This is a genomic window from Ruminiclostridium cellobioparum DSM 1351 = ATCC 15832 (genome assembly GCF_000621505.1).
In the GTDB taxonomy this organism is placed as follows: domain Bacteria; phylum Bacillota; class Clostridia; order Acetivibrionales; family DSM-1351; genus Ruminiclostridium; species Ruminiclostridium cellobioparum.
In genome coordinates this window covers 57,672-115,342 of sequence record NZ_JHYD01000002.1, presented here as the reverse complement: position 1 = coordinate 115,342, position 57,671 = coordinate 57,672, and the positions used below count along the sequence as shown (strand labels likewise).

General features: G+C 41.7%; 55 protein-coding genes, 1 other RNA gene and 3 pseudogenes (2 of these 59 cut by a window edge). 14 read left to right on the top strand and 45 right to left on the bottom strand.

What is annotated here, in order from left to right; genetic code table 11:
- Together T344_RS0102650 and T344_RS0102645 are read right to left on the bottom strand one after the other, a co-directional pair.
- Positions 1–631: the 5' portion of a hypothetical protein gene (locus T344_RS0102650; RefSeq protein WP_027627421.1), read on the bottom strand. It extends 440 nt beyond the left edge of the window; 631 of the gene's 1,071 nt are visible here — the first part of the coding sequence; its start codon is at positions 629–631; the stop codon falls past the left edge of the window.
- A complete protein-coding gene (locus tag T344_RS0102645; RefSeq protein ID WP_027627420.1) occupies positions 576–890 on the bottom strand; it encodes a hypothetical protein in 315 nt (104 codons plus the stop codon). The genes T344_RS0102650 and T344_RS0102645 overlap by 56 nt, the downstream gene beginning before the upstream one ends.
- Before the next feature lie 648 nt (positions 891–1,538).
- Between T344_RS0102645 and T344_RS0102635 the strand changes: the two genes are divergently transcribed.
- From T344_RS0102635 to T344_RS0102620, 4 genes are all read left to right on the top strand, one after another.
- Positions 1,539–2,108 (top strand): TetR/AcrR family transcriptional regulator, encoded by a 570-nt coding sequence (locus T344_RS0102635; RefSeq protein ID WP_027627419.1) that lies wholly within the window; start codon positions 1,539–1,541, stop codon positions 2,106–2,108.
- Positions 2,109–2,184: 76 nt separating this feature from the next.
- Positions 2,185–2,865, top strand: coding sequence for a CPBP family intramembrane glutamic endopeptidase (locus T344_RS29565; RefSeq protein WP_027627418.1), 681 nt, complete (start codon positions 2,185–2,187; stop codon positions 2,863–2,865).
- Positions 2,858–3,367 (top strand): flavodoxin family protein, encoded by a 510-nt coding sequence (locus T344_RS0102625; RefSeq protein WP_027627417.1) that lies wholly within the window; start codon positions 2,858–2,860, stop codon positions 3,365–3,367. Before T344_RS29565 ends, T344_RS0102625 begins: the two co-directional genes overlap by 8 nt.
- 61 nt (positions 3,368–3,428) lie before the next feature.
- Positions 3,429–3,863: a hypothetical protein gene (locus tag T344_RS0102620; RefSeq protein ID WP_154669412.1), complete on the top strand. Its 435-nt coding sequence runs from the start codon at positions 3,429–3,431 to the stop codon at positions 3,861–3,863.
- Between the two features lie 329 nt (positions 3,864–4,192).
- Here the strand turns inward: T344_RS0102620 and T344_RS0102615 are convergent, their stop codons facing one another.
- The 10 genes and pseudogenes from T344_RS0102615 to T344_RS31465 all read right to left on the bottom strand — a co-directional run bounded on the left by T344_RS0102615 (position 4,193) and on the right by T344_RS31465 (position 16,809).
- Positions 4,193–4,669, bottom strand: coding sequence for a pyridoxamine 5'-phosphate oxidase family protein (locus T344_RS0102615; RefSeq protein WP_027627415.1), 477 nt, complete (start codon positions 4,667–4,669; stop codon positions 4,193–4,195).
- A 66-nt stretch (positions 4,670–4,735) separates the two neighbouring features.
- A pseudogene (locus T344_RS31995) lies at positions 4,736–4,846 on the bottom strand (DUF6273 domain-containing protein); the annotation flags it as partial.
- Between the two features lie 359 nt (positions 4,847–5,205).
- Positions 5,206–5,496: a hypothetical protein gene (locus T344_RS0102605; protein WP_027627414.1), complete on the bottom strand. Its 291-nt coding sequence runs from the start codon at positions 5,494–5,496 to the stop codon at positions 5,206–5,208.
- A 379-nt stretch (positions 5,497–5,875) separates the two neighbouring features.
- Positions 5,876–13,336 (bottom strand): non-ribosomal peptide synthetase, encoded by a 7,461-nt coding sequence (locus tag T344_RS27425; protein ID WP_162178018.1) that lies wholly within the window; start codon positions 13,334–13,336, stop codon positions 5,876–5,878.
- 154 nt (positions 13,337–13,490) lie between these two features.
- The gene (locus T344_RS0102595; RefSeq protein ID WP_027627413.1) at positions 13,491–14,108 is read right to left on the bottom strand and encodes a condensation domain-containing protein; all 618 of its coding nucleotides are present in this window, start codon (positions 14,106–14,108) and stop codon (positions 13,491–13,493) included.
- Between the two features lie 291 nt (positions 14,109–14,399).
- Entirely contained in the window at positions 14,400–14,513 is a 114-nt protein-coding gene (locus T344_RS30690; RefSeq protein WP_117407486.1) for an AMP-binding protein, read from the bottom strand.
- Between the two features lie 415 nt (positions 14,514–14,928).
- Positions 14,929–15,660 (bottom strand): Flp pilus assembly protein CpaB, encoded by a 732-nt coding sequence (cpaB, locus tag T344_RS27420; RefSeq protein ID WP_084331074.1) that lies wholly within the window; start codon positions 15,658–15,660, stop codon positions 14,929–14,931.
- Positions 15,647–16,102 carry a prepilin peptidase gene (locus T344_RS0102580; RefSeq protein ID WP_027627412.1) on the bottom strand — a complete coding sequence of 152 codons (456 nt, stop codon included), beginning with the start codon at positions 16,100–16,102 and terminating at the stop codon, positions 15,647–15,649. Before T344_RS0102580 ends, cpaB begins: the two co-directional genes overlap by 14 nt.
- On the bottom strand, positions 16,092–16,322 hold the full coding sequence (locus T344_RS0102575; RefSeq protein WP_027627411.1) for a DUF6133 family protein: 231 nt from the start codon (positions 16,320–16,322) through the stop codon (positions 16,092–16,094). The genes T344_RS0102580 and T344_RS0102575 overlap by 11 nt, the downstream gene beginning before the upstream one ends.
- A gap of 46 nt (positions 16,323–16,368) precedes the next feature.
- A complete protein-coding gene (locus T344_RS31465) occupies positions 16,369–16,809 on the bottom strand; it encodes a hypothetical protein (RefSeq protein ID WP_051571540.1) in 441 nt (146 codons plus the stop codon).
- A 541-nt stretch (positions 16,810–17,350) separates the two neighbouring features.
- Between T344_RS31465 and T344_RS0102565 the strand changes: the two genes are divergently transcribed.
- The 3 genes from T344_RS0102565 (at position 17,351) to T344_RS0102555 (ending at position 19,027) form a co-directional block, all read left to right on the top strand.
- On the top strand, positions 17,351–17,665 hold the full coding sequence (locus tag T344_RS0102565; protein ID WP_027627410.1) for a PadR family transcriptional regulator: 315 nt from the start codon (positions 17,351–17,353) through the stop codon (positions 17,663–17,665).
- A gap of 12 nt (positions 17,666–17,677) precedes the next feature.
- The gene (locus tag T344_RS0102560; RefSeq protein ID WP_027627409.1) at positions 17,678–18,292 is read left to right on the top strand and encodes a hypothetical protein; all 615 of its coding nucleotides are present in this window, start codon (positions 17,678–17,680) and stop codon (positions 18,290–18,292) included.
- Between the two features lie 99 nt (positions 18,293–18,391).
- The gene (locus T344_RS0102555; protein ID WP_027627408.1) at positions 18,392–19,027 is read left to right on the top strand and encodes a DedA family protein; all 636 of its coding nucleotides are present in this window, start codon (positions 18,392–18,394) and stop codon (positions 19,025–19,027) included.
- Positions 19,028–19,208: 181 nt separating this feature from the next.
- Here T344_RS0102555 and T344_RS31880 read toward each other — a convergent pair.
- The 4 genes and pseudogenes from T344_RS31880 to T344_RS27410 all read right to left on the bottom strand — a co-directional run.
- Positions 19,209–19,280 (bottom strand): annotated as a pseudogene (locus tag T344_RS31880) (hypothetical protein); the annotation flags it as partial.
- A gap of 80 nt (positions 19,281–19,360) precedes the next feature.
- Positions 19,361–20,416, bottom strand: a pseudogene (locus T344_RS31460) (sensor histidine kinase); the annotation flags it as partial.
- Positions 20,416–20,601 (bottom strand): hypothetical protein, encoded by a 186-nt coding sequence (locus T344_RS31455; RefSeq protein ID WP_027627406.1) that lies wholly within the window; start codon positions 20,599–20,601, stop codon positions 20,416–20,418. The pseudogene T344_RS31460 and the gene T344_RS31455, both read right to left, overlap by 1 nt.
- Before the next feature lie 125 nt (positions 20,602–20,726).
- Positions 20,727–21,356 (bottom strand): MarR family winged helix-turn-helix transcriptional regulator, encoded by a 630-nt coding sequence (locus T344_RS27410; protein ID WP_034860552.1) that lies wholly within the window; start codon positions 21,354–21,356, stop codon positions 20,727–20,729.
- 147 nt (positions 21,357–21,503) lie between these two features.
- Between T344_RS27410 and T344_RS0102535 the strand changes: the two genes are divergently transcribed.
- A complete protein-coding gene (locus tag T344_RS0102535; protein WP_027627405.1) occupies positions 21,504–21,686 on the top strand; it encodes a hypothetical protein in 183 nt (60 codons plus the stop codon).
- A gap of 201 nt (positions 21,687–21,887) precedes the next feature.
- On the opposite strand, the gene T344_RS0102530 is transcribed toward T344_RS0102535, so the two are convergent.
- The 5 genes from T344_RS0102530 to T344_RS0102515 form a co-directional block, all read right to left on the bottom strand.
- The gene (locus T344_RS0102530; protein ID WP_027627404.1) at positions 21,888–23,639 is read right to left on the bottom strand and encodes an ABC transporter ATP-binding protein; all 1,752 of its coding nucleotides are present in this window, start codon (positions 23,637–23,639) and stop codon (positions 21,888–21,890) included.
- A gap of 488 nt (positions 23,640–24,127) precedes the next feature.
- Positions 24,128–24,549, bottom strand: a transfer-messenger RNA (tmRNA) gene (gene ssrA, locus T344_RS30185).
- A gap of 279 nt (positions 24,550–24,828) precedes the next feature.
- Positions 24,829–25,293, bottom strand: coding sequence for an SsrA-binding protein SmpB (smpB, locus tag T344_RS0102525; protein ID WP_027627403.1), 465 nt, complete (start codon positions 25,291–25,293; stop codon positions 24,829–24,831).
- A gap of 529 nt (positions 25,294–25,822) precedes the next feature.
- A complete protein-coding gene (locus T344_RS0102520) occupies positions 25,823–26,683 on the bottom strand; it encodes a PHP domain-containing protein (RefSeq protein WP_027627402.1) in 861 nt (286 codons plus the stop codon).
- Positions 26,684–26,884: 201 nt separating this feature from the next.
- Positions 26,885–27,367 carry a ribonuclease FAU-1 family protein gene (locus tag T344_RS0102515; RefSeq protein ID WP_027627401.1) on the bottom strand — a complete coding sequence of 161 codons (483 nt, stop codon included), beginning with the start codon at positions 27,365–27,367 and terminating at the stop codon, positions 26,885–26,887.
- A 175-nt stretch (positions 27,368–27,542) separates the two neighbouring features.
- On the opposite strand from T344_RS0102515, the gene T344_RS0102510 reads away from it, so the two are divergent.
- Positions 27,543–27,854, top strand: a complete 312-nt coding sequence (locus T344_RS0102510; RefSeq protein ID WP_027627400.1) for a hypothetical protein — start codon at positions 27,543–27,545, stop codon at positions 27,852–27,854.
- Between the two features lie 158 nt (positions 27,855–28,012).
- A complete protein-coding gene (locus T344_RS0102505; protein ID WP_027627399.1) occupies positions 28,013–28,729 on the top strand; it encodes a lytic transglycosylase domain-containing protein in 717 nt (238 codons plus the stop codon).
- A gap of 318 nt (positions 28,730–29,047) precedes the next feature.
- Here T344_RS0102505 and tsaD read toward each other — a convergent pair whose 3' ends face one another.
- From tsaD to T344_RS0102420, 17 genes are all read right to left on the bottom strand, one after another.
- Positions 29,048–30,058 (bottom strand): tRNA (adenosine(37)-N6)-threonylcarbamoyltransferase complex transferase subunit TsaD, encoded by a 1,011-nt coding sequence (gene tsaD, locus T344_RS0102500; protein WP_027627398.1) that lies wholly within the window; start codon positions 30,056–30,058, stop codon positions 29,048–29,050.
- A 317-nt stretch (positions 30,059–30,375) separates the two neighbouring features.
- Positions 30,376–31,089, bottom strand: coding sequence for a thermonuclease family protein (locus T344_RS0102495; RefSeq protein WP_027627397.1), 714 nt, complete (start codon positions 31,087–31,089; stop codon positions 30,376–30,378).
- 172 nt (positions 31,090–31,261) lie between these two features.
- On the bottom strand, positions 31,262–32,944 hold the full coding sequence (lonB, locus tag T344_RS0102490) for an ATP-dependent protease LonB (protein ID WP_027627396.1): 1,683 nt from the start codon (positions 32,942–32,944) through the stop codon (positions 31,262–31,264).
- A gap of 154 nt (positions 32,945–33,098) precedes the next feature.
- Positions 33,099–34,394 carry an ATP-dependent Clp protease ATP-binding subunit ClpX gene (clpX, locus tag T344_RS0102485; RefSeq protein ID WP_027627395.1) on the bottom strand — a complete coding sequence of 432 codons (1,296 nt, stop codon included), beginning with the start codon at positions 34,392–34,394 and terminating at the stop codon, positions 33,099–33,101.
- Between the two features lie 16 nt (positions 34,395–34,410).
- Positions 34,411–34,992 carry an ATP-dependent Clp endopeptidase proteolytic subunit ClpP gene (gene clpP / locus T344_RS0102480; protein WP_004628053.1) on the bottom strand — a complete coding sequence of 194 codons (582 nt, stop codon included), beginning with the start codon at positions 34,990–34,992 and terminating at the stop codon, positions 34,411–34,413.
- A gap of 249 nt (positions 34,993–35,241) precedes the next feature.
- A complete protein-coding gene (tig, locus tag T344_RS0102475; RefSeq protein WP_027627394.1) occupies positions 35,242–36,531 on the bottom strand; it encodes a trigger factor in 1,290 nt (429 codons plus the stop codon).
- Between the two features lie 130 nt (positions 36,532–36,661).
- The gene (locus T344_RS0102470) at positions 36,662–37,411 is read right to left on the bottom strand and encodes a metallophosphoesterase (RefSeq protein WP_027627393.1); all 750 of its coding nucleotides are present in this window, start codon (positions 37,409–37,411) and stop codon (positions 36,662–36,664) included.
- Positions 37,412–37,423: 12 nt separating this feature from the next.
- Positions 37,424–39,268: an excinuclease ABC subunit UvrC gene (gene uvrC, locus T344_RS0102465; protein ID WP_027627392.1), complete on the bottom strand. Its 1,845-nt coding sequence runs from the start codon at positions 39,266–39,268 to the stop codon at positions 37,424–37,426.
- Between the two features lie 174 nt (positions 39,269–39,442).
- Entirely contained in the window at positions 39,443–39,700 is a 258-nt protein-coding gene (locus T344_RS0102460; protein ID WP_004628079.1) for an HPr family phosphocarrier protein, read from the bottom strand.
- Between the two features lie 151 nt (positions 39,701–39,851).
- A complete protein-coding gene (locus T344_RS0102455) occupies positions 39,852–40,769 on the bottom strand; it encodes a hypothetical protein (protein ID WP_027627391.1) in 918 nt (305 codons plus the stop codon).
- Positions 40,766–41,329, bottom strand: coding sequence for an anti-sigma factor family protein (locus T344_RS0102450; RefSeq protein WP_027627390.1), 564 nt, complete (start codon positions 41,327–41,329; stop codon positions 40,766–40,768). The genes T344_RS0102455 and T344_RS0102450 overlap by 4 nt, the downstream gene beginning before the upstream one ends.
- Positions 41,326–41,877, bottom strand: a complete 552-nt coding sequence (locus T344_RS0102445) for an RNA polymerase sigma factor (RefSeq protein ID WP_242835013.1) — start codon at positions 41,875–41,877, stop codon at positions 41,326–41,328. Before T344_RS0102445 ends, T344_RS0102450 begins: the two co-directional genes overlap by 4 nt.
- A gap of 95 nt (positions 41,878–41,972) precedes the next feature.
- The gene (locus tag T344_RS0102440; protein WP_027627389.1) at positions 41,973–44,375 is read right to left on the bottom strand and encodes an ATP-binding protein; all 2,403 of its coding nucleotides are present in this window, start codon (positions 44,373–44,375) and stop codon (positions 41,973–41,975) included.
- Between the two features lie 108 nt (positions 44,376–44,483).
- Complete coding sequence (gene rimI / locus T344_RS0102435; RefSeq protein WP_027627388.1) at positions 44,484–44,939, bottom strand: ribosomal protein S18-alanine N-acetyltransferase; 456 nt, start codon at positions 44,937–44,939, stop codon at positions 44,484–44,486.
- Between the two features lies 1 nt (position 44,940).
- A complete protein-coding gene (gene tsaB / locus T344_RS0102430; protein ID WP_027627387.1) occupies positions 44,941–45,633 on the bottom strand; it encodes a tRNA (adenosine(37)-N6)-threonylcarbamoyltransferase complex dimerization subunit type 1 TsaB in 693 nt (230 codons plus the stop codon).
- Positions 45,634–45,697: 64 nt separating this feature from the next.
- Positions 45,698–46,156, bottom strand: a complete 459-nt coding sequence (tsaE, locus tag T344_RS0102425) for a tRNA (adenosine(37)-N6)-threonylcarbamoyltransferase complex ATPase subunit type 1 TsaE (protein ID WP_027627386.1) — start codon at positions 46,154–46,156, stop codon at positions 45,698–45,700.
- Positions 46,149–47,339, bottom strand: a complete 1,191-nt coding sequence (locus T344_RS0102420; protein WP_027627385.1) for an amidohydrolase — start codon at positions 47,337–47,339, stop codon at positions 46,149–46,151. Before T344_RS0102420 ends, tsaE begins: the two co-directional genes overlap by 8 nt.
- A 611-nt stretch (positions 47,340–47,950) precedes the next feature.
- On the opposite strand from T344_RS0102420, the gene T344_RS0102415 reads away from it, so the two are divergent.
- The 3 genes from T344_RS0102415 (at position 47,951) to T344_RS0102405 (ending at position 50,238) form a co-directional block, all read left to right on the top strand.
- Positions 47,951–48,436 carry a metal-dependent transcriptional regulator gene (locus tag T344_RS0102415; RefSeq protein ID WP_027627384.1) on the top strand — a complete coding sequence of 162 codons (486 nt, stop codon included), beginning with the start codon at positions 47,951–47,953 and terminating at the stop codon, positions 48,434–48,436.
- 129 nt (positions 48,437–48,565) lie between these two features.
- Positions 48,566–48,748 (top strand): hypothetical protein, encoded by a 183-nt coding sequence (locus T344_RS0102410; RefSeq protein ID WP_027627383.1) that lies wholly within the window; start codon positions 48,566–48,568, stop codon positions 48,746–48,748.
- A gap of 185 nt (positions 48,749–48,933) precedes the next feature.
- Positions 48,934–50,238, top strand: a complete 1,305-nt coding sequence (locus T344_RS0102405; protein WP_027627382.1) for an Nramp family divalent metal transporter — start codon at positions 48,934–48,936, stop codon at positions 50,236–50,238.
- A gap of 28 nt (positions 50,239–50,266) precedes the next feature.
- Here the strand turns inward: T344_RS0102405 and metG are convergent, their stop codons facing one another.
- Both metG and T344_RS0102390 read right to left on the bottom strand, forming a co-directional pair.
- Positions 50,267–51,916, bottom strand: coding sequence for a methionine--tRNA ligase (gene metG, locus T344_RS0102400; protein WP_027627381.1), 1,650 nt, complete (start codon positions 51,914–51,916; stop codon positions 50,267–50,269).
- Positions 51,917–52,583: 667 nt separating this feature from the next.
- Complete coding sequence (locus T344_RS0102390; protein WP_027627380.1) at positions 52,584–52,997, bottom strand: Lrp/AsnC family transcriptional regulator; 414 nt, start codon at positions 52,995–52,997, stop codon at positions 52,584–52,586.
- Between the two features lie 442 nt (positions 52,998–53,439).
- Here T344_RS0102390 and T344_RS0102385 point away from each other — a divergent pair, with 442 nt between their 5' ends.
- Positions 53,440–54,192, top strand: coding sequence for an MBL fold metallo-hydrolase (locus tag T344_RS0102385; protein ID WP_027627379.1), 753 nt, complete (start codon positions 53,440–53,442; stop codon positions 54,190–54,192).
- A gap of 100 nt (positions 54,193–54,292) precedes the next feature.
- On the opposite strand, the gene T344_RS0102380 is transcribed toward T344_RS0102385, so the two are convergent.
- The 5 genes from T344_RS0102380 to T344_RS0102360 all read right to left on the bottom strand — a co-directional run.
- Positions 54,293–54,991, bottom strand: a complete 699-nt coding sequence (locus tag T344_RS0102380; protein WP_027627378.1) for a transglutaminase-like domain-containing protein — start codon at positions 54,989–54,991, stop codon at positions 54,293–54,295.
- 45 nt (positions 54,992–55,036) lie between these two features.
- Positions 55,037–55,798 carry a helix-turn-helix domain-containing protein gene (locus T344_RS0102375; RefSeq protein ID WP_027627377.1) on the bottom strand — a complete coding sequence of 254 codons (762 nt, stop codon included), beginning with the start codon at positions 55,796–55,798 and terminating at the stop codon, positions 55,037–55,039.
- A 71-nt stretch (positions 55,799–55,869) separates the two neighbouring features.
- On the bottom strand, positions 55,870–56,556 hold the full coding sequence (locus T344_RS0102370; protein ID WP_027627376.1) for an ABC transporter permease: 687 nt from the start codon (positions 56,554–56,556) through the stop codon (positions 55,870–55,872).
- Positions 56,553–57,437, bottom strand: coding sequence for an ABC transporter ATP-binding protein (locus T344_RS0102365; RefSeq protein ID WP_340140754.1), 885 nt, complete (start codon positions 57,435–57,437; stop codon positions 56,553–56,555). Before T344_RS0102365 ends, T344_RS0102370 begins: the two co-directional genes overlap by 4 nt.
- Positions 57,385–57,671 carry the 3' portion of a hypothetical protein gene (locus T344_RS0102360; RefSeq protein WP_027627374.1) on the bottom strand. Its footprint extends 211 nt past the window's final position, so only the last 287 of its 498 coding nucleotides appear in the window; the start codon falls outside the window, past its right edge — the gene reads right to left on this strand; the stop codon is at positions 57,385–57,387. Before T344_RS0102360 ends, T344_RS0102365 begins: the two co-directional genes overlap by 53 nt.

The window sequence follows — 57,671 nt, the reverse complement described above, 5'->3', positions numbered from 1 at the left end:
AGTATGGCTTGACATCAAATGTACCACAACTACTTTCAACTCCATCCTTAACACGGTAAAAGCTTAAAATACCATCAGCAAGCCTTACTCTGATTGTATATGGAGTGGATATCCCACTGCCCGCAAGTGTTGTCGTCCCTTTTGATTGCCCGCCCTGGAAAACTTCTATTGTATATGTTCCTGCTGCTCTTTGAACTATTATAAGCCGGTTCAGGCCATCTGCAGTTCTGATATCAATACAGGCATTTGCCGTATAAGAAGCACTTTTAACTTGAGCAGAAACTTCCATTTCAATAGTTGCTGCATTAGCTAATGCACCTAACTTGATATAGCTTTCCTCTTTTACATTGTCTGGCTGTGGATTTGATAGCTTAAGCGTGTTTCCTTCCTTAGAAAATACCAAACCATTAGCAGTGCTTTTTATTATAGGGTGTGCCGCATCGTTCAGTATATCGCCGGTAAGGTCAAGATTATCCAGAACTGTTTTAATCCTTTCTCTTGCCTTTTGACTGAAAATTATTTTATTGCCGTTATCTTTTATCAAGCCTATTATGGCTTCAGCACTACTACTTGACTTATTCTGCTGCAAAACATTCATTTCCACAGCAGAGTAAAGAATATAGTTTATCAACCATTAAATAGCTCTCCTCCTCTGACGGATAGCTATTAGTAATATTAATTGATTGATCCGGCTGTTCACTAAAATCCAGCCCATTAGGAGTAGCATTTATTATGGATTGTGTAACACCAGCCTCTGCAAAGGCTTCTGTAGTGTAAGCTGAACAAATAGTAAACAACATAACAACCAATAACAAAGCACTGATTATCTCCCTTTTGGTCTTGCCTAGCATACATTTTAGAACATTTAATATATTACACTTTTTCTGCATATTACCCTCCCATATAATGATTTTGGAATAAAATATTATATTTCTTTTGTGCCGACCACATCCTTTCATTTATTGTTTAATCTTGGTTTATAAGAGCTGCAGTTTGAAAACATTACGGAGTTTGTTCATTTTCTATTGCTTAAAAATTATACTTGAAATCTATAGCGATGTATTTATAATTTTACGCACTTTTTTATACTTTACCGTTTTTAATTCCTTAAGTGCTACTGAATAGGCAATCAATATCCGGATTATTGCAAAGCAAAGGAACTTTTTCGGTTCGTTTTTTGCTTAATTTTCACTTCAAAACCACTACATATAGTGGCTGACTCGCCCTATTTGCCCTTGAAATCACTATTCTTCATCAGAATTACCGTCTCAACGTGCCTTGAGTGTGCAAAAAAGATGACGCTTGAGCCTGGTATCCCCTTGGCGTCAGAGTATCCTTTTGAAAAAATCGGCTATTCTGATTCAATTTTTTCTCATCAGATGAGAAATGTTATTCTGAAAGATATTACTGTTCTTAAAAAACTTACTTTTATTAACTAAAATGACATAGTGTCATTTTTACAAACTCGATTGCACATGTTAAAGTGATGTATAATGACACAGTGTCATTATACATCACTTTATGTAGGGGGAATATACATGCCGAAAGTTAGTGAGGAATACACGGCAAACAAAAGAAATCTCATCATTAAATGTGCAAATGAAGCGTTTAAGGAAAAGCCGCTCTATCAGATTACTATGCGGGATATTATTGTAAAAACCGGTTTCAGTCAAGGTACCATATACCGTTATTATTCATATGTTGACGAGATTTTTCTGGACTCTGTCAATCAAAGCACACCGTCAAAAGTGCTGGAAACCCATATTGAGCGTTTGCTGACCTCGGATAAAAAAGAAAATAACATTGTTTTTGAAAGCATTACAGCTGTCGGTGAATACATCAAAGATCTGCAAAAAACGGTGGGTGGCAAAATACTCTTTGGTTTACTGGTGCTGTATGCCTTTGACTCGCAAAAAAAAGAGTCTGTGATACAAAAGCTGATTTTTAAACAAAGTCTTGACACCGCCCAAAATCTCATTATCGGATATATACTGCAAAATATTGAAAAGGGTGTTTTTAAACCTATCATTCCATTAGAGGAATTATTCGGTTCACACAAGCAGCTATTGACGGGACACAGCTATCCAGTCCATTGGAAGCGAAAGTGAGACATACATTACAGAAATGTTCAAAACACTTGCAAAAGTGCTCCTTTATTTTATAGGCGCAAAGGAGGAATAGCGTATGTGTGAAAATCAAGAAAAAAACGGTATCGTGCAATATCTTATGCTTACCTTTCTCATCGCATGGGGTATCGAAGCAGTCATTATCGCAGGAGAAAGGTTTGAAATCCTCACAGGTGTAATCGGTTCGACGCTTATCTTTTTGCTCATTGGCTTAGGCGCGGGTTTTGCACCAGCCTATGCGGTTTGTATTCTCTTAAAAAAACAAAGAAAAATACATGGACTCAAAGACATTCTTAGGCTGACCCTCCAACCTGTCATGATCATCGGCGGTGGAATTGAGGAGTTTGGCTGGCGTGGTTTTTTGCAACCTCAGATGGAGAAGAAGTTCCCATTTGCCATATCTGCGTTAATAGTCGGCGTCATTTGGGGCTGTTGGCATCTGCCTCTTTGGCTTGTTCAAACCTCCAATCAATCCAGCATGCATTTTCTGTCATTCCTATGCTATTGCATCACATTCAGCTTCGTTTTGGGCCTACTTTACCGACTGACAAGATCCACCTTAGCCTGTATAATGCTGCATGCTTGGGGGAACACGCTGCAGAGTATGTTTACGCGCAGTACCCTTATCGATCCGGTCAGTGTAAAAACGGCAGCAATTTGGGGAACAGAAATCCTGATTGTAATCCTTGTTTCGTTCCTCATCGACCGTTTACAGAAGGTAGAAAACAGTTATGAATAAAATTCTTGTAATCTCCACTCTGCCCCCAAATGATGCGGAAACCCATTCCTTTATTTTTGAGATAAACGCTCAGCATACTGATCTGCTAATATTGCATACAGCGCATTATGGGATTAGCCATTGTATCGGCTGTACACATTGCTGGTTGAAAACATCTGGCATATGCTCAATAAAGGACGGCTATGAGCAGATATTTAAAAGTTTTTTGAAAGCAGATACCGTTATCCTTCTTACCGAAGCGAAACTGGGCTTTATCTCCTATAAAATGAAAAACATTGTTGACCGCCTTTTGCCGATGGCCGTTCCCTATACCCGATTCTATAATGGTGAAGCACGACATGTCGGACGGTACAAAAAAGGCTGGAATATCGGTCTTGTCTATTCGGGAGATGGCGATAAGCTATATCTAAATGAATGGATGGGACATTTTGCGCTAAATTTCCATTCCAAATCCCTTGGCGCTTATCATATTGAGGAAAGCGAGCTACAAAGAAATATTTGAACAAAGCAATGAAATCATCTTCGCTATTCCCCTGTTTGTGGAATGTGTACCAGGAATGGTTATGGAATTTTTTGAGTTTTTGAGTCCCAAACATGACATCAAAGCGACTCGCATCGGATTTATCCTGCAAGGCGGATTTGAGGAAGCCCATCAGCTCCGGACAGCGGAACACTACCTGGAGCGCTTGCCATGTTATCTTAATTGCCAGTATATCGGTACATTGATAAAGGGCGGTATGTTCGTGCTTTCTTTAAGCTCAGAAAAAGCAAAGAAAACAATGCTCCAACCATTTTTTGAGATAGGCAGGGATTTTGCAAACACAAGGGTATTTAACAAGGAAAAAGTATCTGCCTTTGCCGCGCCAGAAAATTACTTAAAATCGCTCATTCTTCTATCGACTACAGCTTCTGTATGCCTTGAGCAGACAAAAATGATGTCACAGTCATCTGGTACCCCCCTTGTGGAGAAGTATTACTCTTTTTTATATTACTTTTAACTCTGATTATTTTGAGACCTGTATATAATATTACATTTCTTATAGCATACTATCAAGAATTGTCTTGATAAATCGATATTGGTCTAGTAGCGATGATGCCAGCCAAATTTCTTTAGCCTTTCATTCACGCCATATGATCTACTGACACCGATAAATCACTTGTCAATCAATCCATACTCGACAATATAAGCAGTATTATTTTAAGCAATATCTCTTTTATTTCTTAGCCGTCTAAAGAATAATTATTTAGACATGCCAATTTAGGATGAAAAAAGGTTAATTACTGATTTGATTGTCAGTAGTTAACCCTTTAAATTATAAGTAATATTTTATTTTACTGTCTTGTTGATAAAATTAATTTCATACTGCTTTTCGCCGTATTTTTCTGCGTTGTCAGTAATTATTCCTTCTGTTAGAGTGATACGCAGAACGATTGAGTTAGGATTGTCCTCATCACCAACTTCATCGAACCAGTTAAAGATTTTTTTAAATTTAGCTCTGATTTCCGCATTCTTCTCGTCCTTGACCCAACCGAGATTTTCAGCCCTGCCCTGGAAAGTGTACCAACCTAACCCACAGACAGAAACCTCGTTGTTCTTCTCAATTTGTAGCATTTTATTTTTTTTTGCATCCGTAGAAACATAAAATATACCGTTTTCATAATAGGCACAAACCATACGGACAGCAGGGCGAGGACTGCCAGCAACGTTCGGGGATAATGATATTGTCGCAAGTGCAATAACTTCCTCTTTACCATTTCCGCAAAGTTCCTCCATAAGTTTCATGGCATTTTCGTATTTGCTCATTTTAAATTTCTCCTTTCATTTTTAAGTGGTTTTACATAGTAAAACCACTTAAAACGTGCCCAAGACTTACAATTCCAACCTTAGCCACAAAGCAGGATGAACGCCGCCTGTACATTTTCCACCGCTGATGTTGCCTTTCAAAATATTGTTGCCTTGGATACCTATATTACCGTCGGTAAAATAATTACAATATAAGCATATTATTATCATAATACATTATATTCCAATATTTCTCAACACAAAATTATGTTATTTACTTAATGTTTTGAAATATTCTGTTTATTTATATTTGTTCAATCTGTCAACAATAAAACCCTCAATCTACCTGAGGATTATAGCCTTAGCATATTGTCATTGCTTTAAGAGCAGTAGCTTACTTTCTATCCCAGTTACTATCCCTACTATTTCTAATCAAAGTTATCTGCCATTTCACTTATTCTTATATATTCTTTTCCCGTCGATGTATATTCAACTTTATCTATGCCTCGAGTGTACAAAATTGATGCCTCCGGAGCCTGGTGGGCCTTGGTGGCATCTCATGTTTTTAATGATTTTCCACGTAGTGGACAAAAACTTGACTTCATTTTAAACCTTGACCCACAGTACTCACATTCATAAGAATCGCCAAGTATTTTAGCTTCATTTCTTAACTTATAATACCGGTTGACAAGATAATTATCCTGTTTCAATTCAACTGCAACTCCTGTAAATGCAAGTGCCAATCCTCTTTGCTTAAAAACATAAAGGACAGCAGAAACCACACTTAAAACAAATATGACACGGAATATTTTAACGGCAGGTTCCAACATGTCTAATTTATATCTCATTGAGCTATTATTCCTGCACATTTTAGTAAATCATGCTCATGCATTCTTCTTCCAACCACTTGTATACCCAGGGGCAATCCTTTTGCCGTTCTTCCCATCGGGATTACAAAAAGTCATCTTAGGCCGGTATTGGATGAATTGGCTAACCTCCCAACGACAGTTGATACGAAAGTACTTATTAATAAGTGCATTGATTTATTTATTGACCTTTATATAAACTCCAAACAGACGATAAATGAATTGAGGTTCATACAAGAGCCAAATCCGGAAATAAAGCAATATTGAACCCGTTCTCTTATCCGCTGCTCCCAGAGCACCTGGTGGTTAGTCATTAATCTCAGGACGCGGACAAAGCCGCATCCTGTAATTTATAACACTATTAGATAAAGCCGACCTTCTTACAATGTTCGAGCATTCTGCATATATGCTCATGGTTTAGCTGCAGCCACTCAAAACCTATGCCTTTAAGAACAGTTTCGGTTTTACTGCTCTCTATCCTAAAGTTCGTGACATTAGATGAATTTGCCAAAACGTGCGCATGCAGTAACATGTCTGCTACGTAAGTTTCAATTGTACTATTTTCAACATTTTCAGATAGATAATCTAAAAATTCATCCAAAGGAACTGTCTTAACAACATACCCCAGCTCTTTTGCCGCTGACTCCAGTTCAAAAGTGGCAACACGGTAAGGATTGCTTATATGATACGTCTCATTTTTGAGATTTGATTTATCAAACAATAAGACTATAGCTTTACTTACATAGTCGGCACATGAAAAATCACGTGTCTGCAGGCTCATTTCGGTCATTAGTCCCAATTTTATTCCAGCCCTTATAAGTTTATAGAAGGCATTGTCGGTAATGTTTTCCTGGAATTTTCCGGTTACTGAATCAAATACTATATTTCCTACCCTGAAAATATTACAGTTTAGTCCGTCTGCTCTAGCATTTGTTATTAATTTCTCAGCTTCAAATTTTGTGGCCAGGTAATAATTGTCATACTCCTGCCCTATGTCTATATCATATTCGGTAAATACGCCGAAACGCTTTCCTTTCACATTGCCGCTGCAGATACTGAGCGTAGAAACGTGATTAAAGTCTTTTGTTTTGCCAACCTTACAAAAATTTATAAGTCTTTCGGTTCCCTTTACATTAATCTCATGGAAATCTCCGAATTTACCGTAATGCTTAACGTTTGCAGCAGAATTTACTACGCAGTCAACCCTGTCTGCAAGATTATTGTACTCTTTTGTATTAAGACCGAAATAATCCTCCGTCAAGTCCCCTTTTATAACATTTATTCTTTCTTTGAATTGGTCATATAGATTATCCCCAAAATAGTACTTCAACTTATCTACAAGCTTTTGCTCTGCTTCATCCTCATTTTTGCCGTGTACCAGTAAATTTATGTCACATCCGGTACTGTAAAGGAGCTGCCGCAGCACATGAATACCAAGGTATCCCGTGCTGCCTGTCAATAAGATACTTTTATAATTCTGCTTTTCAGAAAGTCCAATTGTCGCGTATGTTCCATTTTTTTTCTCGTACTCTTCAAGCGCAGCCTTAATCTCATCATATTCTATTCCCTTTTCAGCAATTGTAAGCTCGAAAGCACTTATACTGTTTGCTTTGATCAATTCGATATTTTTTTTCAGGTAGCCTTTGCTATACGATATTCTGCCTGCCAGGCTTTTTACGGTTGGACATTCGAATATATCATTCATGCTCACTTTAAAATCTACTGACAGCTTTGAAAGTAATTGTATCGCCTTTAAGGAATGCCCTCCTAGTTCAAAAAAGTTGTCATTTGTTCCTATTCTCTCTACTTTCAGAACACTCTGCCATATTTGTATTAGATTCTCTTCCGTCTCATTCTCAGGTGCCGCATACTCTACGCCGGTATGGATATTGCCATCGGGTTCGGGCAACATTTTCCTGTCTATCTTGCCGTTGACTGTCAAAGGCAATTTTTCAAGTTGTACTAAATAGGACGGTACCATATATTCCGGCAGTTCTTTTCTAAGGCTGTCTTTGATGTCACCTGCCCAGATTTCCTGATCCGATACTATATAGGCACAGATATTCTTGTCCCCGCTTTTCTCCTTGACCGCCACTGCCGCATCCTTGACTCCGGTTTGCTTTTTCAAGACACTTTCGATTTCACCCAACTCTATCCGGAAGCCGCGGATCTTTACCTGCTCGTCGATCCTGCCCAAATACTCAATGTTGCCATCCGGCAGCCATCTTGCCAGATCCCCTGTACAATACATTCTACCATTGCCGAGCGGATTTTCGACAAACTTCTCAGCTGTCAATTCCGGCAGGTTCAGGTATCCCCGGGCCAAGCCCACTCCTGCTATGCACAATTCGCCCGGGATCCCGATACCGCAAAGGTTATTGCCATTCATTATATAAACCTGTTTGTTTACTATCGGTTTTCCGATCGGTACTCTCTCTGGTACTTGCTCCCCGGGGTTACATGCCCAGTGCGTCGCACAAACCGTTACCTCGGTCGGGCCGTAATCATTGGAATACTTCATATGCTTGCTGTTTGTACATACCAGTTCCTGATTGGTTTCCGAGCCTGCAGTGATGATTGTGCGAAAGTGCCGGATATCTATCTGTGTCAGATACTGGGGCGGCAAAACAGCAATGGTGATATTGTGCCTGGCAACATATTGCTCAAATAATTTCGTATCCCTTTGAACATCTTCCGGGCACAGACATAACCGTACACCAAACAGCAAACTCATTGCCATTTCAGATACGGTCGCATCGAAAGAAATGCTCGCAAACTGTAATACTACATCAGATGCCGTAAGTGCATGGTTTTTAATAAAATATTCCCTCAAGTTAACTACACCCGCATGCTCAATCATCACACCCTTGGGTTTTCCAGTCGTTCCCGAGGTGTAGATGATATAGATGAGATCATTCGGTGTATTCACGTGTTTCGGATTCTTAGTCTCTCCGGCATACACCCCCTTGTCAAAAAGGTTGATTACCGGGATACCCGTCTTTGTCGGCAGTTCCATCTTACCCAGCAGTACTGCCTTTGGCTGGCTGTTCTCCAGCATATATCTTATACGCTCTTCCGGACAGTCCGGATCTATTGGCACATAGGCTCCGCCTGCCTTGATGATACCTAAAATTCCTATGATCATCTCGATGCTTCTTTGGGTCAGGATAGCCACCTTGTCGTCCGGCTCCACACCAAGCTTCCGAAGCTTGTATGCCAGTTGGTTCGCTTTTTCATTCAGCTCTCTATAGGTCATTTTTTCTTCTTCAAATACGACCGCAATATTGTCTGGTGTTTTCTTAGCCTGCTCTTCGAACAGTTCCACCACTGTTTTGCCACTCGGATATTCTGCGGCCGTGTCGTTGAAGGTCTCGACGACCAGCCTCTTTTCTTCTTCATCCAGCATACTCAGTTCACTGATCTTCCCCTCCGGATTTGCCGTCAGTTCATCGACCAGATGGCTGAAGTGCTTCATCATCCGTTCCACACTTCCCTGTTCGAACAGGTCGGTACAGTATTCCCAGTTCATTGCATAGCCGTCTTCTGCTTCACTCATACCTAAAGTGAGATCAAATTTGGCGATGGTATGTTCGCTTTCCATGCCCGCCATCTTCAAACCGTTCATTTCTAGGTTTGCCTGTTCGTTGTTCTGCAGGACAAACATGATGTCAAAAAGTGGATTCCTGGAAAGGTCCCGTTGTATCTCTACCGATTCCACCAGTTCCTCAAACGGATATTCCTGGTTTTCATAGACTTTCAGGGCACTTTCCCTGACTTCTTTCAGAAAATCCAGATATTTTTTGTCTTCTTTGGGATATCCCCGCATTGCCAGCGTATTGACAAACATGCCCATCATCGGCTCGGTATCTTTATGGGTCCTTCCCGAAATGGGACTACCGACAACAATATCTTCCTGACGGCTGTATTTGCCAAGCAGTATCATCATCGTAGAAAGCAATACCATATATGCGGTTGCCCCTGTCTTTCGGCACAGTTTATCCACCGCTTTCTTCTGTTTAGCCGTCAGCATTCCGTTGATAATGCTGCCCGCATAGCTCTGTGTCTGCGGCCTTAGGTGGTCCAGCGGCAGGTCCAGCACCGGCGCTGGTTCTTTGAATACACCCTGCCAGTACATCTTTTGTTCCGATAGGTCTCTTGTCCGCATCCACTCGCTGTAATCCTTGTACTGGACATGCAGCGGTTTTAATTGCTCTCCGTTGTACAGCATGGACAATTCTTTTGTCAGAATACTTATAGACATACCGTCAGAGATGATATGGTGCATATCGAACATGAGGATCGTTTTGTCCTCTGCTGTTTTTACTGCTTTCGCCCGCATCAGAGGTGCCTTTCCGAGGTCAAACGGACGCACGAAACCGGACAGCAGGTTTTCTTCCTTTCTATCCGTCCATTCTTCATACTCCAATTCAACCCTAACTTCTTTGGCGATTTTCTGTACGGCTTCTCCTTCCTTACTATGAAAGCTAGTGCGTAAAGCCTCGTGGCGTGCGGTCAGTTGCTCCAATGCGGACTTCATACGATCAAAATCAAATCTTCCCTGGATTTCCAGTCCCGCCGGCATATTGTAGGTGATGCCCGCATCGTCTATCTGGTTGATCAGGTATAATCTCTTTTGTGCTGACGACATGGGGTAGATTTCTTTTTCCTCCGCCTGTGGGATCGGAATATATTCCTTTGCTTTTGCTCCTTCCACTTCCTTGGCAAGAAGCTTGACGGTAGGAGCAGTAAATATGGTCTTTAATGGCAGGCGGACACCAGTCTTGGCTTCAATTTGGTTGACAACCCGGGTAGCACGCAGGGAATGACCACCCATTTCAAAGAAGCTGTCTTCAATCCCCACCGGAGTAACGCCCAATATTTCTTCAAAGATGCCTGCAATGGTTTCTTCCGTCTTGTTTCGCGGTGCAATATATTCCTGCCCGCTTGTTGCTTCCGGTTCCGGCAGAGCACGTTTGTCAAGTTTCCCGTTCCTCGTAACCGGAATGTTTTCGATCTGAAGAATATATGCGGGTACCATATATTCCGGCAGTTCTTTTCTAAGGCTGTCTTTGATGTCGCTTGTCTGGATATTCTGATCCGATACTACATAGGCGCAAATACTTTTGTCCCCGTTTTTCTCTTTGACCGCCACTGCCGCATCCCTGACACCGGTTTGTTTACGCAGGACACTTTCGATTTCACCGAGCTCAATACGGAAGCCGCGGATCTTTACCTGTTCGTCGATCCTTCCCAGGTACTCGATATTCCCGTCCGGCAGCCATCTTGCCAGGTCCCCGGTACTGTATATCTTTGTACCTTTAATAAATGGATTGTCGATAAATCTAGCCGCAGTAAGTTCAGGCTTGTTTAAATACCCTCTTGCAAGACTATCTCCCCCTAAATATAGTTCACCAGGTATCCCTATTGGTAATACTTCTTTGTTATGATTTAAAATATATGCTTTGATATTACTAATAGGTTTACCTATCAAAGCACACCCTATATCGGCTTCTGCATATTTATACTCAAATTCAATACATCCAACCGTAGATTCTGTTGGTCCGTACTCATTTAATATTACTGCATGATTAATTTGCTCTGATATATGTTTTGCCAAAGAGATCTTTAGTTCTTCCCCTCCTACAATAAAGTATTTAATTTTTGTCTTGCCAATATGTAAATTTCCAACAATACTCAAGTGGGCAGGAGTAATTTTAATTGCTCCACTTTTACCATTAAATATATCTTCCATTATAGGTAGCATAGAACCTAAATCCATTTCCCTATAAACATATATTGTTTTTCCTGTAAGTAACGGTAAATATATAGATGTTACTGTCAAATCAAAAGATATTTTAGTGTATAGGGGAAAACTTTCAATAGCTATTCTATTATTAATATAATAACTTACATAATTATTAAGTGCTCGGTGCTCGATCATAACCCCCTTGGGCTTGCCTGTTGTCCCTGATGTGTAAATTACATATATAAGATCATTTGGGGTATTCACATGCTCAGGATTTTCAATCTCCCCTGTATAAATCTCCCTATCAAAAAGGTCTATCACCGGGATATTTGTTTCTACCGGCAGTTTAGCTTTACCTACAAGGATTGCTTTGGGCTGACAGTCTTCCAGCATATATTTAATTCGTTCTTCTGGATAGTCCGAATCCATTGGAACATATGCCCCTCCTGCCTTGATGATTCCATAAATACCTATGATCATCTCTATACTTCTTTGAGTTATTATTGCAACTTTATCATCCGGCTTTACACCGAGTTCTCTTAGTTTATATGCCATCTGATTCGCTTTTGAGTTCAGCTCCGCATATGTCATCTCTTCTTCTTCGTATACTACAGCAATGTTATTCGGTGTTTTGCTTACCTGCTCTTCAAAAAGTTCCACCACTGTTTTACCACTCGGATATTCTACTGCTGTATAGTTAAAAGTCTTCAGGATAAGATTCTCTTCTTCTTCGCCTACTACACTTAGCTCACTAATCTTTTTCCCTGGATCTGCAACAATTTGTTGCAATAGCAGTTCCATTCTTCCCAGCAGTGTCCTGATTTCCTCTATCCCATATTCCATAGGATCATACATGATCTTAAGCGTCAGTGATTCTCGTATAAATGCATTTAATGAAATTCCATAGTTTGTCTGCCCCCTGGAACTTTCCATGTTAATATTAAATCCACGGATCCCTTGGTTGACCGATTCGTCTATATAGTAGTTTTCAAATGCAAACAATGTCCTGATCAAATTGCTGCCCAGTGCACTTCTTCCTTGTACTTCCGCCAGTGGACAATAATCATATTTCATACTTGTAATTGCCTGTTGCTGCATTTGCCCGAGCATTTCTTCCACCGTTGTACTTTCTTCGCATTTCACCCGGGTCGGTATTGTATTGATAAACAGTCCCACAGCCTTCTCAATTCCCTGTATATCAGCATTTCTCCCGGATACCACTTTTCCAAATACAACATCAGTGTTCCTGTTATATTTTTGCAACAAAATACCCCATGCTGTTTCAACTACAGTGCTCATCGTTACATTGATAGAACCGGAAAGCTTTTGTAATCGTCTTGTCAACTCCTTATCAATAGCATACACTTCTTCTTCAACCTGTTCCTCAAAATTCCTGCTCGGGCTTAGTGACGGTATATCCGCAGCTTCGTTGTAATCTGCAAGAAGGTTTTCCCAGTAAGAAAGGCCTTCTTCCATATCCTTTTTCTTCAGCCAGCGAATATACTCGTCGTAGGATGCAATATCCTTTTTCTCTTCCTGCACTCTTTCCTGCATGGAAGAGAATGAGCTTCCCTCCGCCAATGCCTCGTAATACTGCATGAAATCTCGGAACAGCAGCGACATACACCAGCCATCTATAATGATATGGTGAGAACTCCATAGAAGGACATACTCTTCCTCTAACTTCCTGAGAACTGTCACACGAAGCAGACTGTCTTTATACAGATTGAATCCTCGTCGGATATCTGCCCGCTGGATATTCACAATCTCGTTTTCCTTTTCTGTACTATCAGGCAATTCGATTACATTGCATTCAATTTTACGATCATTAAGTACAACTTGTAAAGGCTTATTACTTTTTTTAGAAAAGACAATTACCGTGCGCAATACATCATATTTTTCTGCCAATAACACCAAACTTTCTTTAACCTTCTCAATTTTTAGTTTACCTGTTATGTGAATCCTAGCTTGCAGTACGTAGCCTGTTGACTGCTCGTCCAGTTGTTTGTGATACAGCATTCCTTCCTGCATTGGTGTCAGAGAGTAGATCTTTTCAATATTATTTCCTTTCCCCATTATATTTACCTCCAATAATCTATCATTCTCTTCTTATTCCTAAACCCAGCCACGTATTTCATTCTTATGTTCAAAACAGTCATAATTTGCAAAGTTAGCTCCGTTTTTAATGATTTTTGCTAATTCTGCATTATCTCACTTCAATTACTCCGTATTAATTGAACATATCATTAAGTTCTTTCAAAACATCTTGGGAGACATCGAATATCCCATAATCCGATGCAGTTTTTACAACTTTTTCTTGAGATATGCAATACTGGACAATTGTTTTAATTGATTCAATGTATCTTTGGCAGAACTGCTCCATGCTTTGCCTGCTGTATCTTCCCCTGTTGTAGGCAACGTCAAACCGCAATTTACCTCCAGTAATACTCCCGTTCATGGTGATGCTTTGCTTGGAGATGTTTTCTCTGGGAATACTGCTTCCGCAAGACAGATTTGATGCTGCGATTCTTCCATTCGCACCAAGCTCATGATCCAGATGTCCCAGATAGTTGAAACAAAGGTCCGCTTCTACATTCGCCCATTCATACTGTCCAAGGTGTTTTGCGACGCCGTATCCGACCCCGTGATGCGGAATTCTTCTTAACATCTCTTTGGTGTTGATGATCATTTCTTCGATATCTATCGATGTTTCCAGTACGATTGGGTAGATGCTGGCAAACCAACCGACGGTCCGGCTAATATCCACTGCTTTGTGAAGCTCCTCACGTCCATGACCCTCCATTTCTACTGCAACGCAATTTTGTCTGTTCCACTGCTTCACTGCCATGCCAAGTGCGGCGCCAGCAATAGGTCGTTGATCTCCATTCCGTATGCTTTACCCGCTTCATACTACAATTGCCGGGTGCTTTCCTGTTCCAGTTCCAACGAATATGGGTATATTCCGTTAGATACTTGGTGTTTTTCTATTACGTTACAAATTGATAAAGGCTCTTTTTGTCACTAGGCTTAAGCATAATAACTTTTGCCCCTACAAATGACCACCACAGAATTTCCCATCTGTCAAAAAGGTCTACCGGGATATTTGTTTTTACCAGCAGTTCTGCTTACCCCAAAAGGATCACTTTAGCTTACAGTCTTTTAGCATATATTTTGATTCTTTCTCCCGGATAGCCAGGTCCATTGGTACATATGCCCCTCCTGCCTTGATAATTCCGTAGATACCTATGATCATCTCTATACTTTTTTTTGAGTTGTTATTGCTACTTTATGCTTGTTATAATTTTGACAATACCTCAAATAATGGTAATAATTGCTTGTTTTTAGGCACATTAAAATTATTGATTCTCCCTGTAAGATTAATATAAAAGTGTTTCATAATGCCCCTTCTCATCCATCCTATATCTCTCCTGTCCTGATGAAGTCTTTTCAATCGGAACAATTCTAATATCATTTGCTTAGATATGATTGAGGAACAAGGTGCCAAGGAGTAACCTATAGCTTCAAAATATTCGATTCCATCTATATCCTCTGAATACTTCTTCCGGCAAGAGATTAGCTAGTTCAGCTTTTACGATATCCAATAATCCATTCACAGTTGGCATTTTCTCCTCCCAATAGGAATAACAGTATCAGCAGTATTGTTATTCTCATTGTACTATTATAGGAAATTTTTTACAAGTAAAATCGACCATATATTCTATTATTTTACAAATTACAACATCCGAAATTAAGCCTTTTCTCTCTCCACTTCCTCGTATTATATAGTTATAGTGTTCTGGTGTTACCAGCAGGGTAACTGTTGACGGAAGTTCTCTTTCGTCTGCCTTTGACTTTTCTTTCTGTTCTCCTGTGTTGGCATCGTAGCCGCTTGATGCAGTTACTGAGATCACTTCCACATATTTAAGCTCTGGCGGAATCACTGTTGCCCCTTGCTTTTTGTAATCCGGTGCAATAACCGACACTATATCTCCGCTTTTGTGCTTTCCTGAAAGACCGTTTGCAAAGCTCTTGATAGTTATTGAAACAGCCTGTCTGCTTCCATCCAGATTATATAAATATGCATTTTCAGCTGCAGGAGTTTTTGATACTTTTGTATTTAATATGTAATCTCCAACCGACATATCCGCAAGCACATAACTGCCCACTACAGTATCTTTCTTACTTATTACATTTTGAGGAAGATTGTACCCTCCTACTTCCACCGTTTGTACCATGTCCTTAGTGATTTCATCACCTGTCTTGATATCCTTTGTCACACGGACAATTTCTGTTTTCTTACTAATTCCTTTGTTAAACAGCGGTGTAATGCCGAAGCAGATGAGGAGTGAAAGCACAATGCAAAAAACTCCGACCACTGTTCTGTTTTTAAATATACTCATATATAATTCCTCCCAATTTCATTAGATATATGACCAAGAAGCCTAATGCAAGGCATGGTGCAAGAGGCAGGGAAAGATTCCTTGCCTCCTGTTTTTTCATTCTTTTTATAAGTGTATAAGCAATAAATACCAGTACCTGTAATGTGAGTCCTATTATTAATCCGCAGTTCGTCATTTGCAGTCCAAGAATCAATCCAACAGCAGCTGTAAATTTTATATCACCGCCGCCTAACCTGTTCGGTGCTATCCATGCCGCAATTACAAAAAGCGGCAGTGCCGCCAATATTCCCAACAGATTAATTATTTTAAAGTCCAGGAAGGATACTGCTGCCACCGAGATACATATATACGGCGGTATTTCTCTTTTTCTGATATCTATACAGGCGGTGCATACCATCAGACAAAAAAACAGCACCGCCTGAACGATACTGTTAACCTGCATAATTGAACATACCCTTTATTTTATTTGTAAGTGTCGGCATTACCACATCACCGAACAATGCATAAAGACCTGCAAGCAGCAATGCCCCAAGTACTACCGCAATCAAAATTTTAACCGCCGTGTCTATGTATCCGTCCCCTCTGTTGTTGTTTAACTCCATCTGCATTTTTACAATCTGTCCTGTTCCAAAGTTATTCATTTTTCTCATTAATTTTTTCATACTCATTTACCTCATTCTTTCTTAATATTATTTTTATTATTGTTGATTACATTGTCATCGTGTGAGCATTGCACTGCTCTGTTCCCACAGGCATTTCCTGTTTCTGCACTTGGCTCTGTCCCTGTGTAAGTGCTTGTCCATAAGCACCGATTACCGCATTGTCAAACTCTTTTCTGGCTTCCGCCGTACACGGGAAACATATATCCTTGTATCCTTCAATGTCATTAATTTCTTCAGACCAAAATTCATCGTCTTCAGTAACAATTTCATCTCCATTAATCACTGCGCCCATCTCAACATCTGTTACATCTATCCACCATTGTAATAAATGATATAAAGCATACTCATGTATCGGGCTTAAATAATCTCGTTTGAAATCATCTTTAGTTATTTCCTCAAGTTCAAAATATAATTTCCTTACATCTTTCAGGATTCTTTCGCAAATAAAACTCTGGGAATATATCTTGTAGAAATGTTTCCCAATCAAGTCCATCACATGAAGACTTAAATAATTCGATTACATAATAAATATTTCTATTTATCTTCTTCTCTATACTTTTTGAAATATTATAATTTAAAGGAATCAAACTATTCACCTTCCAATTCATCTGTTCTTGGTTTTGTCATTAATTATTGCTTAGCTATATTACCTAACTGCTCTAATTAGCAAAATTAACTCTATGTCATCTATATTTTCGCCCTTTTTTCAGGCTCAAAAACGGCACTTTTTTGCCCAAAATTTTGCTCATTTTTCGCTCTGAAACCACTACATATTGTGGTCAACCCCTACTTTTTCTCCTCCGAACCACATCTTGTCATCAGAATTATCGCTTCTACGTGCCTTGAGTGTGCAAAAAAGATGCTGTATGTATCTGGTAACCCCTTGGTGTCAAGGTATATCTTTGTATCCTGGCACAATCGGTACTGAAAAAATCCTTTTATAAGTACTTGACAATGTTAAGTAGATGGCATACACTTGTTAGTGTTAAGTACTTAATAACATTTAGTATTGTTTGGTGGTGAGAGTTTTGAATAAAGAAATGCTGAAAGGTACAATAGATATTCTTATCCTGAGTGTCCTCAAGGAGCATGATAACTATGGATACGAAATATCAAAAATTATCAAGACAAAATCAAGTGATTTATTTGAAATACTGGAAGCCACTATGTACCTTGCGTTGAAAAGGCTTGAAAATCAAAACGCAATCGAGTCTTATTGGGGTACTGAGAGAGGCGGTGGCAGGCGCAGATACTTTAAAATAACTGATCTGGGCAGCGAGCAATTAGACCAGTTGACTTCTGACTGGAAACAAACTGTACAGCTCGTTGATAAGTTCATTTAAGGAGGCTTTTCTATGAACAAAATAAAAAGGATTTACAACCTTACCGATATAAAATATCCCTGGTTGCTTTTGGCTTCAATGCTGGGGTTCATTATTGCCCTCTGTTTTAACAGATCCTATTCTGAGGCTTTTACAAGGATTGAAATAGTGGTTTACAGCGCGGTTTTTCTTATCGCCCTGCTATGGAGTATATTGAATTATGTAGGTCATCTTCAAATAAGCACAATTTATAAAAAGCATGACAACATAGACGGCTTTATCAAAAGGCTTACAATGAGCAAGGAGGACAAGGCTGGACTTACAGAGTATCTAAATGATTTTGTCAAGGATTTAGAAGAACACGGCAGTACCCATGAAGAAGCTGTAAAAACAGCTATCAGTCATTTTCAAGTGAAGGAATTTACCCAATCGCAAGGCAATATATTTGAAACTCAGATACACTTCTATTTATTGGGCTATGTATCAATCTTTGTAGGGCTTATCATCGTAATACAATGTATTGACTTGATTGTATCCCTGCCGTTTATCGTTCTGGCGATGAGTTTTATGTTTATGTTGTTCAGTGCCGCATTTATATGTCTATTCTTTATCTATAAGCTGATAGACGTAATGATTGCGAAAAAGTAAAGTACGAAAAGGTAACTTTTCATTTGAGAGGTTACTTTTTATTTTAACTAAGTACTTAACATTATTATGTAAAAAATATTATTTAGTAAAGGAGCATTCATGCAAGAAATTATTTTGGATATTATCAATCAATTTGGTTATCTCGGTATTTTTTTATTGATAACGATTGAAAACATTTTCCCACCTATACCATCCGAGGTTATCTTGACCTTTGGCGGATTTTTGACAACATATACCAACATGAATGTTTGGGGTGTTATAATAGCGGCAACAATTGGCTCGGTGGTGGGCGCAATCATTCTGTTTGTTATTGGGCGTATACTCAACGCCGAACGCCTTTCACGGCTTTTTGACAACAAATTAGGCAAGCTCCTACGTCTAAAAAAAGAAGACGCAAGAAAAGCTGAAAGATGGTTTTTAAAACATGGAAACAAAGCGGTTTTCTTTTGCCGGTTTGTCCCTATCGTCCGCAGCTTGATATCCATACCAGCAGGGGTGGCGAAAATGCAATTTTGCTCCTTTTTGATCTTAACAATTATCGGCACTTTTATCTGGAACGTTGTATTAGTCTTTCTCGGAAGAATTGCAGGAAACGCTTGGGAAACAATCGCCAATTATGTTGATTTTTACACTATGGTAGCTTTTATTGCTTTTGTGTTGATTGCAACATTGGCAGGAGCAATCTTTATAAAAAAACGTTTTATAAATACAGCAAAGCAACCGACTGATAAGTAAGGGCTGTGTCATCCTGTCTGCCGCACCTTTTAAAATATTTCTCCCTTTACCAATAGTCATTTCGTATCCAGATTTTTGTTGTATAAAAACACCCCCGGAGATAAACAATGATTTTTTCATTGTCTACTCTAGGGGTATCTTATCAAAAGTGCAACAATCTTTTCATTTTTAGTTCTAAAACTTATTTGGCCAGCTTGAACACCTGGTATATAATTACCGCTGCTTGAGCTCTTGTTGCATTATTCTTCGGAGCAAAATTGTCATTACAGCCATATCCTGTCTGGTTATCGCATCATTGACTCCGAAGGTTCCATCTGTCTTTCCCTGTACTATGCCAAGTTTTTGAGCTGTCGCTATTGCATTGTAATACCATTTTCCATCGTTTACATCCTTAAATGTACAATCAGTATTCTCATCCGTCAAATCAAAGGCATTCAACAGCATTGCCAGGAATTCGGCTCTTGTTACACTCTCGCCTGGCATGAACAGGTTGTCTCCGCGTCCGGCTGCAATAATTTCAAACTGATCGTTCTCTATGGCAATCATATTCACAAGCTCAAAAGTGTTATGTAGAAAGTGCGGATTAATCTGGCTCTGTGATGCCGACAGCTCGGCATCCCTTTCTCTCAGTTGGGTCTCATACACTTCCATTACCAAGCGGTTAATTTCACTGACCACAACATTAAAACCTTCTGCCATGCTACCAATTTCATCATTTCTGAAAATTTCGGCACGCTCCTTAAAATTTCCCGCCTGTACCTTTTTCACCTTACCTTTCAAATGCCGCACAGGCTTTACGATGCTGTTGGAGAAAAATACCGCCATCACAATGGCAAGAAATATGGAAACAATTGAAATAACCAGAGTAAAATTTATCAGTGCCATGGCATCTTTCTGAAATTGCCTCTCATCCATAATGCCGATTATATTTAGTCCTGTGTAGTCTGACATTTTGCTTGCAACAATATAGTTAATGCCTTCAATCTTGATCCTTTCGGATGCAGAGATATTGAATTGCTCTCCCAACGCTTCCCCCGGATAAAATATATGTCCCTGCTGGTCGGTTACATAAAGTTTGGTCAGACTGATCAGCATAGTGAGAACCGGAATAAAAAAGCTCATAATGGTACCGGCTGTGATTGAAGCGCGGGTGTATTCGCGGTTGACTTCAAGATATTTGTTATATTCCTGCTTTTCCTTATCAAAAGCACGAATTACCTTTACTCCGGTAAGCCCCTCTTTGAAATAGAGGTTCAGTTTGTCAAGCAACTGCTGCATTTTTGCATAAAGGGGACTTGCAAATCTATTAATGATAAAATAGGCAATCGCAAGGAACGGAATCATACATACGAAAATCAGTGCTAAAGACGGGGAAAGCAGGACGGTCATCAAAATTCCGCCAACCATAGCATGCCCTGCGACCAGATATAGGTCGTGTCGCCTTTGACAACGCCGCTGTTGATGATATGCGCCGTCACATAGGGCTGATAAAGCGAGCAACCGATTTGAACCAGAAGGAATGCAATGGCTGCAAGCGTTTGGGCTGGCGGCAGACGTTTGATTATTTTAAACATGAAAAAACCTCCGTTTCTGATTGTTTTGTATTGGTTCAGGGTAAAATTGGCGCAAAAAAAGAAAGGGTACTGCCGTTTGGCTTTTTTTACAGCAGCACCACTTTAATTCTGCTAATGGTATTCAGTTATTCGTCGTCTGAATCGTCGGGACTAAGACCGACCCCATGACCTTTCGGCGGGGCTGGCGGTGGAGGCGTTCTCTGTTTATTGCCGAAAAACATCATTCCCGGCATCCAACCGCCACTTTCTCTTAAACGCTGCATCATCTCCGGCATCGAGCCTCGTGGGCCCCAGGCATCGGGAAAATCGATTTCGCCGCCCATCTGCTTTTCAAGTTGGGTGATAATCCGGGCTAAATATTCACTCAGGTTTTTACGTTCCTCTTCGTTCAAACAGTCGAAGATCTGGCCGGAATCCTGTTTACCTTGCTCAGCTTGATTGGCCGCCTCTTCGCCCTCTTTTGTGAGCCTGATGTCCAGGACACGGCGATCTGTTTCCGACTGCGTGCGGGTTATAAACCCGGCTTTTTCCAGTTTGGTCAACAGCTCGCTTAAAGACTGGTTCCGCATATCCAGAAGATAAGACATGTCTTTCTGGCTGATTTCCGGCTGCATTTTAAGCAGCGCTAAAATCCGCCCCTGGCCACGGTGCGGGTCTGCAAACGGCCCCTGTTCTTTCCTGCTGTGGTGCTGATATCTATGAAGAAGCATCATCGCACGAGAGAATTGCTCCGTTAAATTCGTATTGTTTTCCATGATTAAATCCTCCGTTGACTTTTTGTTCGGTACCTGACTTTCCAGTACCTGATAATAATATATCAGGTACCGAACTATTCGTCAATACATTTTCAAAAAAATATTCAGGTGCCTGACAAAAATAGAGAAGATTGATAGGAGCCGCTGATGACGGCGAGCGGTCAAGATAACCCTGTTAGAGTTATTGATGCATTTATTGGTAGAATTAACCTTGATGAAGCGGGTTTTAAAAGAGCCGCACTTAATATTGCCGGCAGACCTCCATACGATCCTCAAACTCTTCTTAAACCCTGTAAGGATGTATGGATGTATTCAGGCACGAAAACATGAAAACATAAGATGTGAGCTTACTTCGATCCCTGGAAATATTCCGTTAAATCCAGTGCCATTTTCTTATTAAAGCACCTAAAAGCCTGATAAAATCAGGCTTTTAGGTCAAATTGCGGAAAGTTAGGTTAGAAAGATGCAAAGCTTTTTTAAGAAAATTCTTATATGCGAAAATGCAAAAGAGTGATTTTATAGTGAATGATTTTATAGGTCTTGTGTATTGTAGAGCTTTGCATATACGCTGTCCAGCGCGTACAACTGTTCATGCGTACCTTGTTCTGCAATCCCTTCCTTTGTTAGGACCACTATACGGTCAGCACTTCTCACCGTACTCAGCCTATGTGCAATGATAAACAGCGTGCGTCCTTTCACCAATGTCCTCAGGCTATCCATAACGGCTTTTTCACTATTATAATCCAAGGCACTGGTCGCCTCATCAAAAATAAGAACGGGAGGATTCTTCAAAAAAACCCGAGCTATGCTGATACGTTGCTGCTGTCCGCCGGAGAGTTTTACACCGCGCTGTCCAATGTCGGTGTCATATCCGTTCGGCAGTTCCATAACAAACTCATGCGCGTTTGCCTTTTTCGCAGCTTCAACGGCTTCATCGGCGGCAGCGCCGGGTCTGCCATATAAAATGTTTTCCATAACCGTGCCCCCAAACAAAAATGTTTCCTGCCGCACTACGCCGATTTGTTGCCTGAGCGAGCATAATGCCGCGTCCCGGACATTTATTCCGTCAATGAGGATTTCACCTTCAATGACGTCATAAAACCTGGGAATAAGCGAACACAAGGTCGATTTTCCAATGCCGGAACTCCCCACAATGGCAACAGTTTCACCCGCTTGCACGTCAAGACTGACATTTCTCAACACATAATCCTGTTCCTCGTTGTATCGGAAGGTTACATTGCGAAACTCCACACGCCCTCGGGTAATTTGTATTTCTAAAGCGTTTTCGGCATCACGTATTTCAGGAATCGTATCCATAATCTCCCGGAAACGCCGATAGCCGGATAATCCATCCTGATATTGCTGTACCATAAATGCTAGCTTTGGGACGGGCGACGTAAGATAGGCGGCATACAAGATGAATACCAGAAGATCGGGCACATCCAGTGCAGCGCCGGCAATCCAAATTCCGCCAACTACAATAATCGCTACCGTAATAAGCTGCGTGAAAAATTTTTCTATTACCGTAAAATGCAGTGCCTCGTTCTTATATATATTTGCACGGCTTTGATAAAAATGGCTGTTCCCCGCAGAGAACTTTTTAATTTCAAATTCTTCGTTAGCAAAGCTTTTGACCACTCGGATACCAGATAAATTTTCTTCTGCCTGCATGTTAACATCGGCGATACGACTGCGACTCCTTGCATAGGCTTTTTGGAGCCTATGATAAAAAACAAACGAATATATAGCCATAAAGGGTAAAAACAGGCAGATAACCAATGTTAATTTTAAATTGATGTGGAGCAGGATAACAAGTGAGCCGATAAATTGTGTACCGTAAATGACGAGATTCTCCGGCCCGTGATGATACAACTCCGCTAAGTTCAAAAGGTCATTTGTCAAACGCGACATCAGTTGACCAGTTTTTTGGCTGTCGTAAAAACCAAATGAGAGCTTTTGTAAATGCTCAAACAGTTCCATGCGCATATCACGCTCAATTTTTGCGCCCATATCATGGCCCTTGTAGTCAAAAAACATTGCAAATCCGGTCTGAACCACGATTATGGCCAACATCAGCGCACCCATTTGTAGAATAGTGGCTAAAATGTTTTGTGTACCGTTTTCCAAAACGTCTTTTGTGATGTATCTTACACAGGCAGGTAAAATAAGCGCAAGAGCTGCAATAAAAATGCTGGAAAAGAGATCAGCAATCAGCAATCCTTTATATGGCGCATAATACGATAGAAATTTACGTATTCTTTTGGTTTTTTTGTTTAATCTCATGCAATCCTCCATATTAGGAGGGCTAAAGTATAGTCACCCTCCTTGATTCGCTTCCGGTAACCATAACTATGTTTTTCATGTTTTAACACCCTTTCTCTCTATAAATTATTACAGCAAATTATTACATCTCAGGTTTCTTTGCGGCATAACCAATATAAATCATATGAACTGTAATTAATAAATATTTTATGGCTGATCGTGTGAGAAAGCAATCTACAGGACGGTTATAATCATTTTCTACCACATCTGCATTTCAAAATCAGTATGCAGCATATAAACAATATATATATCCGTAGTATTTTACTACATAAATTAAAAGGGCAATAAATATCATAGGAACAAAGAAATTAATAGAAGCAATGCAGGTATAAACAAGAGGAAACTCTTTTTTATTGGAAAATTATAATGAAAAAAGCCCGCAAACGCACTAAAATTTTATGTATAAAACGCCAAAAAGCCTGATAAAATCAGGCTTTTCAGACAAATTTTGGTGGAGGCGAGGGGAGTTGAACCCCTGTCCGAAACCATATCCTCAAGAACTTCTACGGGTGTAGCCTATGCTTTGTGCAAAGTTACGTATCCCTTGCGGGACGATAACCTTACGTTTCCCTACAGCGGCCCCCCACAGGCAAGGTGCCGCTTTCGGTAGCCTTTAAGTTCCGAAATGGCTCAAGGCTACGGCCAAATCAGTGCTAGCATTTAACCTTCCTATGCAAAAGGGCTGACTTGTCGACGCCAGCTACCCCAGGTGCAGCAACCTGGGACTGACGGGCTGCCATATTAGGCAGCAGCTAAAGCGAAATTATCGTTTTTAGCGTTTAATTTTAAGTTCTCGTTTTTTAAGAGGCCAACGAGAATCCTCTACCCGCTTATCAAGTCTCAACAATCCCGTCGAAACCATTACGCCCCCATGTATATATGGTACGCTGTGCGTACCTGACAAAATTACCCGGCAGATAAAAGTTTTTACTGTTCCTGCCTTGTAATTATTGTATCAAATTGGGCTTATAAGCTTACTACAAAAATATTTACTTGTCAAATATCAGTTTACATAATTTCGAGACAGTAATCCCTCATTAGTGCCTCAACAGTATCTATTACTGTATTTCAACTTCAACGGTATCCATTAGCATTACTTTCGGCAAACTCAGCAATTCTCCGGCACATCATGCCAGGTACAAACTTCCTGCTACCTCTGCTGTTCCTTCAGCTTGCGGTCAATCTCCCGTTTTGCATCACGTGCGACAATATCATCACGCTTGTCGTACAATTTTTTACCTCTGGCAACTCCAAGTTCTATTTTAACCATACCGCGTTTCAGGTATGCCTGGATAGGTACCAGAGTGAAGCCCTTCTGCTGTGTCAAACCAATGAGCCGGTTTATTTCCGACCTGTGCAGCAAAAGCTTTCTGTCACGTAAAGGATCCTTGTTAAATATGTTGCCCTGCTCATATGGGCTTATATGCATCCCACTCAGGATTACTTCCCCGCCCACAATGGAGGCATAGCTTTCCTTCAGGTTCAGCTTGCCCTGTCTGATGGACTTGACCTCAGTTCCGGACAAAACGATACCTGCCTCAATTGTTTCCTCAATGAAGTAATCATGACGAGCTTTTTTATTTTGCGCAACAACTTTATATGCTTCCTTTACCATTCCTACCACCAATTCCATTGTGCAAAAACCTTATCAGACATAATTGATCAAGTTCCGTCACAAGGTTAATATACTTAAAGATCACTGCCAAATTTATAAACAATATCAGACAAAAATAACCCTCTCGAAAAAGGGCTTCTTCTAAAGTATTCATCTGACAGAACATATTATAGCACCGCAGCACCAAAAGGTCAAGTTCCAGAAGTTTTAAGCCTTTCTAAACTTTTCTAGTACAATATTAGACAATAAAACTTCATCTTAATGCGGGATTTTATGCGGAATATTTTCCGACATGGCAGGACATAGAAAGGCACATTAATTGCCCTTATTGCTGCTGACGTAAAAAAGCATTGAACAACGAAGCATTGGATACCAATCTATGGATGCTGAGCACTGGATACCAAGCACTGGATACCAAGCACTGGATACCAAGCACTGGGTGTCAAACATTAGCGCCAAGCATTGCATATCGAAACATTGGCCAATGAGATATTGCCCGAAAATATCCGTCTCAAAAGGTGGATTTGAATCATGCCCTTACAGCTCCTCTAAGCTTCTCCAGGAGCTCATACGGCACCTCAAGCCTTCCTCTTCCCCTTCCAAGTTCGATCCCCGGCTTAAAACTTCCATGAAAGTCACTTCCTCCGGTAACCAACAGTTCATATTTGATGGCAAGTCTCAGAAAGTTACCGGTATCCTCTTTGGAGTTTTCACTGTACAAGGCCTCAATACCCGCCAGGCCGAATTCCTTAAGCTCGGCCAGCAGCGTATCCAGTTCACCATGGGATTTTCCCAAAAATACAGGATGTGCCAGTACGGGCAGTCCGCCTGCGTTACGGATAGCGTTTATTCCATTCTCAGGCTTCAGCTCAACCCTTTTGAAGTAAGCAAGGCCTTCCCTGCACAGGTATCTGTCAAAGGCTTCATCTATAGATGAAACAAAACCTCTGTTAACCAAAACCCTTGCAATATGCGGGCGCCCCATTATATCCCCCAGGGCCACGCCTTTTACCTCTTCCAGGGTGATATCCATCCCCAGTTCATTAAGCCTGTTTATAATTTTTTTATTCCTTACTTCCCTGCCCTGCTTTACAACCTCAAGCTCCTGCCTGATGCCGGTATAGCCGTTAATATCCGGAAAATAGCCCAATATGTGCATCTCGGGCTTGAAATCCACACTTATTTCAATTCCGGGAATCACTTCCACTCCCGATCTTTTTCCCTCTTCCAGTGCTTCCTCAACCCCGTCAACGGTATCATGATCTGTCAAAGCTATTGCCGAAAGACCTTTTTCACGGGCCAGCCGGACAATTTCGGCAGGACTCATGCTTCCGTCGGAGGCAGTGCTGTGTGTATGCAAATCAATCAGCTTTGTCGTATTATTTTTCAATTTTTCCTCCAAGTCCCTGGTGTCTGTAACGTCTTACAGCGTATATGGTCCTGCGGGGAAAATTTACTCGGGACAAGACGGAGAAGTGCGGAATAATCGCTCTATTCCAGCGAAGTACGTGAACAGTACTTTTCGGCAACGCAGTCCTGGAGAAATTTAACCGCCGTCAATATATGAGTTTAAATGTTACAGACCACTATTTTATACTTCCCAGTATTTCTGTTCCATACAAATTGCAGGCGGGAAGGTATTACTATATATGCTTTGCAGTATGGTATCCATCTTCTTTAAGGATCTGCAGGCCTGCTCCTGTGTAATAAGACCTTGTTCAAGAGCAACCGCCAGTTCATCCGCATCCAGCACCTTCATTGTACCGTCGGGCATCAGCTTGACATCCAGCAGCAGATCTATCAATGTATACCTGTTTAAATCCTTTTCGTACTTGACATCAATTATATCGCAATACCAGTAGGCAAACTTTTTGCCGGCATCGTAAAACCTGCTTATTTTAATGCCATCCTTCAAGAAGGTGTATGAAATTCCACCCGATATATCTGCTCTTGGCCTGATTGCCTTCCACCGCGTGATTAAAATCTCTTCATCAATGTATAGTACCTCATCGCTGGAAATATCAACTGTTTCAAATGGAATAAATCTGGTTCTTAAAATACTTGGTTTATTCATATCTTCTCCTAAAATCGTCAAAATTTGCTTATGGCTATTATACATTAGAATCGGCTGTTTTTGAAGGCATATGCAAATTTCTTTTTACAGGGGTTTTTATTTCCCAATTTTTTACTAAAGGAATATGTTTTGTTATAATGAAGAAAAACTTTTGAACTAAAGGGTGGTCTGATTTATGAAGCGGACAAAATGCTGTAATAATTGTGAACGTGGGACACCTATGCACCTGACCAGGGACATTTTGTGCAAATATCACGGAGTTGTCACTCCTGACTATTGCTGCTTCAAATATAAAGGTTCTGCCGACACCGCAGCTGACCGGCACAACAGCTATAAGTGCATCCATTGTGAGTACTTCCTTGTGGAGTTGGATTCTCCAGATCAGGACTTCGGCAAATGCAAGCTGTTCTCGGCAAGAGAATATGACGGAAATAAAAGAAATGCATGCTCGAAATTTTCCAGGAAAATGCTTATAGAAGTATCGTAAAGTTTATACGTTACTCAAAATTATTTGCAAAAATTCCGCTTAAGTCTAATTTTTTCAGTACATTCTTCCGATATAGATTATATGGTTTATATTTTTTGACTATAATTCCCCGGGCTTTTATATTATAATAGTCTTTATCATGGGTATTGGGAGGTTGTATGAATTTAGACATAAACGCTATATTTAACCAGAAGCTGGCTGAAATTGAGAGCCGGCTGTCCGGTATAGATTCAGGATTAACTGCAAAGGATGCCGGAACTTCAGATATCCCTTTTGAAAAATATCTGGCTGACGCTTCACTGCTGGGTTTGGACAATCCACTCACAGACGGCTCCTCCTTGACAAACTCAGATACCTGGACAAACCTGCTAAGAAATCTGAACAGGGATGATGATTCCGACTCAGTAAATGTATTGAGAGCCCAATTGGCACTTTCCAAATCCACAGCCTACATACCGGGCGATCAAACACAGCTCATGAGCATAATAAATGCTGCCGTAGATAATGCATCGCAAAGGTACGGAGTGGACAAGGATCTCATAAGGGCTGTCATGAAACAGGAGTCTTCCTTCAATCCCAGGTCCATATCTTCTTCGGGGGCACAGGGACTGATGCAGTTAATGCCCGGAACAGCTGATGCACTCAATGTTTCCGACCCCTTTGATATAGTGCAGAACATTAACGGAGGAACCCGGTATTTAAAGGATCAGCTCTCCAGGTTCGACAACGATTTAGACCTGGCTCTGGCCGCCTATAATGCAGGACCGAATTCTGTTGAAAAGTATGGCGGCATTCCACCCTTTATTGAAACTCATGACTATGTCCAAAAGGTAACCGAATATTATAACCAGTATAAAATGTTAACAAGCCGCTGATGCGGCTTATTATATTTCCTGAAAAATAGAACTTATCCTTAAAAATTATTCACAATATCCACATAATTATCCACAGCTCTGTAATACTTATGGCTGTTATATTTCGAGATATTTCCACAGAACCGCAAATTTATTCACAGAAAATTATTCACATTGGTTAAATTCGCAGCCCGAAACCACATTTTACAGGGGGTTGCAGATTTTTTTACATTATATGTCAAAAACTCTTATGACCTTATACCCGTTATTATTACAGTAAAACAAGTTTTTTTCATTTTCTATACAGCCTGTGGATAACTTTTGACAAAGACTGTATATTTATCCTAATTTAAGACCAGGAATGGCATTTAAATCCATACCCGAGCGTTTTCCGTTCTTATATTCAAAATATGCTGCGCAGCCTATCATGGCAGCATTGTCGGTACACAGGATCAAATCGGGATACAGGACTTCTATTCCTTGCTTTTTTGCCTGGCTTTTCATTTCGCTTCTCAACTGGGAATTGGCCGCCACACCTCCGGCCAGTGCAATTTTATTCACACCCTTCTGCTTTGCCGCCCTTATGGTGTTTTTCACCAGTACATCAACTACTGCCTGTTGAAAACTTGCAGCCACATCGGGTATATTGACCTGTTCTCCTGTTTGCTCCAGCCTGTTCAGATGATTGAGTACTGCCGTCTTCAGTCCGCTGAAGCTGAAGTCCAGAGATCCGTCCTCAAACTGAACCCTGGGGAATTTTACCGCTTTGCTGTTACCCTGGGCCGCATACTTGTCAATCAAAGGTCCTCCCGGATATCCCAGCCCTATGGCTCTGGAAATTTTATCAAAGGCTTCTCCGGCGGCATCATCCCTTGTCTGCCCCAATATTTCGAATTTGTCATAGCTTTCAACCAGAACTATATGACTGTGTCCTCCCGAAGCCACAAGACATACGAAGGGAGGTTCCAGTTCGGGATACTGCAAATAGTTGGCCGCTATGTGCCCTTCTATGTGATGGACTCCTACAAGAGGCTTTCCTGTTGTAAAAGCTATGGCCTTGGCCGCCGTCAAACCAACCAGAAGAGCACCCACAAGTCCCGGTCCGTAAGTAACCCCTATTGCATCAATATCATTGAGCGTAACTCCCGCTTCCTCCAGAGCCTGGTTTATAACCGGCATAATAAGCTCCACATGCTTTCTGGATGCTATTTCGGGTACAACGCCCCCATATTTTTTGTGCAGGTCGATTTGTGAGGAAATTACATTTGACAATATATATCTGCCGTTCTTTATAACTGAAGCAGAAGTCTCATCACAACTGCTTTCTATCCCAAGAATAAGTGTATCCATATTGCGTCAGCCTCCGTAAACAATATAACATTATACAAAATATAATAGCTTAATGGTGGTATTTTATCAAGGCAGGCGCCAACAGGGATACAAAAGGGTACAAAAAAAACATGGAGCCTTACGGGCTCCATGCCCCTAAAAGGAGAAATGCTAATGTTCAACCTAATATTACCAAATTTTATACCATTCTGAAAATAGACAATAGCTACCAATAGGACTAGTCCCAAAGTCCCACTTGGATTTTAGGAAGATCAGCCGACAAAAATCCCGTTTTTTTTAGGTACTTTGCGGAAATTTGCAATATTATTGAGCGGTTATTAAGCGGCTTTACCTTTGGATTTATAGGCTGCCACATATTTACCCTTACTGTCCTTTATAAACGGCCTGTCTTTTTCAGGTAATTGCCAGAAGCCTTTCTGTTCATTGATGGCATTATCCTGCAGCTCATTGAAGTATTCCTTCAGCAGGGTATTTGGACTGTAAAAAACGCATATTGCATACCCATTTTCGACCATATAGGCATTGTAATATGTATTGTCCTCAAGAACAACATGTGCAAGGAGTCTGTCAAACTGGTCAGTGGTATCTTTTTCAAAAATCAGCTTGACATTCTTATCTGCCAGCATTTCTTCCGTGAGCCCCGAAGCCTCTTTTGAAAAGGGCTGTGGTTTGACCCCTGCCTTGACCGATTCAGGTGTATCTATGTCCAGCATTCTGACTTTGTAGTCCCTGTTTTCATAGGTTATATGAAAAGTATCACCATCAGTGACCTTTGACACTGTCGCTTCAATATAGCCGAATGGGGCTATACCTTCGGTTTCTGCCTTTAAGAGATTTTCAGGAAAGGTTATTGAAGCCGGATAGGCACCCTCCTGTGAACTGCCTTTAACCCGGCTTGCTTTTACACTGCCTGATTCATGAAAAAAGTTGTCAAGAGAATTTTTATCCCCCTGCTCGTTAATTACACCTCCGATTAGAATGACTGCGGCTGTTACTAATGTTGCAAGTGCTGATATGGTTTTTTTCTTCATGGGATTCACCTTTCATTTTGTTTGCAAAGGTAATTATACCACAGAGCATGCAAATTCGGCATATGGTTAAAAAAACAGCCCGGCAGGATGTTATGTCCGCCAGGCTGTTCTTTCATTAAGTGTATTGGCCGATATCACTTAAGACTTAATTTCATAGGTTAAATTCCCCGATTCATGTCCCCTGGGCCGTCAGCACCGTGACGGGCACCGTGCTGTTTATGACGGCTTCATCCTTTCTTTCTATGACATCCGCATCAAATATCGACTTCATTACCTGCCCGATGTTATCCACGGCAATTACTTCAATATCCATGTCATCAAATAATTCCTGGTAGTTTTCCCTGGGTATGAATACTTTTTTTATTCCCGCCGCTCTGGCTGCCTCCACTTTGGCGACAACTCCACCGACCGGCTTGACCTTACCCTTTATGGATATTTCACCGGTCATGGCTATATCCCCGCTGACCGGTATATTCCTGACAGCCGAATAAACTGCGGTTGCTATTGTAATTCCGGCCGAGGGCCCATCTATGGGTATGCCTCCCGGAAAATTGAGGTGTATTTCATAGTTCTTGAAATCTATATCCAGGTATCTCTTTAGAACTGTCAGGACGTTCTCGACCGAGGCCTTTGCGGAGCTGGTCCTCTTTAGTTTATGGCCCCTGTTGTCCATTTCCTCTTCCTCCACAATTCCGGTTATCTTTATGCCGCCGTTGCCATTTGCCACCTCCATTGCAGTGGCCTCCACATCAATAACCATACCCGTACTGTTTCCGAAAACCGCCAGACCGTTTATGCAGCCGATCTGTACGTCGGAATTGACTTTCTTTTCAATGCGCGGACTGTAATGTCCGAACTCTATAACCCATTCTATATCCTTTACATCAATGGCATTTTTGTTTTCCAGCATGGCAATACCGCCGGCAATCTGGATGATATTCACTGCATCCCTTCCGTTTTGCGCATATCTGGCAACCTGCTCACTGCAGCCTTCCGCAAGGACGTATCCGCCCTTCCGGGCCGCATTTTCGCAAATGGTACTGATTTCATCCGCCCTTAAAGGCCTGAAATGGATTTCTACACATCTGGACCTGATAGCCGCAGGTATTTCATCAGGAGTCCTGGTTGTGGCCCCTACAAGCCTGAAATCGGCCGGTAAACCCTTTTGGAATATGTCATGTATATGTGAAGGTATGTTGCTGTCCTCAGAGGTATAATATGCGCTCTCAAGAAAAACCCTCCTGTCCTCCAGAACCTTCAGCAGCTTGTTCATCTGTATGGGGTGCAGTTCTCCGATCTCATCGATGAACAGTATCCCGCCATGTGCTTTTGTTACGGCTCCCGGCTTGGGCTGAGGAACACCTGCCGCTCCATAGGCTCCCGCTCCCTGGTATATTGGGTCATGTACCGAACCTATCAGAGGATCTGCAATTCCCCTCTCATCAAACCTTAAGGTTGTGGCATCCATTTCAACAAATTTGGCCTCCTTTTTAAAAGGCGAAATTCCATTGTTTTTTGCTTCTTCAAGGATCACCCTGGCAGCAGCGGTCTTACCCACCCCGGGAGGTCCGTAAATTATCACATGCTGGGGATTTGAGCCGCACAGGGATGCCCTGAGCGCCCTTATTCCCTGTTCCTGGCCTATTATATCCTTCAAGGTGGATGGCCTTGTTTTTTCCGATAAGGGCTCGGTCAAGTGGATATCCCTTAATTTCCTCAGCTTCTCCAGTTCCTTTTTGGACTCCTTGTCGATTGCGCTTCTATTGCCCTGCTGTGTTTTAAGTAAAGTAAAAAAATATATACCAATAATAACTGAAAAGAAAAACTGTATGATAAACATCGTGGTTGTAAACATACATTACCTCCTAAGCTTATTTGCTGCGTACCTATAATATTATTGGCAATGATTTATATTTTATCCAAGTAATTGGAGAAATTTGAATAACAAAAAACTGCCTCCGGCATTTTAAAAATTATCCGGAGGCAGTTACTGTGATATTGCTATTAATTTACGATACAGATTCCTTTTTTACTCTTGCCTTCTTGGAACCTGGCTTTTTTAAAGATTTACGGTTCTCGTTCAATACGAGCTCAGGCTGGGAATTGTCCTCAATGACCGCCTTGCTGATAATACATTTCTCAACATTGTTCATGGACGGTATATCGTACATCACTCCGAGCATTATTTCTTCCAATATGGCACGAAGCCCTCTGGCACCGGTATTTCTGGCTATTGCCTTTTGTGCGATCAGTTCAAGGGCATCCTCCTGGATCTCCAGCAGCACATCGTCCATTTCAAGCAGCTTCTGGTATTGTTTTACCAGTGCGTTCTTTGGCTCGGTAAGTATCTGCACCAGAGCTTTCTTATCCAGAGACTGCAGTGTTACCACTATTGGAAGTCTTCCCACGAATTCGGGAATAAGCCCGAATTTCAGCAGGTCCTGGGGAAGTATTTCCTTCAGGAGCTCTCCCACATCCCTGTCCTTGTTGCTTTCAATTTTAGCTCCAAAGCCAAGTGACTTTTTGCCTATCCTGTTCTGAATTATCTTGTCAATTCCGTCAAATGCACCGCCGCATATGAATAATATGTTTGTGGTATCAATTTGAATGAATTCCTGATGAGGATGTTTTCTTCCTCCCTGGGGGGGAACGGAAGCCAACGTACCCTCCAATATTTTAAGTAATGCCTGTTGTACTCCTTCACCGCTGACATCTCTGGTTATGGAAGGATTTTCAGATTTACGGGCTATCTTATCTATTTCATCAATATAGATAATGCCCTTTTCAGCCTTTTCTATATCGTAATCGGCAGCCTGGATCAATCTTAAAAGGATATTTTCAACATCCTCTCCTACATAACCTGCTTCTGTGAGAGAAGTAGCATCCGCGATAGCAAAGGGGACATTCAGTATTCTTGCAAGAGTCTGTGCCAGAAAAGTTTTACCGCTGCCTGTAGGCCCCAGCATCACGATATTGCTCTTCTGTAGTTCAATATCAGAGGACTTTAAATCGCTGTTTATTCTCTTGTAGTGATTGTAAACCGCTACCGAAAGGGATCTCTTTGCAGCTTCCTGACCTATGACATACTGGTCAAGGATCTCTCTGATCTCTTTTGGTTTCGGTATTTCGTTAATTTCAGCATCTATTTTGGTATCTTCAAATTCCTCTTCTATAATCTCAGAGCATAATTCAATACATTCGTCGCAAATGTAAACTCCAGGACCTGCAACCAGTCTCTTTACCTGCTCCTGAGACTTACCGCAAAAAGAGCATTTTAACTGCTTCTTCTCATCATATCTGGTCATCATTGCACCTCAACTATTATCTTCTAACCATAATGTCGTCAACGAGTCCGTAGGCCTTTGCTTCCTCTGCAGACATAAAATAATCCCTGTCGGTATCTTTTTCGATCTTATCCAGAGGTTGACCTGTTCTGTCGCTTAAAATTCTATTTAATTTATCCTTGGTCTTCAATATATTTTCAGCATGGATCTTGATGTCAGTAGCCTGACCTTTTGCACCGCCAAGAGGCTGGTGGATCATGATTTCACTGTTAGGAAGTGCAAATCTCTTACCCTTTGCTCCGGCAGCCAGCAGGAATGCACCCATACTTGCAGCCATACCCATGCATATGGTTGATACATCGCATTTAACATACTGCATGGTATCATATATTGCAAAACCGGAATGTACAGCTCCTCCGGGGCTGTTTATATAAAACTGTATATCCTTGTCGGGATCCTGGGCTTCCAGGTAAAGCATCTGTGCAACAACCAGGCTTGCAGTAACATCATTAACCTCATCGCTCAACACAATAATTCTATCATTTAACAGTCTGGAAAAAATATCATAAGACCTCTCACCACGATTAGTCTGTTCAACAACCATAGGTACTAAACTCATGACCATACCTCCCTTATTAATATATGTTATTTTTATTGCAACGGTTAAAAATATATCCCGCTAAAACAGATTATGATTTATAACCGTTCCTTGTTCATGATACTCAATGCCAATCAAATTTTTTTAATTGCTCCGAATATCCCTGCCATTTAGTTACCCTTATATATTGTTACCCATTTCCGGCAATGTCCAACCGCTATTTTCACATAAATGTACGGCCGTTGACGGAGAAGGCATAAAGCCGGCTGATTAAGCCAGCTTTGCGTTTTCTACCAATAACTTGATAGTCTTTCTGAAAGCAACATCTTTCTTAATGTATTCCATATCCTCAGGCCTCAAGGATTTTTTCAAATCTTCGGCCGACTGCTTGTATGCTTCGGCAGCTTTTGCAATATCTTCGTCAATTTCGGCCTCGGACACCTGTACATTTTCAATCTGTGCTATCTTTTCAACTACAAGCTGTACTTTTACTTCGTTTTCAGCTCTTGCTGAGAACTGACCTCTGAAGGCTTCAAAATCCATTCCCATCATATCGAGGTATCTCTGTAAATCAAGTCCCTGGTAACGGAGTCTCATATCGAAGTCCCTTGCCATGGAATCTATTTGCTTTTCTACCATAACCCTTGGTATTTCCACAGTTGCGTTCTCTGCTACCTTCTGGATGACACTTTCTTCATTTTCATGTTCTGCCTTGTGTTTAGCAGTCTCTTCTAATTTATTTCTCAAATCCTTTTTATATTCTTCAAGAGTGTCAAATTCGCTTATATCCTTTGCAAATTCATCATCAACGGCAGGCAATTCTTTTACTTTTATTTCCTTAACCGTTACTTTGAACAATGCGGGCTTTCCGCTCAATTCTTCCTTGCTGTAATCTTCCGGGAAGCTGACATTAACCTCTGCTTCTTCTCCTGCATTCTTGCCGATCAGCTGATCTTCAAAACCTGGAATAAATGAACCTGAACCTATTACAAGACTGTAGTCCGTTCCTTTTCCGCCTTCAAAAGGCACTGAGTCAATAAAGCCTTCAAAGTCGATAACAGCAGTGTCACCTGATTGAACAGGTCTGTCGGTAACAGTTACCAGACGTGAATTCTTTTCCACTACCTTGTTAAATTCGTTTTCAACATCGTCTTCGGTTACAGTAGCATCAGCCCTGGTAACCTCTACGCCCATGTATGCGCCTAACTCAACCTCTGGCTTGAGGGTAATTTTTGCAGTGAATATAAGATCCTGCTTGCTTCCGATCTGCACTATGTCAATTTCAGGTCTGTCTACGGGCTCCAGCTTCTTTTCTTCCACAGCCTGGTCATATGCTTCGGAGCAGACTATGTTGATTGCGTCGTCATATAATGCCTGTTCTCCGTAGTAACGTTCAACTATATTTCTCGGAGCCTTGCCCTTTCTAAAACCTGGTACGTTAAACTTTGATGCGTTCTTCTTGAAGGACTGCTGCATACCTTCTTCAAATTTAGCTGCATCAACTTGAATCTCAAGTTGCACAACGTTCTTTTCAACATCTTCCATTTTGTTAACTTTCATTTTCGTAAACTTCCTCCCGGTATTTAGTTTTGTATAATTTTATACATTCAGCTTGTATGCTTGTTTTTTCGCACAAAAAACTACTGGTTTAAAAATTAACCATTCAATTATATCATATTGTTCACATATTTCAAGAATCAATATACCCCGACATCAATGTCCTGTCAACTGCCTGCTGACTATTTACCATCATGGGTACAAAATTCAAATAATCGGCAGATATCAATTTCAGGACAACACCTTCATATTCTCCTTCTACGGCACCTTTAATACCTTCTCCGTGAAGGTGTCCGTAAAAGCATCTGGTTATACCGTGTTTTTTCATGACCTCCATAAAACCCGATGTCCGGCTTTTGGCAGTTACCGGCGGGTAGTGCATAAAAACCAGCCTTTCCGAATACTCCAGACCAATGGAAGCCTTTATGGAAAGCTCCAGACGTTCGATTTCCCTTAAATAGATTTTTTCATCATCCTTTTTAAAATCATCTTCTCCGGGACATTTCCAGCCCCTTGTACCGCAAATGGCAAAATTTTCAGCTACAAAAGCATTGTTATGCATGAAGGATATGGTTTCAAACTTGTTCTCCATCAGATATTTATTCAGTTTTGAACCGGTTGTCCACCAATAATCGTGATTTCCTTTGGAAATAATTTTTTTCCCCGGCAGGACATCTATATATTTGAAATCCTCATAGGCATTCTCAATATATGTAGCCCAGGATATATCACCCGGAATTATGACGGTATCGGATTCCCTGACAGTTTCCAGCCAGTTGTTTTTAAGTTTCTCCATATAATTTGACCATCTGCCCCCGAATACATCCATGGGTTTATCTATTCCCAGAGCCAGGTGCAGATCGGCTATTGCAAAGACTGACATAAAATTTTGTACCTACTTCCTGAAATACTCATAAATTTTTCCGGCCACCTTTTGATTTATTCCATCCACTTCAAGCAGCTGGGATATTTCAGCTTTTTTAACCGCAGCCAGGGATTTAAAATGTCTTATAAGCGCCTTTTTCCTTGTATCTCCTATGCCTTCAATATCATCCAGCTCGGAATGTGTGTATCTCTTCTCCCTCAGCTTTCTGTTATATTGTACTGCTACCCTGTGTGTTTCATCCTGAATCTCGGTAATCAGTCTCAGCATGGGCATGTTTGAGGACAGTTCATACTCGCTGCCCTTGTAAACCAGAGCCCTGGTTCTGTGGCGGTCATCCTTTGCCATACCTGCTATGACCAGATCAAAACCCAGTTCATCGGCTATCTGCTGTGCGGCATTGACATGGGCAAGCCCTCCGTCCACCAGAATAAGGTCGGGCAGCTTTGAAAATTTGGCATGCCCAGCCTCTCCCTCGGACTCTCTTCTGGCCCGTGACAGTCTTCTGTACAGAGTTTCCTGCATACTTGCATAATCGTTCTGTTCCTCAACCGACTTCATTTTGAATTTTCTGTACTCATCCCTTGCGGGCCTGCCGTTTTCAAACACCACCATTGATGCAACTATTTCCGAAGAACCCGTATTGGATATATCATAGGATTCTATCCTGTCGGGAATGCATTCAAGCCTGAGGGCTTTTGTGAGTTCCTTCAGGCCCTCCTCATGAATAGAGCCTTCCCGCCTGAGACGCTCACCATACAATTTAAGAGATATTTCTGCGTTTTGTACAACCATTTTTACAAATTTTACAAGTTCACCCCTCTGAGGAACCCTCAGACTTACTTTTAATCCCCTCTTTCCGGTAAGCCATTGCTCTATGATACTGCTGTCCTCTATTTCCTGCGGTATAACTATCTCTGAAGGCACAAACTGCACCGTATTGTAAAACTGCTTTATAAAGGTTGAAAGAGAGTATCCCACATCCTCATTTCCCTCTCCTTCAAAAACAAAATGCTCTCTTCCCACCACTCTGCCGTTCCTCACAAAGAATACCTGAATACACAGGTCGGTAGCATTCTGCGCAAAGCCGATGATATCCCTGTCCTGTCCGTCTGCCGACAGTACCTTCTGCGCTTCTGAGAGCTGGACGATGCTGTTGATCTTGTTTCTCAGCTGTGCCGCCTTTTCAAACTCCAGGTTTTGCGCGGCAGTCTCCATCTGGCCCTTGAGATCGTTCAGGATCTCATCGTACTGGCCTCCCAGAAAGGAACAAATCTTTTTCATCATATTCCTGTATTCTTCCCTGTTCACCTCGCCCTGGCAGGGGCCCAGACACTGCCTGATGTGATAGTTCAGGCAGGGCCTGAATTTTCCTATATCCCTGGGAAGGTTCCTGTTGCAGGTTTTTATGGGAAAAAGCTTTTTGATTGTGTCAATGGCATCATTGACCGCAAACGCACTGGAATACGGCCCGAAGTATTTTGCACCGTCCTTTTCCACCCTGCGCGTTTTTAAAATACGCGGGTACTGTTCGTTCATTGTGACCTTGATATACGGGTAATGCTTGTCATCCTTGAGAAGTATATTATATTTGGGTTTGTATTTCTTTATGAGATTGCATTCCAGCATCAGGGCTTCAACTTCGGTATCGGTGACAATATACTCAAATTCATGAATTCTTGAAACCATTGCACAAACTTTGGGAGGATGGTTTGCAGAATTCTGGAAATACTGTCTTACCCTGTTTTTGAGTACCACGGCCTTTCCTACATATATAACAATCCCGTTAACATCCTTCATTATATATACACCCGGTTTGTCGGGCAATTTTTTTAATTCTTCCTGTATGTCAAACATCCTGGTCCCCATCTGCGTGCCGTGCACGCCGGAAAATAGTAATTAAAACACCTGCATTTACACCTTGTCAAATTCCTTAACATAAACAAAAAGTGGTTTGTGCGAACTCACAGGTTCGCAAAAGCCACAACTGTTTATGTTGCATATTTAAATATAGTCTAGATTACAAATTAATTAAAATCCAGTGGAGAAATATTCCGAAATCTCTCTGGAGGCCTTTTCTTCATCTTCCCCATCAGTGATAACTGTTATTGTTGCCTGTCTTTCAACTCCTAACGAAAGCAAGCCGAGTAGACTTTTCGCATTGGCTCTTCTCTCTCCCTTTTCGAGCCAGATGTTTGAGCTGTATTTTGATACCTTTTGTACAAGCAATGCTGCTGCTTTTGAATCCAAACCTGATGGACAATTTATAACGACTTTATTTGAAATCATCTTTCGCTCCCCCGTCTATTTATCTTGACAACTGTATATATAGTATTATACCAAATAAAAGCCAAACAAATCAAACTTTAAATTGCGGGGGAAATAAATTAACGCATTGTGCTGTTTACCTGATCAATTTTCAAGTAAAAAATTTTACCGATCATACCTTGCCGCTTTTCCTTAAAAGCTCCGTATTCTTGCCAAAACCGGTATCTATCACCGTTCCGATACCAAAGGAGGAAAGGGACAATTGAACTATGACATAACATATCCCATAAATCATCAGTGCCGTATAGGAACCTGAAGGGATAAATATCAAAGGCACTATTTTTATAATGCTGATGAGTATGTGTCCCACAAAGAACTCAATGTAAATGGCAGATCTGTCATAATTGTTTTTGAATATAACCGTTCCAAGATATATGCTGCCGATAATATCGGCCAGCAGTATAAACAGAAGGTATAAAACAGGAGCCACCAGCAGGAAAATGAGGAATGCAAGGACTATGGTGATACTCACTACAACCAGTGCTCCCAGCACCATCCGCCTGGGCAGGGCGTTATTCAGCGAATATGACATTACTCTGAATCTGGCGGCAAATATGGTTATCAATATAAGACCTGCCACAAGTGTGAACACTGAGCCTGCTATAAGTGCATTGATCAATATTCCGTTTGATTTGAACATTGAGATAAAGTCGAAGTTCATTGAGACTTTGGTTCCTCTGATTTTTACATCACTGTCTTTTTCAAGCTTCCCCAGCGAAACCAAATTTCCCATTACCTCGGTATCGCCTTTCAGATAAACTTCACCGAAGGCTGAAACAACGTCACCGTTCACTTTTCCGCTTATATTGGCTTTTCCGAATACAACTATCACACTTCCGAGCACATTTGACTTTATGTCGGTGGAACCCAGAACAACAGTGACATTTCCGCAGCTTATACCATCTATGTTTTTATCTTCCAATATTATAAGGTTGCTGATGGTCAGATCATTCCTGGCGGCCAGCACCACACCCGGAATCAATAATGTGAATATGAGCAATACCAGCACAAGTTTAATCGTTTTTTTCATTGTACCGCACCATTACCCTCTCTGACCATTCTTATAAATACTCCCTGAATGACCAGCAGCAGGACTCCAAGTAAAATGTACAAGTAATAATAAGTCCTGTAAACGGATGCGGCAACACCCATCACAGCAATACCAATCCCTTTTGCCATCGTAACCGCGGCAGAGAAAAATTCCTTTGCAAGATCGGTTGCAATCTGTACATTCTGAAAAAAGCCAAGCGGGTACTTTACAGCTTCGTAAAGGATCCCTCCGAATAAAATCACAAAGATAAAGGATACCGCAACCAATAAAATATCATATACAAATGTATTTTTTTCGGCAGGTTTGGTATACATTACCACTTCTCTTTCCAGCCTGCTCATAACCTGTAGTTCAAAATCCTCCGGAGGCTCAATTGCCAAGTCTTGCTCTATTTCAGAAAATATTTCACTCAGGGCTGAAAATTCTTCAGAACACTTTGTGCAGCTTTTGATATGTTGTTTTAACTGGGCCTCTTCAATGTCGTTGATATTTCTATCGAAGAATTTCATCATATAATCCCGTGATTCGTTACATTTCATAATACCTCCTCCTTTCTTGCACTATCAAGTTTTTCCTTTAACATGAGCCTCGCCCTGTAAAGCCGGTTTTTTATTATGGACATGGGCTCATTCAATACCTTTGTCATTTCCTCATAGGACATTCCGTTGTTATGAAAAAGAATTATCAGTATTCTATATTTTTCAGGTAATTCATTAATAGCTTTGTTAATCAATTGCGACCTTTGATTTTTTATCAAGGTTTGTTCAGGTGTATCTATATCGCTTGAAACCCCGATGGCATCATCCAGTGTAACAGTATCCTGTTTTTTCTTTCTTAAGGTGTCCAGACACAAGTTAGAAGTAATCTTTACTATCCATGTTGACATTTTGTATTCCGGATTATATTTGTGAAGAGATTTGTATAATCTGATAAAAACCTCCTGGGATACATCGTTGACTTCTTCTTTATCCGATATCATCTTATATACAACACTGTAAACCAGTTTTTTATATCTTATCACTATTTCTTCAAACGCACTACTATCACCGTCTATACATCGGGATACCAGTTCTGCATCTGTAAGCACCAAAGCTCGATACACCCCCTTTACACAGAAAAATGCCATGCAACTCATGTTCGCAGTATATAATAGTTACGTTCGAATCTTAAATTTGTCTGAAATTATTTTCTCCTTCCGGCAGTATTCATAACAGTTCTTGCAAACTTCTCCAGCTTGCTGTTGACCAGATAATTGACCGTTCCTTTTTTATAGCTGCCGTCGGTATTTTTATCCCCGGCCTCCAACCCTGTCAGCAATTGTATTCCCTGATCAATTGTTTTAACGGGGTATATATGGAACAGTTTTTTTCGTACCGCATCAACAACTTCTTCATTGAGGACAAGGTTTCTGCAATTCTGGTGAGGTATTATTACTCCATGTTTCCCGTCAAGTCCCCTGTGCCTGCACAATTCAAAGAAGCCTTCTATTTTATATGAAACACCGCCTACGGGCTGGATTTCTCCTTTTTGATTCACCGAACCCGTCACTGCAATATACTGCTTTATGGGTACCTCTGCAAGGCTGGACAAAATAGCATACAATTCCGCACTTGAAGCACTGTCTCCGTCAACCCCTCCGTACAGCTGCTCGAAACATAGGCTGGCGGTAAGTGACAGTGGGAAATCCTGTGCATATTTTTGTCCTATGTATCCGCTAAGTATCAGAACTCCCTTGCTGTGTGAGGTTCCGCTCAAATCAACCTCCCTTTCCACATTTACAATACCGCTTTCTCCAATATAGGTGGAAGCGGTGATTCTTGACGGCTTCCCAAAGGAATAGTCCCCCATGTCCATAACCGTAAGACCGTTTATCTGGCCTATTTCTTCGCCGTTGGTGTCCACCATTATGGTTCCGTCCTCAAGCATTTCCAGCATTTTTTTGTCAACCCGGTCACACCGGGCGGCCTTCTCGACTATAGCCTGTTTTACATGCTTTGCCTTTACAAATCTGGCCCGTTCATCCTCGGCCCACATACAGGCCTCACACAGGATTTCAACAATATCATTGAATCTGGTAGTGAGCTTGTTCTGATCTTCCACAAGCCAGGAAGCGTACTCCACAACCCTGGCTACACCGGATCTGTCAAAATGAAGAGTTTCTTCCTTTCTGCAAAAACCGCTGATGAACGATGACAGCTTCAATATATTTTCTTCGCTGCGCTCCATCTCCTCGTCAAAATCAACCTTGACCTTGAACAGTTTTCTGAAATCCTCTTCATACTCGTATAAAAGCTGATATATCTGAGTATTCCCAACCAGAATAACCTTTATGTCCACCGGAATGGGCTGAGGTTTCAATGCCGGCACTGCGACCACTCCCGCCTGGTCCTTCATATTTTCAATGTTTATTTTCTTTGTTTTGAGCACCCTGTTTATTGCCTCATAGGCCTGGGGGTTGCCCAGTACATCTTTTGCCTGAAGTATGAGATACCCGCCGTTGGCCAGGTGAAACAGGCCCGGCTTGATTTTTGTATAATCGGTTGAGACAGAACCGAATTCGTTTTCGTACTCTATTTTACCTATCAGATTGGGATAGGTGGGATTGAAATCTATAATAACCGGCGCACCCTTAAGACTGCTGTTGTCCACCAGTACGTTTACCTTGTACTTGTATACCGGAGTTTCTTCCTTTTGCATAAAGGGAATGATGAATTGGGGCTGCTCCTCGCTGACCTCTTCCTCCTGGAAGTCGTCAAGGTTATCCAGTATATCCTTCTGGACATTATCCAGATATTCCATGATGACGTCAAACTTCCTATACTTCTCCTTCAGGTCATTCATCTGTACTCCAAGTGCCAGAAGCGCAATTTTGTTTTCCCACTCCGATACCTTTTGCTTTGTTTCTTTCTCGTTGTTTTTGAGTTTTCTTATTATTTCAAGAGTGTCCTGCTGGAGGATATTTGTTTTCTCATTTATTTCTTCCTTGATATTATCATCCAGATTTTCAAATTCCTCTTCACTGATGGCTTTGCCTTCCACGATGGGCAAAAAGTATATTCCGGCGGTACCTGTATTTACCTTGAAACCATGGGTTTCAGCATCCTCGCTGAGCTTATCCAGCAGTTCATCCTTTTTACTTTCATACTCCTCCATGATCTCAGCCTTTTCCTTCTCGTATTGATCATTGTCAAAAGCATTCACTATCTCCTGCTTGATCACTTTTACGAAGGCTTCCATATCAGCCTGAAATTCCTTGCCCATTCCGGCAGGAAGCTTTATCGCCATGGGCTGATTCGGCTTTGTGAAGTTATATATATAACACCAGTCATCTGGAACGCTCATTGTTGAGGCCATTTCATTCACTATCTGCTTTGCAAAGCTTGTTTTTCCCGTGCCCGTGGGACCCGACATGTATATGTTGTAACCTCTCATTTTCATTTTGAGGCCAAATTTCATAGCTTTAGAGGCTCTCTCCTGACCTATTATCCCCTCAAAAGTTCCCAGCTCCGCAGTACTCTTGAAAGGAAAAACGGCTTCACCGCACCTGTAATCCAAATCCTTATAAGAAAGTTCCTTTGGCTTCATACACTCTCCCATCTGTATGCTTTGCACACATAAATATAGTTATAAAAACATTCGTATTTTTTGAGCGGCTTCTCAATGTGAAACCGCTCAAACAGCTCATTATATAATTTAACCGGCAGTGTGTCTCCACATAATCAGGGCATCTTCCCCCGTGTCGGAGTAATAGCCCTTTCGGAGCCCCTCGGCTTTAAAGCCGTATTTCTCATATAGCTTCCGGGCAGGAAGGTTGCTTTTTCTAACTTCCAGAGTAAGACTTCTGATCCCGTTGATGTCACAAATTTCCAAAAGTTTATCCAGAATACGCGAGCCTGCGCCGCAGCGTCTGAATTCCGGATGTACTGCAATGTTGGTAATATGCCCCTCGTCAAGTATCCTCCACAGACCGCCGTAACCAATGACCTCACTGCCTGAAACAGCCACAACATATAATGCCATCTGGTTGGTGGAAAGTTCATCCATAAAGGCATTTCTGGACCAGGGTATCTTAAAGCTCAGGTTCTCAATGATCATTACGCCGTCCAAATGTTCCGGGGTCATTTGAACCACTTCGATATTATTAACCATTCTATTGACCCTTCTCCCTTTCAGCCTGTGACTTTCTCAAATAGAAGGGCTTCATGTCGTAGCAGTTTTCATAAAGGCCTTCCTCAAAAGCCTGTTTTGCAAGTAAGGCAACTGATGAAGCTCTGGCAAGAGCTGTATTGGACGGTGCTGCCGAAGCCCTCTTGCCCAGCCTTTCCCTGAAGAAAGCCTCATGCATGAAGGCGGCATCTCCCGGAAAAATCACATCACCTTCCATAGCCTCTAAAATATCCGCTAATTCATTAATATGTATCCCAAGGTAGTCTGTGAGCCTTTCCAGTCTGTCTCCAGAAAATTTATATACAGCCGTAAATACCTGATCGTTTCTGGCGTCGATAACAGGACAGATTATGGCTTTTGAGGCTGCCAGATTATATGCCAGGGCATCCAGAGTATACACGCTTATGACGGGCTTTTGGGCTGCAAAAGCCATAGCTTTGACCGTGGTGACGCCTATGCGGAGACCTGTAAAGGAGCCGGGGCCGATGGAAGCTGCAAAGGCGTCCATGTCCAGGGCACTTGAACCAACAGCGTCAAGAAGGCTCTGTATCATGGGCATCAGCCTCTGCGAATGGGTCTTTCCCTTATTGCAGCTGTATTCACCTATTATTATGCCATCTTCAAGTATTGCCGCAGTAGCTGCATTAGTTGATGTATCCAAAGCTAGAATTTTCATTAAATCCTCCATATCCCATATGAGCAGGGTCCGCCGGACAGGCCCTGTAAATTTCCAACAGTTTTTAGATTTTCAGTTCATACCCGGAATACTTGCCGCCGATAAAGTCTATAGATATCTCTCTGATGTCCAGGCCCTTGCCGGAATTTTTTACGATATTCACCCTGATTATGTCAGAGGGCAGTATGGGCCATATCAATTCCCCCCACTCTATAATGGTGATCCCTTCTCCGTTCAGGTATTCCTCAAAGCCGATGTCAAACATCTCCTCGGGATCAGCTATTCTATATACGTCAAAGTGGTACAGGGGATACTTTCCCTGATATTCGTTAACCAATGTGAAGGTTGGGCTTGTTATATAGGAATCTATGCCGAGTTCTTTTGCTATTCCGTTTGTAAATGCCGTTTTTCCCGTGCCTAAATCCCCGGACAGACAAACTACGTCACCGGGTTTAAGTATCCTTCCGAATTTTTTTCCCAACTCTACGGTTTCTTCGAAAGAATGCGTTTCGGTATTAATCATTGCGAACCCTTTCATATACCACTGTTCCGTTTATTATGGTCTTCTGAACCTTTGTCATCATTTCCAGGGGATTCCCGTCATAAATGACTATATCGGCATCCTTCCCTTTTTCAAGAGAGCCTACCCTGTCAGCGATTCCCACTATTTCGGCGGCGTTGATTGTAATGGCCTTAAGCGCTTCCTTCGGTTCCATGCCCTCTTTTACAGCAAGAGATGCACACATGCATAGATGTTGAACCGGAACACACGGATGGTCGGTCATTATGGCAACTTTTACACCATACTTTGATAGTATGCCCGGATTTTTAAGGTTCTGATTTCTAAGTTCGATCTTTGACCTGTCAGTCAGCATCGGGCCAACAATAACAGGCAGGCCGGCCTCTGCAAGAATATCCTTAATGAGATAACCTTCGGTACAGTGATCAAGGGTAATATTCAAATTGAATTCTTTTGCAATCCTCATAGCGGTAATAATGTCATCAGCCCTGTGTGCATGGGCTTTGAGCGGTATTTCGCCATTGAGCACCTGAACCAGGGCTTCAAGTTTGAAATCAAATTCGGGTTTATCCAGTTCTGCGGTATTTTTTTTGTATTCCTCCCAGAGTTCCTTATATTCCTTTGCCTTGAAGAGGTTTTCTCTTAAAATTGCGGCTGTTGCCATCCTCGTCATAGGTGACTGGTGCTTTTCATTATAAACCGTCTTCGGGTTTTCTCCGAAAGCGACCTTCATGGCAACGGGCTGCTTTATTATCATCTCATCCACACTGCGTCCAAAGGTTTTGACGGCAGCAAACTGGCCGCCTATTACATTTGCACTCCCCGGACCGGTCACAACAGAGGTAACTCCCCCCTCATAGGCTTCTACAAAAGCCCTGTCGGCATGATAAACAGCATCGATGGCTCTCAGCTGAGGTGTGACAGGGTCTGTGGATTCGTTACCGTCATCACCTTCAAAGCCCACGGCATCCTCCCACATTCCGATATGGCTGTGAGCGTCTATGAGGCCCGGAAGCACATAGCCTCCTCTGCAGTCGATTTTGTTCACCTCAGAAGTTAAAAGTCCGTCAATTTCATTCATATCACAGCCCACAGCTATTATTTTATCTTTATCGCATAAAATATATCCATTGTCATATTCCGTATCTGTCATGGTCATTATTTTTCCATTATATATTAAAAGCATATTTCCCCCGTTTATTCTGATTTTTTTTTAAAATGTCCTTCAAGTGACAGGACTACATGTACCATATATTCCCTTCTGCTTTCCAGCATAATTAATTTTATTATATTATAGAAGCAAATACAATTTCAAGTCTTGCATTGTGCGGCCACCGGGTTAAATTGCCGCGCTGTACCAATTGAATTTCTATTTTGCTTTACAAATAGATTTAATTAGAATCAACTGGTAACGCGAGGACAACTTCATGAAATAGGATGCATGGTTAAAAACAATTGCGATAAATTGTCGACGAAGGTAAAGCGGTTTTGCCGGCAAAGCAGCAGGACGCTGCTTTGAGCTTCAAATCGAGATAGGATGTCGAGTTTGAGCAACGGCAAAATCGCTTTATTAATGAGGCGATACAATTTTCGTAATTGTTTTGGGTGCATCCTATTTCATGAAGTTAGTACGGAAGTTACCAGTTGATATAAAAAATCGTACAGGTAAAGCAAAAATTAAATTAACCGGCACAGCGCGTTAATTTAATATGGCTTATTCCAATATGCAAGTTATATCTCCCGGGATTTTGAATATATTTATTATGGGAACTCTGCAAAAAAGGATAGTGATACATGGTGGAAGAAATCTCAAAATTTCATACTGTGCGCGGCTACCAGCTCCTTTCACAGAACAAGAATCTCCTCACTTCCGCTATGGAGGACTACCTTGAGATGATTTACAGAAATAGTCTTGTGGAAGGCTATATGAGAGTCAATACCCTTTCAGAGCTCTTAAATGTTGCCGCTCCATCAGCAACAAAAATGGTTCAAAAGCTGAGTAAATTGGGACTGCTGGATTATAAAAAATACGGCATAATATTTCTTACCGAAAACGGACGTGAAATAGGTAAGTTTCTTTTGGAGCGGCACAATACTATTCAGGAATTCCTTAACAACCTGGGAGTGTCCGAGGATATACTGACCGAAACGGAATTAATAGAGCATTACGTATCGCTGACAACCCTGAGCAAAATCGGTCTCTTTAATAAGTTTCTGATAAACAATCCCGAAGTCTGCAGAAAATTGAGCGAGTTCATAAAGCTCAATTCAGAACACACATAAAAACCGTATTAATAATACTGCCGCAAAAATATTCGTCCCGGGCACAAAAACAAAAGCATTGTTAACAGCCGCAGCAATTTTATAATTAGTGTTAGGTTGTTAACGATTCAGTTTTTGGAGGTGTGCCCAATGTTGGACTGCAGTTTATGCGATTATTATTCCCAGGAAAAAGGTAAAAGGGTTTGCCTGTTCTCCGATCATTTATTTGTAAAAAACCCATCGGATATGAAATATTATCCCTGCCGGGATATGAGTTATCAGGATTACCTGTCGAAGCAGGAAAAGAAGGAAAATATTGAAATTGTCGCCTGATATTCATGGCTTAATGAGTATTTTTCAGCCGGCTGTACAAAACAGGCGGCTTTTTTGCTGCCGCAATTTTTTCTGATATCATTATGTAACACTTCCTTCATTCAACACATATTTTAGATTAGGTAAACGAAATTAGTCTAAGCTAAAGTTATTAGCTTGCTGTAAACATACTTTGAGGTGCTGAAATGCTGGACGAAAGTTACATACCCGCAGCCGGATCACAGGCTGATTCTTTGGGTTTTGAAAAAATATTCACCAGAAAGGCTCAACCCTTTTCCAAGGTGCAAACACTGCTGAAATTTCTGGGTCCTGCCTTTATTGTAAGTGTAGCTTATGTAGACCCCGGAAACTTTGCCACAAATATCAGCGGCGGGTCAAAGTTTAATTATAATCTTGTGTGGGTCATTCTATGGAGCAATCTTATGGCCATCTTTTTGCAGTCACTTTCTGCGAAACTTGGTATTGCAACAGGCTATAACCTTCCCCAGATGTGCGGAAAAGTATTTTCCAGGAAGGCCAACTGGGGCTTCTGGGTTGTTGCCGAAATAGCAGCCATGGCAACCAATCTTGCCGAATTTCTTGGCTGTACCCTTGGCCTTTATCTGCTTTTTCGTATTCCCATGGCCTGGGCCGGTCTCATAACAGCTTTCCTGACCTTTTTTATAGTCTACCTGGGCAAATACGGCCAAAGAGTGCTGGAAGCAGTTATATCCGTATTGGTGGCTGTGATTTGCGTAGCATATACTCTTGAGCTGTTTCTGGCAAAACCTGATTGGGCACAGGCAGGTCTTCATGTGTTGATGCCGTCACTGCCCAACGGCGAAGCTGTGATGATTGCCGTTGGCATGCTGGGTGCCACCGTCATGCCCCATGTCATTTACCTGCACTCGCAGCTGGTGCAGCAGAGAAACGAAAACCTGACCGAGCAGCAGAAGAAAAAGCATTTGAAGATGGAAAGGATAGATATAACCATAGCCATGAATATAGCCTTCGTCATAAATGCCGCAATGGTAATAGTTTCGGCAGCCGTATTTTATAAAAACGGAATGGCTGTCGAAACCATAGAGCAGGCACACCAATCCCTGGCCCCTCTGCTGGGGGCCGCTTCAAGCGGAGCTTTCGGGCTGGCTCTCATCGCTTCGGGACTGTCCTCTTCGGTGGTGGGGACCATGGCCGGCACAACCATAATGCAGGGCTTTGTAGGACTTAAAATAAGTGATAACGTAACAAGGCTGGTGACCATGCTGCCGGCCATGCTGATAATTATTCTGGGCATCAACCCCATGCAGGCACTGGTATTCAGCCAGGTAGTGCTGAGTTTCATACTCCCGGCTGCAATTATTCCAATGCTTTTGATAACAAGACGCAAGGATTTGATGGGTTCCCTGGTTAATAAATCAATGACCAATATAGCAGGCTGGATCATTGCGGGCATAATAATTGCAGCCAACGCAGTCCTGCTGGTCCTCACCTTCGGCGGCGGGATCTGAACAGCCGGGATAAGTGTCCTTTTGCCAATCAGCCTGTAAGTACCTTCAGTTTTTCCAATTCCTCGTCGGCACGGCTTTTATCAATTCTTTCAAATAAAATTTCCGTTTCGGGCAAGGAATAGCCGGAGGCTACAAATTGCGGTTTCCAGAGGTCGTTTAATCCCAGCCACCCCTGCACCTTCGCCGAGGAAAAAGGAAGAAAGGGTTTTAAAAGGACTGCCAGGTTTGCTATGAGCTGCACACAGTTGAAAAGTGTATCCTCACATTTCCGGGGAGTGACAGTCCTTGTCTCCCACGGCTTCTGAGAATCAAAATATTTATTTGACCACCTTACCGATTCAAATATTCCGTCCAGGGCTTCCTTAAAGGCCCCCTTTTCAATCCTTTCTCCCGTATCCGCGAACAAGGCATTAAGCTTTGCAAAGATTTCAGTATCCAGGATACCTTCCGGCACTGCACCGCCGTAATATTTCGTTATGAATGCCAGATTCCTGTTTGCAAAGTTTCCGTACGCTCCCAGCAATTCCCCGTTATGACTGTTTACAAACTCCCTCCAGGTAAAATCGGTGTCTCTTTTTTCAGGCCCGTTTGTAATCAGAAAATATCTTATGGAATCGGGGTCGAAACTGTCCAGCATCTCCCTGACCCATACGGCATAATTTTTGCTGGTGGAGATTTTTCTGCCCTCCAGGGTCAGATATTCACAGGATACAATTTCATCGGGCAAATGCCAGCCTTTGCCGTTTGCCAGCAGCAGACCAGGAAGTATGATGGAGTGAAAGGGTATGTTGTCTTTGCCATGTACATAGTAGTGTTTTGTATTATTCCCAAACCACAATTCATTAAAGTCGTCACCTCTTTTCAGGGCCGTCTGATAGCTGCCTGACAGGTAGCCCAGAACATTTTCGGCCCAGATATAGATTTTCTTGTTTTCAAAATCCGGATTGGGGACGTCTATCCCCCAGTCCAGATCCCTTGTAACGGCTCTGTCCCTCAGGCCTTCATTGATATATTTCTTTGAGAATGCCAGGGCATTTTTTCTCCAGCCGGGGTGGCTGCCTATATATGCATTGATTTCCTCCTCCAGCCAGGAAAGTGCGATATAAAGGTGTCTGCTCTCCCTGAACTCGGGAGTTGTACCGCATACCGAGCATCTGGGATTTTCGAGCAGTTCCGGTTCCAGCAGCTTTCCGCAGGCATCGCACTGATCCCCTCTGGCCTCCTGTCGGCACTCGGGGCATATGCCCTCAACAAACCTGTCGGCCAGAAAACTCTTACAGGTGCTGCAGTATGCCTGGGGTACATTCTTTTCATAGATGTATCGCCCATCATACATGGTTTTATGAAACTCTTTTACAAAATTTTTATGCTCTTCCGAGGAAGTCTTGCCGTATAAATCATAGGTAAAACCAAGCCGGTCAAAGCACTCCTTGAATTCCTCGTGGTAATGGTCGCTGATTTCCCCGGGAGTTTTCCCTTCCTGCCTTGCCCTTATGGCCACAGGCGTACCGTGGCAGTCACTGCCCGATACATAGAAAACCCTGTCTCCTATTGCCCTGTGATACCTTGCCAGTATATCTCCGGGTATGAGCGCAGAGACACGCCCTATGTGAAGTGAGCCGTTTGCGTAAGGCCATGCGCCTCCGATCAAAATATTTCTGCAATCTCCGTTGTTCATATTGACCTCCATGAGCCACATTTGTGGCCACAAACAGTAATTAAATCTTTCAAGCTAACCTATGTAAGCCATGTTATGGCTTTGAGCCTCAATGGCGGCCCAAACCGTTCTATACGGTCTGCAAATTCCTTTAACATAATTTAAAAATATATATTTTCATATGCATAAAAAAACTCCCACCTCCGAAAATATTATTTTCGGAGACGAGAGTATGACTTCGCGTTACCACTCCAAATTTGTTCCGGCCTCACGGCAGGAACCTCATCGAGTACGGGTCAAATTCCTGCTCCGGAAATTGCCGGGCAAGACCTGTTACCTTATACTCTATCACTATAACGGGCGAAACCGTCGCAGCCTGGCACGAAATCCCCACAGCCCTCATAATGACGGCAGGCTTCATTCTAAATGTGTTCGGTGCGCAACTCCAAGACCATGTTCAGTATCTTCAAACCATATCCTCTCTCAGCAGCAGGACTCTCTGTAAATGTATCCGGTACTTACTCTTCTTTTCGCAGTCTTTGCATGAAACTATAAAATTATTAATATTCTTACCAATAAAACTTTTATATATTATATGCCGTATGCAATTTTTTTGTCAATTACTTTTTAACGGCCGGACAATCCAGTGTGTTATCCGAACCTTCCAGATATATTATCTCCCGTAGCTTTACTTTATCCTGCTTATGGACAGGTTGACCTTATAGTTTCCAAATTGCAGTATTCCGTCCAGAAGCTCCTCCAGCATCCCATGGCTTGCAACTTCGGCCTTCAGGCTGTAACAGCCCTCTCCGCTGACCCTGTGGGCTTCTGTGATCATTGTGTTGTCTCTTATATATTTATGAAAAGCCGCATGATTGTTGGTTTTCATGTATACAGTGACATAAGCGGTCAGCCCCAGGCCAAGCTTTGCCATATTGGTCTTTATAGTATAGCCTTCAATGGCACCGAGCTTTTCCAGACGTGTAATTCTGTTTCTGACCGCCTGTCCTGTCAAATGAACCATATTTCCAATCTCCTGCAGCTGCATTCGTGAATTGTTCTGCAGGATTTTAATTATTTCCATATCCACTTCATCAAACATATTAACCTCCATGAGCCGCATAGCGGCCACAAAACTGTAATGAAAACCTATATCCTTTATCGCAATGTGGCGAATAAAGGAGGTTAATTGGCCATGTGCGCTTTCAAAGTATTGGTAAATACTTTGAATATTTCGCACGGCCATAAATTCACAGGTTAGTTTTGGAAGACGAACGCAAGTGAAGTCTTTCAAGCTAACCTCCATGAGCCGCATTTGTGGCCACAAAATGTAATGAAAACTTATATCCTTTATCGCAATGTGGCGAATAAAGGAGGTTAATTTGGCCTTTATAAACTCAACAAATCCGCCAATAAATTTTGAATTTTGAAAATATGCAAGCCTCAACTCTTGGCCCATTAAAGTGCTGCCTGCATTATAATTTTATATAATCAAATTAAATATATTTTTGTTAAGTATATCATATCGAAAGGCTGATAAATATATGTATTTTAGACTTGTGCGCCATGCCACAATAATACTTGGAATAAATAAGAGGAAGCTGCTGGTTGATCCTGTTTTTTCAGATAAGGGAAGTATGGAACCTGCAAAACCTGCTGAAAGTCAAAACAGGAATCCTCTGGTGGAGCTTCCTGTTTCCGGGGAAATGCTGACAGCTTGTGATGCCGTGTTGGTCACCCATACCCACAGGGACCATTTTGATGAAGCGGCCGCCAGATTGCTGCCCCGAGATAAGCAGATTTTCTGTCAGCCCCGGGACAGGGATAAATTACTGAATTACGGATTTGAAAATGTTACTGCCATATGCCGGCACATCAACTGGGAAGGTATGTGCATTGCCAGAACTCCTGCCCGGCACGGCCACGGAGCAGCCGCCCTTATGTTTGCACCTGTGTCGGGCTTCGTGATAAGCGCCACCGGGGAGTCTGCCGTTTATATTACCGGCGACAGCATATTTTATTCGGCAACAAGGAAGGTACTGGACAGGTATAAGCCCGATATAGTTATATGTAACGCCGGAGAAGCCACCTTCTCCTCCGGAAGACCCATTACCATGGGAATTGAAGATATTGCCGCAATATACCGGCATTCCCCAGCCTCCAAAATAATCGCTGTCCACATGGAAAGCTGGAATCACTGCATACTCACAAGAAAGGACCTGGGCAGATATGTTTTGGAAAATAATATGCAGGATAGGATATTTATACCCCGGGACGGAGAGGAAATAGCCCTGTGATTTCATACCCTCTATTGACAACGTATAACACGTATTGTGCATTGTCAATAGAGGGTATGAAAAGACAATACAACTAAATATGCTTCAATAGGCATTTAGCTTAAAAATTACGGATTTTCTCAACATTGCGGTTCATCAGCTGCCTTCCGACGTACCTGAATATCACTTTTTTTATAGGGCTTAACTGCTGGGAATGCTCCAAAAAAAACCTGTCGGGATTGTCAAAAACACCGAAATCATTGTTAATACCTTCCTTTTGAATGTAGGTGTCATTGCCATTCCACTCAATGTGGGGATTTTTAAAATCTTCGACCGCAACTCCGTAGCCGCAAAAGCTGCCCTGACAGTTATCGAATTTTTTCTGAAGACTGGACAGGTATTTTTGATCCAGAATAAAACCTTCCAGGTTGAACCATTTACCTTCGTATAGTATCTCAACCCAGCTATGAATGATACTCTTTGGCGCTAATCTGTAAATTATGCCTGTCATGGCGCCAAACTGCAGTTCCTTATTAATGGTAAAACCATGCATCCGGCAGGGAACTCCAACAGCCCGCAGAATTGCCATAAACAGGGTCCCTTTTGTATTGCACTGTCCATAACCGTCGGCAAGTACCTTTGAGGCAGGTATATTGTCATCGGTATTATAACCGAACTTAATCTCATCTCTCACAAAATTATATATTTCCCGGATTTTATTGAAGGTGTCCATTGAAGCCCATCCCCGGCCCTGTATCAGCTCTTGAACAGCTTTGTTTCCATAATCAAGCATTCTTGTTTTTTCCAGATAATTATTCATCCATATTGACCTCCCTTCAAGTTTGGCTATATGGTATCACACAAATCAGAAAAAAACTTTTAAAAACTCGCTGTCTTTTAGAATACCGCTTGCCGACATGCCTGTCATATCCCTGTTTGTGCGGGCCAGATGTGCAGGAGTATCAAACCCTGCTGCCATGGCAGCTTGGGTTATATTACTGCCTTCGAACAGCACTGTGTAAGCCCTGAGTAATTTATTCAGCACCATATAGCTCTTCAGAGGTATCCCGGTCTGCTCCTTAAAAAGATGCGCCAGCCTGCTGGGCGAAAGTGACAATTTATCCGAAAAATACCTTAAATTATATTTTCCCTGATCATACTTACATGCTTCAAGCAGCTTCAACAATTCATATATTCTTACATCAAAGTCAGGCAAGGATTTACCGGTATGAAAAATCTCATATACCCCATCTATAAATCCCAGCAGATTGTCTTTATTCATTGTTCCCAATATCCCGTTTATTTGCTTTTGAAGCCGGTCAGCCGTTTCACCGGGCAGGATAAAGTACGGCTTATTCTCCAGGAAATCCCTTCTTATCTGTCTGGCCGTTTCAGTGGTAGGTTCCATAAGAATTGTAAAATGTACCTTTTCACCCGTTTTAAATTCATGCCGGGCAGCCATATCAACAACTATGCATTTGCAGGATATTTCCTTTCCTTCAACATTGATATCCAGGTTCCCGGCACAGCTAAGGAACAGCTGCAGCATCCAGTGCTTATGATTTTCGGCCTTTACGGTATCAGATACTGCCGCAAGGTTTTTACCGGGCTTGATAATATAATTCATTAATTTCTCCATGTGATTTTTGTAAGTTTGTAATTCTTATTATGCTTATTATTCTTATTATTCTTATTAATTTACTCGTCTGTTTTTGCCCTTCTGTAAAGCAGTATATAAAGCCCTGTGACTATTATAAAATTTATTGAACAGATAATAACAGCCTCTGCCGTCCACCTCTGTCCCCCTATCAAATACTGTATCTGCTGCCCAAAAAGGTATTTTGATATGCTCTCCAGATTTTTATTAAAGTATGAAAGCATGGGAAGAAAGGAAAAGATCATTCCCAGCGGCACCGCAAGACCGTTTGTAGCACTGGGACTCTTTGAATAGGTTCCCACGCACATTCCTATCAATACCGATATGACACTTCCGAAAATTGCGGCAGAGTAAAACACCCCCACATTGATTGAGCCGTCTCCCTGCATTAATAAAAAAGAACTTCCGGTCAAGCAGTCCAGAACCACCACAAATACTGCCGTGCTCAAAAAGAATTCCAGGGATGAAATGCCCGACATCCTTAGCACACGCAGTGTATTTTTCTCCTTTTCCTCGGCAATCATGCTTGCTGCCACTACAATAGGTGTAAACACGAAATGCATTGTTGCAAACACTCCGATGAAAAATAACTTTTCTCCTCCAATGGATTGTGTCATTATAAAGGCCACAGCCGGATATACAATAAACAAAACAAGCACCTGGATATTCCTGATCACATCTTTTATATCTTTTGCCAGTATGGCAGTCATATGGTTTATCTGAATCATAGGTTCAAGCCCCTCCCCGTCAATTTCATAAATACAGTTCCGAGATTGGGTTCGGAGGAATGGATGGCCTCCACCTTATCTTCACTGAAATATGAGGCTATTTTTTCTGCTGAAGCTGAACTGTTTGGAATCCTGACTGTCTCCCCATTCTTAAATATAATTTCAACCGTATTTTCCCGGTTGTATTTCCGGCATAACTCTCCGGGAACTCCGTATTCAACAATTTTTCCTTCGTTCAGCAAAGCAATATTATCACATAGCTTATAGGCTTCTTCCATATTGTGAGTTGTCAGGAATATAGTTGTTCCCGCATTTTTAAGTTCATTCAGATATTCGTGGATTTCCTGGGCCGTCGCAGGGTCCAAACCGCCTGTGGGCTCATCCAGAAATAAAATTTCCGGTTTATGAAGCACTGCCCTGGCCAGCAGCAATCTCTGCCGCATGCCTTTTGACAACCGTCCCGCAGGCGTTTTCACGGCTTCCGACAGCCCAACCCTTTTTAGGACAGAATGGATTGTCCGATTATCAATCCTGTATATCCGGGCAAACAGCTTCATATTGTCATAGCAGTCCAATCTTTCATATACTCCGCAATTGTCCAGTACCATCCCGACTTTCGAATAAATTTCATTGCCGAACCTGCTGCAGTCCTTTCCCAATACCCTGGCCTGCCCGCCATACTTCAACTGTCCCGTCAATATTTTGATCAGGGTGGTCTTACCTGCTCCCGAAGGCCCCAGCAGTCCAAAAAGTTCTCCGCAGGCCACAGTCAGGCAGATATTATCCAGAACCTTTTTTTCTCCGAATATTTTTTCCAGCTTCTCAATCTCAAGACTGTTCATCATCTTCCTCCAATCCATGCTCTTTACGGTAACGTTCAAAGCCTTTCTCAATCTTTTTGTTTTCCAGTTTTGTCTTTATATATATTACCAGCAGGCTCAGAGCAAAGCAGCTGGAAAAGGCTGTCAGAAAACCGCACCAGGCATACAGGTTATTAAGAGGGAACCAGTCAAATACACCGGCAAAAACGGTAATTATCGGTATTACCGATAATACCATGCCCACTGTTCTCCAAAATGCAGTCATATGTTTAAGCAGCTTTTCAGAAAACCAAA

Bases quoted from the DNA above. Each gene is read 5' to 3' on its own strand.
- T344_RS0102405 (WP_027627382.1), top strand. From the start codon at position 48,934: ATGCTGGACGAAAGTTACATACCCGCAGCCGGATCACAGGCTGATTCT.
- cpaB (WP_084331074.1), bottom strand. From the start codon at position 15,660: ATGAGTATATTTAAAAACAGAACAGTGGTCGGAGTTTTTTGCATTGTG.
- T344_RS29565 (WP_027627418.1), top strand. From the start codon at position 2,185: ATGTGTGAAAATCAAGAAAAAAACGGTATCGTGCAATATCTTATGCTT.
- T344_RS30690 (WP_117407486.1), bottom strand. From the start codon at position 14,513: ATGATCATAGGTATCTACGGAATTATCAAGGCAGGAGGGGCATATGTA.
- T344_RS0102560 (WP_027627409.1), top strand. From the start codon at position 17,678: ATGAACAAAATAAAAAGGATTTACAACCTTACCGATATAAAATATCCC.
- T344_RS0102460 (WP_004628079.1), bottom strand. From the start codon at position 39,700: ATGATTTCAAATAAAGTCGTTATAAATTGTCCATCAGGTTTGGATTCA.
- T344_RS0102575 (WP_027627411.1), bottom strand. From the start codon at position 16,322: ATGAAAAAATTAATGAGAAAAATGAATAACTTTGGAACAGGACAGATT.
- T344_RS0102605 (WP_027627414.1), bottom strand. From the start codon at position 5,496: ATGAGATATAAATTAGACATGTTGGAACCTGCCGTTAAAATATTCCGT.
- T344_RS0102615 (WP_027627415.1), bottom strand. From the start codon at position 4,669: ATGAGCAAATACGAAAATGCCATGAAACTTATGGAGGAACTTTGCGGA.
- rimI (WP_027627388.1), bottom strand. From the start codon at position 44,939: ATGGTTAATAATATCGAAGTGGTTCAAATGACCCCGGAACATTTGGAC.
- T344_RS0102580 (WP_027627412.1), bottom strand. From the start codon at position 16,102: ATGCAGGTTAACAGTATCGTTCAGGCGGTGCTGTTTTTTTGTCTGATG.
- T344_RS0102555 (WP_027627408.1), top strand. From the start codon at position 18,392: ATGCAAGAAATTATTTTGGATATTATCAATCAATTTGGTTATCTCGGT.
- T344_RS0102450 (WP_027627390.1), bottom strand. From the start codon at position 41,329: ATGAAATGTAACGAATCACGGGATTATATGATGAAATTCTTCGATAGA.
- T344_RS0102420 (WP_027627385.1), bottom strand. From the start codon at position 47,339: ATGCTTTTAATATATAATGGAAAAATAATGACCATGACAGATACGGAA.
- T344_RS0102380 (WP_027627378.1), bottom strand. From the start codon at position 54,991: ATGAATAATTATCTGGAAAAAACAAGAATGCTTGATTATGGAAACAAA.
- T344_RS0102595 (WP_027627413.1), bottom strand. From the start codon at position 14,108: ATGGCAGTGAAGCAGTGGAACAGACAAAATTGCGTTGCAGTAGAAATG.
- T344_RS0102495 (WP_027627397.1), bottom strand. From the start codon at position 31,089: ATGAAGAAAAAAACCATATCAGCACTTGCAACATTAGTAACAGCCGCA.
- metG (WP_027627381.1), bottom strand. From the start codon at position 51,916: ATGAACAACGGAGATTGCAGAAATATTTTGATCGGAGGCGCATGGCCT.
- T344_RS27410 (WP_034860552.1), bottom strand. From the start codon at position 21,356: ATGGAAAACAATACGAATTTAACGGAGCAATTCTCTCGTGCGATGATG.
- T344_RS0102440 (WP_027627389.1), bottom strand. From the start codon at position 44,375: ATGAAGCCAAAGGAACTTTCTTATAAGGATTTGGATTACAGGTGCGGT.
- T344_RS0102530 (WP_027627404.1), bottom strand. From the start codon at position 23,639: ATGAGATTAAACAAAAAAACCAAAAGAATACGTAAATTTCTATCGTAT.
- tsaD (WP_027627398.1), bottom strand. From the start codon at position 30,058: ATGGATACACTTATTCTTGGGATAGAAAGCAGTTGTGATGAGACTTCT.
- T344_RS31455 (WP_027627406.1), bottom strand. From the start codon at position 20,601: ATGTTTAAAATAATCAAACGTCTGCCGCCAGCCCAAACGCTTGCAGCC.
- T344_RS0102620 (WP_154669412.1), top strand. From the start codon at position 3,429: ATGGAATTTTTTGAGTTTTTGAGTCCCAAACATGACATCAAAGCGACT.
- T344_RS0102510 (WP_027627400.1), top strand. From the start codon at position 27,543: ATGAAGCGGACAAAATGCTGTAATAATTGTGAACGTGGGACACCTATG.
- T344_RS0102390 (WP_027627380.1), bottom strand. From the start codon at position 52,997: ATGTTTGATGAAGTGGATATGGAAATAATTAAAATCCTGCAGAACAAT.
- lonB (WP_027627396.1), bottom strand. From the start codon at position 32,944: ATGTTTACAACCACGATGTTTATCATACAGTTTTTCTTTTCAGTTATT.
- T344_RS0102515 (WP_027627401.1), bottom strand. From the start codon at position 27,367: ATGAATAAACCAAGTATTTTAAGAACCAGATTTATTCCATTTGAAACA.
- T344_RS0102385 (WP_027627379.1), top strand. From the start codon at position 53,440: ATGTATTTTAGACTTGTGCGCCATGCCACAATAATACTTGGAATAAAT.
- T344_RS0102410 (WP_027627383.1), top strand. From the start codon at position 48,566: ATGTTGGACTGCAGTTTATGCGATTATTATTCCCAGGAAAAAGGTAAA.
- tsaB (WP_027627387.1), bottom strand. From the start codon at position 45,633: ATGAAAATTCTAGCTTTGGATACATCAACTAATGCAGCTACTGCGGCA.
- T344_RS0102375 (WP_027627377.1), bottom strand. From the start codon at position 55,798: ATGAATTATATTATCAAGCCCGGTAAAAACCTTGCGGCAGTATCTGAT.
- T344_RS0102370 (WP_027627376.1), bottom strand. From the start codon at position 56,556: ATGATTCAGATAAACCATATGACTGCCATACTGGCAAAAGATATAAAA.
- smpB (WP_027627403.1), bottom strand. From the start codon at position 25,293: ATGGTAAAGGAAGCATATAAAGTTGTTGCGCAAAATAAAAAAGCTCGT.
- T344_RS0102625 (WP_027627417.1), top strand. From the start codon at position 2,858: ATGAATAAAATTCTTGTAATCTCCACTCTGCCCCCAAATGATGCGGAA.
- T344_RS0102505 (WP_027627399.1), top strand. From the start codon at position 28,013: ATGAATTTAGACATAAACGCTATATTTAACCAGAAGCTGGCTGAAATT.
- clpP (WP_004628053.1), bottom strand. From the start codon at position 34,992: ATGAGTTTAGTACCTATGGTTGTTGAACAGACTAATCGTGGTGAGAGG.
- T344_RS0102645 (WP_027627420.1), bottom strand. From the start codon at position 890: ATGCAGAAAAAGTGTAATATATTAAATGTTCTAAAATGTATGCTAGGC.
- tig (WP_027627394.1), bottom strand. From the start codon at position 36,531: ATGAAAGTTAACAAAATGGAAGATGTTGAAAAGAACGTTGTGCAACTT.
- T344_RS27425 (WP_162178018.1), bottom strand. From the start codon at position 13,336: ATGGGGAAAGGAAATAATATTGAAAAGATCTACTCTCTGACACCAATG.
- uvrC (WP_027627392.1), bottom strand. From the start codon at position 39,268: ATGTTTGACATACAGGAAGAATTAAAAAAATTGCCCGACAAACCGGGT.
- T344_RS0102635 (WP_027627419.1), top strand. From the start codon at position 1,539: ATGCCGAAAGTTAGTGAGGAATACACGGCAAACAAAAGAAATCTCATC.
- tsaE (WP_027627386.1), bottom strand. From the start codon at position 46,156: ATGATTAATACCGAAACGCATTCTTTCGAAGAAACCGTAGAGTTGGGA.
- T344_RS0102470 (WP_027627393.1), bottom strand. From the start codon at position 37,411: ATGTCAGTCTTTGCAATAGCCGATCTGCACCTGGCTCTGGGAATAGAT.
- clpX (WP_027627395.1), bottom strand. From the start codon at position 34,394: ATGACCAGATATGATGAGAAGAAGCAGTTAAAATGCTCTTTTTGCGGT.
- T344_RS0102535 (WP_027627405.1), top strand. From the start codon at position 21,504: ATGACGGCGAGCGGTCAAGATAACCCTGTTAGAGTTATTGATGCATTT.
- T344_RS0102455 (WP_027627391.1), bottom strand. From the start codon at position 40,769: ATGAAAAAAACGATTAAACTTGTGCTGGTATTGCTCATATTCACATTA.